Consider the following 41701-nt stretch of genomic DNA (forward strand, 5'->3'; position numbering starts at 1 on the left):
AGGGTTTGGGCATATTTACAGCGATCGCGTTTTGCAGGATAACGAAAGGGACTACTTCTAGTTTATGCCCAAACCACCTTGGCGGTTGCTATACTTACATAAACAATAGCCAAAAGCGTGATTTTCTTCTTAGGGGCAATTCATGAATTGCCCCTGAACGCGTGTAATTTTGCGTAAGTCCTATTTGAAATTATTCAGTTTTCAATTCTCAAAATACCAGCTTCCTTCTCAATTCGGTCTAAAGCCTTTTTTGCTCGAAAAATAACTCTCAAATAAGCTAATTGACTATTCCAACCTGAACGAGCTAATAGGGTTGCTTGAGAGTCAGGAATAGTCGTATTTTCTGAAGGGATAGAGTCAGTAGAGATATTATTCATAGAAATGGTCTTTTGCGGTTTTTAATTACTAGAAGCAGCTAAAGATGGTGCTAGATTTGGTTCTTCTTCCCAACCTTCTGGCCATTGAATGCGATCGCTAGTAAAGTGAAGCGGATCGTTTTCAGGCCAAGGGGCATTAATCGGTTCTTCAATTAGCCCAAACTCGCCGTTATCAAAGGGATTCCCATCTGCACGACGCTCGAGATATACGCGCTCCCGGATACTGCGTTTTTCCTGAGTGAGGGCGCGATGATGACAATAAGGATTGTTACCTCTCTTATCAAAGAAAACGTGAGCAGTCCAACTGCAACCACCACGACAAAGTTCAGCAAATTCACAAGTCTTACAAAAACCCCATAAGTGTGATGTTCCTTTAGGAGTATCAGCGCCGAGATTAAACCGTAGTTCTTCAGTTTCTTCAATAATTGTCCGCAGTGAATAGTCCCGGATGTTACCGCCAGTGTATGCCGTGGTAGGCAGTGAGGGACAACCTTTGATCGCACCATCGGCTTCGATGCCTAAAGAAGACAATCCAGCATTGCACCCCTGCCAAAAAGTCCAAGCATCTCCTTCTCCCCGCAGCATTCGTTCATAAGGCCCATAGTAGCCAATATTATTTCCTGGCTGTACTTGCACCCCTTCTCGCTTTGCGCGTTGGGCAACACAAGCAATCATCGGATATACATCTAGTAGTTCATAAGGTTGCAGCAGAATTTCACTATTATCTGCGGCATTCCCCATTGGTACAGTCAACTGAATTTGCCAAGCGAAGATGCCAGCGTCGCGCAGATGCTCGTAAATTCGCGGGAATTCTGGTGCACAGAGACGATTGATTTGAGTATTGCAACCGAAGGGTATACCAGCTTGTTTTAGATTGCTCATAGTCTTAAACGCCCATTGCCAGGAGCCTTGTCTACCACGGAGGCGATCGTGAGTTGCTTCTAAGCCATCAACTGAGACAGATACCACACTAATTCCAGCTTCCTTCATCCGGTGTGCTGTCTCCAAAGTGATCCCATAACCCCCAGTCGTCATACCACAAAGCATCCCAGCTTTGGTAATTGCTTGGGCAATCTCTAGCCAGTCAGGACGCAAAAATGCTTCACCACCAATTATGGTTACTTCTGTGATTCCAACTTCCGCCATTTGTCTAACTAAATCAAGGGCTTCTGCTGTAGAAAGCTCGTTCGCCCTTGTATGTCCTGCGCGAGAACCGCAGTGCTGGCAAGCTAGATTACACTTTAATGTAATTTCCCAAACTGCATAACTAATTCGGCGATAAGTCATTAGAATACCCTCAATTAATTTCTTGAGAAAAGGACGAATATATCCCTATCCGTCCCCATAAACCTAAACTGTTATCTAAGTAAGAAAATCTGGCTGAATAACTCCATACGCAAGCTGGGAACCAGGTGACTTATGCGGACAATCAATAGGTGACAAAACAGGAAGTCCATATAGCGGCCGTAGTATAATAGTAGACTTCCCAGTAATTGATGAAACCCCACCAAAAACGGCTTCTAGTTCCTTTTCATTTAAATCCTTGAGTTCACCCTCGCCAGCAGTTGACTCCAACAATTGAGCCGTATATTCTTCAAACTCATCCTCGGTGAAATTGTAGCCAGCATCTTTGACAACTTGGCTACATTCATCTTTACTTGTCACTCCTTGCATTTGATTGCGGAAAGCTTCATCACTTGCTAGCCTTGCATAAAAAGCTTGAACATTTTTTACAGACATGATTTCCTCCCGAAATTACTTAAACACAACGGATTACTGAGCAACAACCCCATACAGTGGCTGAACAACTCCATACAATGGCTGTGGCTTAGGTGATGGCCACCACCACTTAAAACATGATGGCTGTGCGCCATATTTTCCAGTAAACCCGCCAAAAACGGTTTCTAATTCTTTTTCATCTAAATCCCTGAGTTCACCCTCACTAGTAGTTGACTCCAATAATTGAGTCGTATATTCTTCAAACTCTTCCTGAGTGAAATCATAGCCAGCATCATTGACTATTCGACTAGCTTCATCTTTACTTGGAATATCTTGAAGTTGAGCGCGGAATGTTTCATCATTTGCCACTCTTACATAAAAGGCTTGAACATTTTCTATAGACATGATTTCCTCCTGAAATTATTTAATTACAGACCTAGCTTGGCTTAACCAAAAATCGGTGTTGCCACCTCAATTGCTAGCTCAGATGCGTTGTAGTTATCTGTAATAACTTGCGGACAACGCATACAAGCTGCCTTGCCTTCATGCTGCCACCACCGACAATCTCGGCGTATGGAACAGGGTGGTAGTTCTTCTGCCACTACAGGTAACTTTTCTACAATTCGCATTGCTAGACGGCAATCTTGTCCATCAAAATGCTGACAACCTTTAGTAGCACAAGGTGCCGCCGTCCGAAAAATTTCGGCAGGTGTGATTGGACTAGCTTTTGCTATTAGTTCATCCGTGATCGGTTGGGGCTTTTTGAGATAAGCTACACGAGGTTCTGTCACTGTCCCACCGACTACGCCAAAGACAAAACCATCCACAGATTCTGGTCTAGCACTGGGACAAAGTGTAGGTTTATCAGCAGCAAATTCTTCCATCAATTGAGCCTCCGAGGAAGAGAACCTTTATGACAAAACGGTTACGGTTGCCTCTGGAAATGGTAATGCTACGATTCCTGTCACAATAAAGGGTGGAAGTTTAATAGGGAGTGGAGGTTTAATAACATTACAAGTTGTTCCACCTGCAACGCTTTTCATTTCCTCATCAGACAAAGCATCTTCTGAATCTAAACCTTGGTTCCGTCGTTCCACCGCATTTTTGACGGCATCATCAATTAGATCGTTAATTTCAAGTTGACCGTTATACTTCCTTTCCATGTTGATTTTCCTCTGAATATTGACATTTTTAGACTTAAAGACTGAATCAAATTGCCTAACTATGTCCTCATTTTAGAAAAAAGGAAAGCTACTAACTCTATTGTTAAGATTCTCAATTAGACATAAATAAAACTTTTATGTCACTAAAAAATAAGTTTTGAAATATCCGATTTTTGAGGAAAAGCATATATCAGTTAATCAAGCCATATACTCTTGTATACTAATGCAAATTGAATATTTCGATAATTATGGTCATTAACTATAATGATTATGTCCCAAAATTATTCCCAACTGGCAGGTAATCTCTAATGAAAATACACTTCAGTTAACAATTCAAAATTCACGCATTCAAACATTTTAGACAATTTCAGACTCTTATTTAAACCACGACTGAAATTGAGCAGAGTCGGAGACACTCCACCTCCGAGGTACGTGTAATGGTACACGTCTTATATCATGTCCGCTTGATTACTTATTAAACCCGAAGAACCCCACCCCGCCAAAGCTATGCTTTGTCTCGCCTCCCGAAGAGCTCTTAGGGGTTGGGGGTGGGGTTCTTTTATTATGGGTAATCTGGCGAACATGATATTAAACATATGTCAAGTAAAATTTGGCGTTTATAGCACTAGATGCTTATATAGGAATCATATTTGATGTTTGAACAAAATTAGGTATTGTAGGGTGTGTTAGAACGCAGTTCGTAACGCACCAAACCCTTGATGATGGTGCGTTACGCTGTCGCTAACACACCCTACGTATCTTTTCAGAAATCAAATACTAGTCCTATACTATCACTACCCTTTATTTACAACTTATTGCTTGACAAATAAAGCCCGATAAACAGGTTTACCCTTTTTTTGCGTACCTATTTCCCGTTCTGTGGGGACTGGTAAGGGGTTTTCGGCTAACCATTCTTCTGTACCAACTCTTTGAAAAGCGGGATTTTCAGCAAAGCGATCGCGCATTTCTACCGCGACAAATTCCATATCTGATTGCAGAAATACAACTCCACCAACCGCAAGATAATTAGCTAATTCTGCGACTAGTTCTGGTTGGACTACACGACGTTTAGCGTGGCGGGTTTTAAACCAAGGATCGGGGAATTGAATTGTAACGCGTTGTAAACTTTCTGGAGGGAGCGAAGATAAAAGCGATGCCTGCGGCGGGCTTTGCCTACGCAAGGAATTATTCGCATTGCAAAATAAGTAATGCAGATTTGTTAAAGCCAACTCAGAACGCAACTTATTCGCCTCCACCACCAGAGGTTCCCGAATTTCCAAGCCTAGATAATTCCAGTTGGGTTCTATCTTGGCTATATTCACCAAAAACTGTCCCTTAGCGCAGCCAATATCTAAATGTAATGGTTGATTTGGCTTTGCATAAATTTTTTCCCAGTCAAGGGGACTTGCTGGTGTTTGATACTTTTTACCAAGTGGATTAACATGCTGGCGGACTCGGACTGCTGCCAAAAGTTGCTCTCCTTTACGTGAAAATATTCTGTGGTGTTACATTAGAGCAGCAATTGGGGATTGGATTGAAAAAACTAGCAAAATATTCATAATTATACTAAAACACACTAAGTTAGAGATGGGCAAAGAGGAATATACGCATCTAGTTTAGGTGAGATTTATAAAGTTATTTTTGGAAAAAACAAGGTACAGATCAATGGATTATAGCATTTGCCAATAAGAGTGAAGCACCTCTTGAAACCTCACCCCCAACCCCTCTCCTTACTAAGGAGAGGGGAGATAAAGCAACCTTACCTAATTTGGTTCATCAATCATTTCCGGTACTAAAGCTGGGTTAGTTTTACGTTCTTCTACCGATTGCTCCCGGATAACATCGTCAATTTTCGCAGGGTGTTTTATTTTGTCCAGTACCTCTGGACTTAATTGCGATTCATCACCTTCTGGATTCGATTTTTCAGCTTGACTAGGAACTGTTTCCTTATTCATTACTATTTCCCCAAACTTATATGCCAAGCTTAAGCTCTTCTAGAGTGAATACACACTATCTTGGGACTTAATTTCACACAGAGGTGGGTAAGAAAGGCGTAGGCGTAGCCCGTCGGAGACATCGCTCTTTGTAGACCAAAGATGATTCAGTGAATTACCCATACTTCTCTCCCTTGTAAATGTGGCTTCTGATTTCATCAAACCTTTATTGCCTGAGACTTTGAAGGAACTCTTGCTTGAGCGCAAAATAGTTAGTAATTTCTGCGGGAGTAAGCGGTGTAACTTTTATTTCTGCTCGAATTGGCTGTAATAAAGTATTTAAGTTGCAATGTAAACTGCTAGCCTTTCTATATATGCAACGGTCACTCATACCAGGTATCCGAAAGTAGTCACCTATTTGTAGTTGTTGGAAAGTCATCAGATCCTCAGAATTTTTAGTAAATTACGGTTATAAAAGTAAAAGCTTACAAAGCTAATTTAGATTGCTATCTTAAATTTATCCCATAATGTTTTAAGTTAGGTAAATTTGCACTCAGCAAGCTTTTAGTTTATTGCTATTATTGTTAACTTGCTAAAAGCTTTTTGATTGTGATTTATTATACTATTTATTTGCTAGATATTTGGGTTAGCGATCCAGGCAAAATAAGGCAATATATGCTAGGATTGTATCAAAATATAGCAATTATTCAAGAGTAATTTAGAATAATTTTGCGCTTTGTTGAGTAAAAAAGCTAAAATCTACGATTTTTGGAGATTTTTAGGTTATGACAACCTCACAGGAGAGGATTATCCCGATAGACTTGCGAACCGAAATGTCGCAGTCTTATCTGGAATACGCCATGAGCGTGATAGTGGGTCGGGCGTTGCCAGATGCCAGGGATGGTCTAAAACCTGTGCATCGTCGCATTCTCTACGCAATGCACGAGCTAGGTCTGCTCCACGATCGCCCGTTTAAGAAATGCGCCCGTGTGGTGGGGGAAGTATTAGGTAAATATCACCCCCACGGCGACACGGCAGTGTATGATGCCTTGGTGCGGATGGCACAGGATTTTTCGATGCGATCGCCCTTAGTTAACGGACATGGTAACTTTGGTTCGGTAGATAACGATCCGCCAGCCGCAATGCGATACACAGAATGCCGCTTGCAAGCTTTAACTAGTGCTGGTCTACTCCACGACATCGAATTAGAAACTGTAGACTTTGCCGATAACTTCGACGGTTCCCAGCAAGAACCCACAGTTTTACCAGCACGGATTCCGCAGTTATTGCTCAACGGTTCCTCTGGAATTGCCGTGGGTATGGCCACGAACATTCCCCCCCACAATTTGGGCGAATTGATTGATGCTTTGGTGGCTGTAATCCACAATCCAGAAATCACCGATCTCGAATTAATGCAGTATGTCCACGGCCCAGACTTTCCGACTGGGGCGCAGATTTTGGGGACATCTGCCATTCGAGAAGCTTACACCACTGGGCGTGGTTCCATTACCATGCGTGGTGTAGCTAACATTGAAACCGTTGAACAGCGCGGACGCCCAGATAGAGAAGCAATTATCATCACCGAATTGCCCTATCAAACCAACAAAGCGGCGCTAATTGAAAAAATCGCCGAAATGGTGAACGAGAAGCGTCTAGAAGGCATCGCAGATATCCGGGATGAAAGCGATCGCGACGGGATGCGAATTGTGATCGAACTCAAGCGTGATGCTTATCCCCGCGTCGTTCTGAACAACCTCTACAAGCAAACGCCACTGCAAGCCAACTTTGGGGCGAATATGCTGGCATTGGTGAATAGCGAACCCCAAGTACTCACCCTCAAGCAGTTCTTAAGCGTCTTCTTGGATTTCCGGATCGAATCCATTGCCAGACGCACCCGTTACGAACTGCGGAAAGCCGAGGAACGCGACCATCTCCTGCAAGGGTTATTGATTGCCCTGTCCCAGTTAGATCCAATTATTGTTTTGATTCGCCATGCTCCAGATGCGCCCACAGCTAAAGGCGAACTGATCACAACTTACGGACTCTCGGAAGTGCAAGCAGATGCGATTTTGCAGATGCAATTGCGGCGGTTGACTGCCTTAGAAGCAGACAAAATTCGTCTGGAACACGATGAATTGCAAGCGAAGATTACCGACTTGCAAGATATCTTGGCACGTCGGGAGAGAGTGCTGGAAATCATTGAAACCGAAGTTGGGCAACTGAAAACTAGCTTCGCCACACCCCGTCGCACGGTGATTTTACCAGGGGAAGGGGAATTAGATGATCGTGACCTAATTGCCAATGAAAAAGCAATAATTCTGGTTACAGAGCAAGGCTACATCAAACGGATGCCAGTCAATACCTTTGAAGCGCAAAGCCGTGCTACCAGAGGTAAAGCCGCAGCTAAGGTGAAAGATGATGACACCGTTGAGCATTTCTTGACTTGCTGCGATCACGACAGTATTTTATTCTTTAGCCAGCGTGGTGTCGTTTACTGCCTGAGAGCGTATCAAATTCCAGTGAGTTCGCGTACCAGTCGCGGGACACCAATTGTTCAAATGCTACCCATTCCTAAAGAGGAAAAAATCACCTCGATTGTACCCGTTGACGAGTTTAGCAAAGAAGAATATTTGGTTATGCTCACCAAAGGCGGCAATATCAAGAAAACCGAATTGGCAGCGTTTAGCCACATTCGCGCCAATGGCTTGATTGCGATTTCCTTAGAAGAAGGCGACCAACTCCGCTGGGTGCGACGCGCTAAAGCAGAAGACAGCGTAATCATTGGTTCTCGTCACGGGATGGCAATTCACTTCCGGTGCAACCACGAACAATTGCGTCCTTTAAGTAGGGCGACTCGTGGGGTGAAAGCCATGAAACTCAAAAATAAAGATGAACTCGTGGGTATGGATATTCTCCCCGCAGCAATTCTTGCCACTTTGGATACAGAAATAGAAGTCGAAATTGAAGATATCGAAATAATCGAAGCAGTCGAAACAGAAGATATCGAAATTCTCGAAACTATCGAAATTAGTGAAGAATCCCCAGAAGTTCCTAGCAATGGCAGTATTGGTCCTTGGGTATTAGTAATTACAATGGCAGGATATGGTAAGCGCGTACCAGTTGCCCAGTTCCGGCTGCAAAATCGTGCTGGTCAGGGTTTAATGGCAACCAAGTTCAAAAACCGCAAAAACAAAGACAAGCTGGCAACGTTACGCATTATAAATGACGATGACGATGAAATGATGATGGTGACAAATCGCGGTATTATCATCCGTCAAGCGTTGAATGCGATTTCTATCCAATCGCGATCGGCAACTGGAGTCAGAGTGCAGCGTTTAGATGAAGATGACGCTATTACCGGAGTGGCAATAGTTCCACCTGATGCTGTCGATGCAGAAGAAGCAGAGTAAAAAGCAGGGGGAGAGGTTAACTTCCTCACTCCCTTATTTAATTACCTTAGCTAGCGGCATTTTAATGGGGCTAACCGTAGCCCCAGTAGGTGCATGGTTTTTGGCTTGGATTGCCTTAGTCCCTTTATGGGTACTAGTTGTCACTTCAGCCAAAAGCAAAAACCAATTCCCTCCAGCTTTCCTCTGGGGTATCGGTTATCACGGTGTCGCCTTATTTTGGATTACCGGAATTCATCCGATGACATGGTTGGGCGTTCCTTGGTTGCCAAGTTTGGCAATTACCCTTTTTTGTTGGGGATTTCTCAGTGTATTGGGAGGGGTATTCGTAGCTATTTGGGCGGCTGTAATGGTTCGCCTAGGTGGACAAAAATCGTGGCTACGTATATTAATTGGTACAGCCGTCTGGTGCGGCTTAGAAAGTCTATGGAGTGCTGGCCCTCTGTGGTGGAGTTCCCTTGCTTACACCCAAAGTCCACACAATCTCGTGATTTTACATCTGGGCCAACTCTCTGGGCCTAATACTGTGACAGCAGCAATAGTTGCTGTGAATGGCTTAATTGCTGAAGGATGGACGAACCGCCAAGATGCCAAGTCCGCCAAGATTTCCTCTGTGTCCTCTGCGCCTCTGCGGTTTGTTAATAAATACTGGGTTATCGCCACAGGATTATTAATTAGCTTACACCTGATTGGTTTTATCTTATATAGCCGTCCGATCGCCCAACCGCCAGAAACAGCCTTGAAAGTGGGGATTGTTCAGGGTAATATCCCGAACCGACTTTTACGAAGTTCTGAAGGGTTTCGTCGTGCCCAAGAAAATTACACCAATGGATATCTAACTTTAGCAGATCAAGGTGTAGATGCAGTCCTCACCCCAGAAGGAGCCTTACCTATTTTCCAGCGTGACTTGCTGGGAACTGCCTTAGTCGCAGCCGTGAAACTAAAAGGTGTAGTTGCTTGGATTGGAGCTTTTGGCGAACGGGGAGACAGTTATACAATTAGTTTGTTTACTTTCAATAATAAAGGTGAAATTGTCAGCCGCTACGATAAAACTAAACTGGTACCTCTGGGGGAATATATTCCCTTTGAAGGAATTTTAGGCGGGATAATTCAACGCTTGTCGCCTTTGGATGCACACCAAGTTCCTGGTTCCGCAAATCAGGTATTTGACACCCCTTTTGGTCGGGCGATCGCTAGTATATGTTATGAATCTGCTTTTCCTGAGCAATTTCGTCGTCAAGCTGCGGCGGGTGGGCAATTTATCCTCAGTTCTTCCAACGATGCCCATTACACTGCATCCATGCCATTTCAGCACCATGCACAGGATATGATGCGGGCAATTGAAACTGATCGATGGTCAGCACGGGCAACTAATACCGGATATTCAGCCTTTGTAGATCCTCACGGTAGAACCTTGTGGATATCTGGATATAATACCTACGAAACTCATGCTGAAACAATTTATCGGCGACAGACAAAGACTTTATATGTGCGTTGGGGTGATTGGTTCACACCGTTCTTATTGATATCTTCTGGAGGAGCTTGGCTGGTAATTCAACTTAGGGATAAAAATTAAATAACATACAATTTATGTCCCTGGCTTACCTCACCCTCAATCCCTCTCCTTATAAAGGAGAGGGAAGCTAGAGATTAATCTACGTTCCTTTAGGGATACAAAGAAAGTAAACAAAAACCTCACCCTGTCCTGACGCACATCCCTCTCCTTACCAAGGAGAGGGACAGGTTTTGCACAAGCAAAACCAGGGTGAGGTTCTTTTATTTCTGTAGAACCTGTGCGATCGCCTGAGAAATCGGTAAGCCTGGAGTGCGTTCCAGCCAGAAGAACTCGCCAACTGGGTTCACTTCAAGGAATATATGACGACCATCTGGAGTTAAAATGATATCAATCGCTCCGTAGTTCAAACCAAATTCTGCCATGAGTTTGAGCAGTTTATCTTCCACATCTTGGGGTAAGGTGTAAAGCTGCCAAGCGTCGAGTAAGGCGATTCCCTGTTTGCGCCAGTCGTAACGCGCCTTATCCAAAGCTTGCGAATCAACAGCAGCCGTCAGCACACGCCTACCGACAATAATTGTCCGCAGTTCCAGAGCTTTGGGGATTTTCTCTTGAAACGTCATTGGGCAAAAACGCAGTCCATCAAGGTTGTCGAGATCCTCAGATGTTACTGGATTTGTAAATACGACCTTTTCTTGCCCTTGCTCGTCGTAGATGGCGAAGGAAGAGAGCATCTTAGTAATCATACCCTGCTTACACTCTTGGGCGAATTGCTTTACTGCCTGTGGGTTGTTAGTCGTTAAGGTGCGTGGAGTATCTAGACCTATTTTCCTTGCTACTTGTAGTTGGAGTTGCTTATTTTCGGCTCGACGGATATTTGGCAGGGGATCAAGATGAAACCCCTGAATGCTGGCAATCATTCCCTGAATAGTAACGCGAGATTCCTGAATGGAGGCTTGTCGCATTTGCTTATCCATCGTGGTGGGAATCCTTGACCCAATGGCGATGCGTCGATACCAAACTGCGGATACTTCACTCAAATCTAGCTTCTGGTCATCTGCCGAGAGAATTACTTGCTCAGTTGCACCGTAGTAAACATCTAGTTGTACTTCTGTAGGAAATCGATCTGTGTCAAAACGAAATGCTTTCCCTCCTTCAGCCTCAATTGCCTGAATTACCAAGGGGATACTTTCGTTGTCTTCGCTGTGGGTAATGATTAAAACAGTCATATTAACTGCCGAATTTTAAATTTTTCAGGGGCAAAGTTATCGCTGGGCACTTGTTGAGAGTAGTGCATCTGCGATCGCTTCCGCAATCGGATAGTCCAAATCTCTCTCCAGCATTCCCCACTCTCCTGTAGGGTTAACTTCCAAAAAAACGTATTCCCCTGATGGTGTTTGGATGAAGTCAAACGCTCCAAAAACCAGCCCAAATTTTGCCATAAAGGCATGGAGACAACGGATTATTTCATCAGGTAATTCATCGCGTTGCCACACACAAGCCTCTTTTGTCGCACGTCGCCAGTCTTCAGTAGAGGCTGAATAAGCTGATGCGTTTAATGCTCCGACAAACAGCTTGCCATTTACATACACCACCCGTAGTTCTTGCCGTTTGGGGATTTGTTCTTGAAACACAACTGGACAATAGCGCAGTGTCTCGGCATCAACTAAATCTTCTTCTTTAACTACGCTAGTATACATAAAAAAAGAGGAGCCTTCCATACTGTAAGAAAGAGGTCTGAGGAGTTTAGCAACCATTTTTCCCTTGACTCGGTGGAAAAACTCTCGTGTTTCTTGAGGATTATTGGTGACAAGAGTCTGAGGTATAACAAGACCGACTTCTGATGCAACCCGCAGTTGGCATAACTTGTTTTCAGCTGCATTAATCCGTTGTAAATCATCCACCCATGTAGCTTCTCTGAGACTATCCCAAAAGCCATCTAAGGCGGCCAATGATTCTCCAGTGCAGGCTGCTTGAAATTTTGGAGCCAATTCTTTACTCAACTCAGGTTGCCAAATACGTCGCATCCATACTGCTTGCACCTGCTCTGTATTGAAGGAGCGATCGCCATATTCTAGTCTATGATTGCTGCCAAAGTTGCTAAAATTAGCCTGGAGTTTGACTGTCATCGGAAATTTATCGGTGTCGAGCCGAAATGGCTGTGCGCCTCGTCTTGTAAGGGCTTGGGCAACTCTATCTATTGTAAAGTAATCACCACTGTGGGTAATTAATAAAACTACATTACGCTCATGGTGCATAAAACATCTTAATAAGTTCTTGCATTTTCCCTACTGCAAACTATTAACAGGGAAAATCACTTAAAAAGCAAGCATAGTAATCATGAGAAACCAACCCCTAGTTGGGGTTGGCAAAGTTAACAGTAGACCTCTTGCAAAGAAGTTTTGTGGTAGATTAGATCCGTTGAACAAATTGTCAAAAAGTTGACTGGCATTTTCAAGGTCATAACTATAAATGCCAGCAATTAAGTGACAGCTTAATGCAAAACGTTTTCTTGGATCGCCTTATCGCTGGCTGAAAATCCGAAAGACCAACGGTGAAAAGGATTGAACCTGAGATTGGGGTAAGCGATCGCCTATAGTTAAGTTGATCCTTAAGCACCCCTTCGCTTGAGATGTCGTGATCACAAGTCGTCAGAATTCAGCATGAGTTGGAGTCCAACTGGCAGATAGCGCAGTGCTAGTGAGTCCGCGTACCCTTACGGGGAAGTAAGCTACGCGCAGCGTCTGATAGAGAGCGTCTGAATAAATCCCGCCTAAGTCCTTATTTTCATAGAAGGTCTACTGCCTATACTTGTACTTTAAATCACAGCTTCTTGGCGTTGACAATCAAAAACAACCATGTAGGAAGCATTTGGTATTTCCTGAGGAAGGTGCCGCATATAGCCATCGGCATCAGAACGGCTGCGGAAGCGAGCAACAATCTCCCGTTGTGTATTAGGAAGTAGACGAGCGATCGCCCAAGAATTGAGGCGTTCTTTATAGGCAATAGGCTGATTGTCTGATTTGGAAGCTTTGTTATCCGTATTTTCTGGCATAATTATGTTATCCGTATGAAATTTCATGAAGGGCGTTAATTAGTTTCTGGGTAGGAATGCACTAACGCTTTTTTTTATGCTGCTGCCACCTTGTTATTCGATTATTTTTAGATTGTCAACACTTAGCGCTATATTTTAGACCAACTAAGTTAGAACTTGTAGATGTCTATGAATCTCAAAGCCTGAATTGGCAATTGTTTCCAGGACACAACAATGCTCAAGCAGAAGTTTGTAATTATTTTATTTGTATAATTTTCTCCGTATACGTAAGTTAATTCCGTATCAGTGGTGGAATTGATGATCAATGTCCGAAAACTCACGATTAAAAATTCAGATAACGTGCATAGGATTAATCGGCGCGGACACACTCTTAATTTTCTCTATTGCGATCGTTTTAGCCATCTTCCGGGCATTTACCTTTTTTATCGTTAGTTTAGAATCCTGAAAAATTCACAGTTTATTTAGATATTAAAAAATTCACTTTTCTTTTCTTTGTACTATAGTTTTAGGCAGAATGCATAGTGCCATTGTTTAATTTAAAATGTCTTGACTAACTGCCATAAAATAGTTAATATCTTCTCATAAAATTAATTATAGTTATGATAATGGAAACACCCTTGATAACATCAATAATTCAAAAAGTAGCAGAGGAAATAGGAGCAGTAGTTTTATTAGACCCAGAATGCACCTTTATGGGACTGATTACATTTAAGAATGGCAATAAAACCTTTTTTCGTACTAGTAGATTTAGTATTAATTCTTCTGGTTCAGTAGCAATAGCTAAAGACAAAGGAGTTTCGAGCTTTTTTCTGAATAAATTTGGCTATAAAGTTACTGAAGGAAAAACATTTTTTAGTGAAGAATTATGCGAAGAAATAGCTAATTCCAGGAATATAGATGCAGGATTCTATTATGCTAAAGAGTTGGGATTTCCCGTAATTGTCAAGCCGATTAATCTCAGTCAAGGAGTATTTGTTACAAAGGTTTACAATAAGCAAGAATACTATCAAGCAACCAAGAAAATCTTGCAAAAAACCTCAGGATTTATTGTTGAGCGATTCTATAGTGGCAATGACTATAGAATTGTAGTACTTGACGATGATGTAGTTTCGGCATATCAAAGAATTCCCTTATTGATAATGGGAGATGGTCAATCTAATGTTTTGGAACTTATGCAACAGAAACAGGAAACTTTTATCAAAAATGGTAGAAAAGAAATTATAGATTTTGAAGATTACAGAATCAAAAAAAACTTGCGAAGACGGAAGCTAAATTTTAATAGTATTATACTCAAGAATAATATAGTCTATCTTTTAGACAATGCAAATTTATCGACTGGAGGCGAGGCAATAGACTTCACGGAAAATATTCATCCTGATTTTCAAAAATTAGCAGTAAGTATTACAAAAGATATGGAATTGAGATTAGCAGGTGTGGATATTCTTACTAGTGATATAACGTCACCAATAGTAGATTATACGATCATTGAAGTAAATGGCGCTCCTAGCTTAACTCACTATGCATCATTTGGTGAAGTTCAGACGAAGAGAGTAGAAAATTTATATCTGAAAGTTCTCAAAGCACTTGAAAATGAGAATCACAGAGAAAAGCATTGATTTTGACTGGAGGTGGAGCAACTCCTGCTCCGCTCCTGAATTCTTTTTCAATTTTACCTATAGCGGTTTCCAGGTTGAAGTACATATCAAAACTTCAGCCCAACCCCTCTTCTTAATAAGGAGAGAGGAGATAAAGCTTATTCTTTATCGGGGTGAGGTACATCATCGCCCCCTCTTCGCTTGCGGGGAGGGGGTTGGGGGTGGGGTTCTTGTACGTCACTCAACCGAGAACCGCTATATCTCTTCACCACTCCTTATCTAGTAGGGATTCAAATTCAGCTTGTAAGGCAGTTATATCTGCCAATCTTGTGACTAATAAATTATCCTTACCAGCATCACTTAAACGTACTTTCCAATAACGAATGCTGTCTGAGTTGTTCAACCAAAACTGAATCACGGTATCTACCACTTTATCCAGATTCCAACCCCACTTTGCTGGAACTGATTCCACCGATTCTAGAAACGTATCTAGTGTACACGTATGCATTCCCAAGTATTCCACGCCTTGGTGGGGTGGTTTTTGCCTATTTTGCTGTTGATGATTAAAAAACTGTAAAAGTGGAGATACGCCTACAATATCAAAAGTGTATTTCATGCTAGTACTCCCAGTTTTAAATTACTTACAGGAAAGCTTTAGTTTTTTATAATATAATACCTGACAAGTAACTAAAGCATCTAGAAAAAGTATAGTTTTGGTCTATATCATAGGCATAAAACCTCAGTCATAAATTAGCACTAACAAGTCTTGAGTGCTAATATTTTTTTTGTGTTTAAATTCTTAAGCCTAATTTTGTAACATCTTCAAAAGAATTTCTGGGCTGTCCATTTTGTCCATCACGACCTCAATGAAAGCAAGTTGGTGTCGATTTTGCTCGGCTTTTTGCAATGCCGACTCTAACTCCGACTCAGTGGTTACTTTAATGCCCCAACCATTATTAGCAAAAATTTCATGGAGCTTGTGATAATTCCACCGTTGAATGTCGTTATATGGCATAGTTGCACCGTGTATATCACGCTCTATGGTATATCCATCGTTGTTAATCAGAAAAATAATTGGCTTCAAGTCATAACGTAATATTGTTGACAGTTCTTGTGCTGTCATTTGAAAAGAACCGTCACCTACTAGTAGAATAGCTCGTCGTTGTGGCGCTGCGATGCAACAGCCAAGTAATGAGCCAACTGAATAGCCAATCGAACCCCAAAGGACTTGCCCAACGAAGGTGCTTCTTTTTGGCAAAGGAATTACTGAGGCTCCAAATAGACAAGTTCCAGTCTCAGCAACGATAATGTCATCTTCTTTGAGGAAATGAGCTAGGCTATACCAAAAACGCTGTTGTGTAATAGCCGCATCCGTTTTGGGATTGAAGGGAGTCGTGAAGCCTGCATCCAAATTCTCCATCGCAGACTTGAAGTCTAACGTTTGAGCATCGCGGCGCTGCAAGCGTTTGCTTAAAGCAGATAACACATCCCGCATTGCTACATTGTTGTATAGCGCACGTTTAATCTTTAGATACTGCCCATGCACTTCAATAGTTCGACCTTGCTCAAGTTTGGCAGAAAACTTTCCGGTGTTGAAATCAGTCATCAAAGCACCAATACTCAAGACACAATCTGCCTCCTCAATACGTTTTCGCACATAATCTTCACTGGCAGCACCATTATATATACCGATAAATTGGGGGTGTGTTTCCTCCAGCAGTCCTTTTCCCATGTTCATGGTGGCATAAGGGTATCCGGTAACTGCCAGCAACTCTCGCAATTCCCCATGCAGACGCTCACGCTCCACACCAACATCAGCAATAATCACTGGTTTCTGGGCTTTCTCCAGTATAGTTACACAGACATCAACTGCCTCAACTAAAGTAGCGCGATCGCTTTGGAATACAGGGTGTATCAATGAATCAGACGGTATAGCTACTTTATGTTTAGCAACATCCATCGGTATGGAGATGTAAACAGGTAATTTATAGAGAAGACAAATACCTAAAACTCTGTCAATTTCTGCTGTTGCATTCTCTATTGTCAAATATGCTTGAGCCACCGTTACCTTTTCATACATTCGGGCAAACATAGAGAAATCACCAGTACCAAGTGTATGATGAACAAGGGAACCAGATGCTTGAATTTTGGTAGCAGGAGATCCAGTAATCGTGACAACAGGAACGTGTTCGGCGTAAGCGCCAGCAACACCATTAATAGCACTGAGTTCACCAACACCAAACGTAGTTACTAACGCTGCAACACCATTGATTCGACCATAGCCATCGGCAGCATAGGATGCATTAAGTTCGTTACAGGTTGAAATCAACTCAATTCCATCCTGGTTAACAATAGAGTCGAGAAACTCCATATTGTAGTCTCCAGCAACACCGAAGATATGCTTAACACCGATCTGCACCAGACGAAGCACTAGGTAATCACCAACAGTAAAATATGTCATTGTTTTAGCCTTTATTGATTTTCTGAGGATCTAAAATATTTTTATCTGAGTAGTAGGCACAAAAATATTGGTGCTTAAATTTAGAATCGAGAAATTACAATTCCAAAGAACCAATTAATAAAATTTCAGATTGCCACTAAGTTTATTTGCACATTTACCTATTATTTTCTACAGGTTTAAACTTTTTACCATCTACCATTGGTAGAGGATGAACTTGGATTATTTTTGATAACTTATCAGTTGTTCCTTTGCAAGGCTCCTCCCAAAGCTTGTTCAATCTCCGCGAGTGATGCTTGGAGCGATCGCTTGACCATAGAAGCTTACACACATCAAATAACAATTCTTCAACTGGACATTATTGCAACATACAGTTTCGGGACTACTTAGAAACTAATTGAGCTATTTTTAAATGCTAATGATTTATTTAAAGCATCTTCAGCCAATATCCTGTCATTGCATTCTTATCAGTATATTCTGAGTACTTAAAGTATCTTTTGTAACTCTGCATTTGGTATTATGGAAAGTTTTTGTATATTTAGTAGCTGTAGCGCTGCGGCAAGTCCAAAGTTTTTGTACGATTAAATACTTATAATTATTGTACCACTTCTCCTGGATTTATCACAAATGAGAAATCCGGGCTTATGCTTCACTTATGAGCCAGTATATTCTCAGTAGTCTCACAGATGATGAAGAACTTAATTTTTCTGAAGAAGCAGAGGTTTTCGTTTTTCCCACTTCTTTCGCCCAGCAGCGATTGTGGTTTCTGGACCAGTTAGCACCGGGCAATCCATTTTACAATGTGTCAACAGCACTTCGCCTGACAGGTTCCCTCAACTTCATCGCCTTAAAGCAGACATTTAACGAAATTGTACGTCGCCACGAAACCTTACGCACTACGTTTGTTATGGTGAAGCAGCAACCATTGCAGGTGATTCCTGCGGAAAGCTGCGCTAACGCACCCAGCTTAACCATACCTCTTCCCCTAATAGATGTACGCAATTTTCAGAGCCAAGAACGTGATACAAAAGTCCTGCAAATCGCAACCGCAGAGGCTCAACATCCTTTCAATCTCACCACCGGGCCATTGCTGCGAGTCAAGCTGCTACAACTAGATGAAGCAGAATATGTGCTGCTGCTAAATCTACATCATATTGTTGCCGATGGCTGGTCAATTGGAGTGCTAATTAGAGAATTCGGAATATTATATAAAGCCTTTGCAGAGGGTAAGCGATGTCTAACGACAAGCGACTCCATATCTACCCCCCTACCAGAACTACCTATTCAATATGCAGATTTCGCCCAATGGCAACGGGAGTGGCTGCAAGGAGTGGGAGCAAACGGTATCTCGCCCCTACAAACCCAGTTAGCTTATTGGCAAAAGCAATTAGACGGGATCTCGGTACTGAATCTCCCCACCGACCGACTTAGACCAGCAGTTCCTACCTACAGAGGTGCCAAACAATTTCTAGAGCTACCACATTCTTTAACTCAAGCGCTAGAGGCACTGAGCTACCAAGAAGGCGTTACCTTGTTCATGACAATGCTGGCAGCGTTTCAGACTTTGCTCTATCGCTACACGCAGCAAGAAGATATTACAGTTGGTTCACCTATTGCTAATCGCAACCGTAGCGAACTAGAGGGGTTGATTGGTTTTTTTGTCAATAGTTTGGTGCTACGTACAGATTTCTCAGGCAACCCGACGTTTCGAGAATTGTTAAATCGAGTGCGAGACGTAACTTTAGGAGCATACAGTCATCAGGACTTGCCCTTTGAAAAGCTGGTGGAGGAACTTCACCCAGAGCGAGATTTGAGCTATCATCCTTTTTTTCAGGTTGTATTTAGCCTGCAAAACACTCCAATCGTTGCGCTAGAGTTACCTGGGTTAACGCTTTCGCTATTTGAGTTCGACAGCAAAACTGCAAAGCTTGATTTAGAGTTCCATCTGTGGGATGACTTGGAAAGTTTGAAAGGACAAATGGTTTATAGCACCGATTTATTTGATGACACGACCATTACCCGGATGCTGGGACATTTTCAAACGCTGCTAGAAAGCATTGTCGCCAATCCCGAACAGCGTCTTTCAGATTTGTCTTTGCTTACTGTGCGAGAACGACAAGAGTTATTAATTGATTGGAATCAAACAAAAAGAGACTACCCAGAGAACAAGTGTTTTCATCAGTTATTTGAAGCGCAGATGGAAAAAACTCCCGATGCGACTGCGTTAAACGCACGCTCCGCGATCGCAGTAGTATTTGGCAATGAACAACTCAGCTACAATGAGTTAAATATCCGCAGCAACCAACTTGCACATTATCTTCAAAAAATAGGTGTAGAAGCCGAATCTTTAGTTGGTATTTGCCTAGAGCGATCGCTAGAGATGATAATCGCATTATTAGGCATCCTCAAAGCTGGTGGAGCATACCTGCCTTTAGATCCGAACCTACCTCAAGAGCGTCTTAACTTCATGCTAGAAGATGCACAAGTTTTAGTATTGCTGACACAAGAAAAGTTGCTCAAGCATTTTCAGGACTTCTCGAAACCAATTATTTGTATAGATGAAGATTGGACAACTATTACACAACACAGCCAAGAAAACCCAACCAGTTGCGTAACATCTGACAACCTAGCTTATGTTATCTATACCTCTGGCTCAACAGGAAAACCTAAAGGCGTTTTGCTCCAGCATCGAGGATTGTCTAACTTAGCAGAAGCTCAGATTGAGGTTTTCAACTTACAACCGAGTAACCGCATTCTGCAATTCGCCTCATTAAGTTTCGATGCTTCAATTTTTGAGATTGTCATGACACTGCGAACCGGAGCAACTCTTTATTTAGCAAACAAAGAATCCCTTCTACCCGGACAACCTTTGCTCCAATTATTGCGCGAAAAAGCTATTACCCACGTCACCCTTCCGCCAGCAGTGTTAGCAGTCCTACCTACAGAATCACTTCCGGCATTGCAAACTATTATTTGTGCAGGCGAATCCTGCACCGATGATATTATAAAATGTTGCTGGAACTCTCAGCGTCGATTTTTTAATGCTTATGGGCCTACTGAAGCAACGGTTTGGTCAACATTTGCAGAGATTAGTTCTATGAATAAAAAACCGCCCATTGGTCGCCCTATTGCTAACACTCAAATTTATATATTAGATCAGCATTTACAACCTTTACCAATTGGAGTTTCTGGTGAATTATACATAGGTGGTGAGGGATTGGCACAAGGCTATATTAACCGTCCAGAATTAACTACTGAAAAGTTTATTCCTAATCCTTTTACTGATAAAAAGGAAGCGCGACTTTACAAGACGGGTGATTTAGCTCGGTATCGACTTGACGGGAATATTGAATTTTTAGGCCGCATTGATAATCAAGTAAAAATTCGGGGATTCCGCATTGAGTTGTCAGAAATTGAAACAGTGCTTAGTCAACATCAAAGTCTGCAAAAAGCAGTAGTCATTGTTAAAGAAAACATATCTGGCGATAAGTACTTGTTGGCTTATATTGTTCCAAATCTAGAGACGCAAAATTGTACTTCATCCCGTTTCTCTACGAGACGCTGCGCGAACGCTAACGCGCCTCTACTACGTAAATTCTTAAAAGAAAAATTACCAGAATATATGATCCCAAAAGCTTTTGTAGTGCTGGATTCTCTGCCGCTTACAGCTAGTGGCAAAGTGGATCGTTTGGCGCTAACAGAACTTGACAGTCTGGCTAGCCGCTTAATAGATAAAGCATTTATCGCTCCTCGTACTCCAACCGAGTCAACCTTGGCAAAAATTTGGGCTGAAGTCCTTAATGTTGAGTGTGTGGGTATTTACGATAACTTCTTCGACTTGGGAGGAGATTCACTGTTAACTGTACGCCTCCTGAAGCAGATACACAAGCAGTTTGAGTGCGAATTGCCGCTATCTAGCTTATTTTTAAATACAACAATTGAAAGTTTGGCAAATTCTCTATCCTCAAAAGCAGATTCTCTGGCGTGGTCGCCCTTAGTTCCGATTCAATCTGCTGGTTCAAATCCAGCTTTCTTCTGCGTTCATCCAATTTTTGGTGTTGTCTTTCCTTATTACGAATTAGCTCATCAATTGGGAAAAAATCAACCATTTTATGGGCTACAACCCATTGGACTTGATGGAAAAACTCCGCCACTAACTCGCATTGAGAATATGGCTACCCACTACATTGAAGCATTGCGGAGAGTGCAGCCCAAAGGCCCTTATTTTTTAGGAGGTTGGTCTTTTGGAGGTTGGGTTGCTTTTGAAATGGCTCAACAACTCCAAAGGTCTGGGGAAGAAGTGGCTCTACTTGCTGTGCTTGATACTTTAGCACCAATTCCGGGCAATATACCTTCCTTGGGTAATGGTTTGAAGTTTATGCTTACTACAGTGGTGCGATATATATGGCCTTTTTTCCTCGATTATTTATATCTAATTATCGCTATCACCAAGAATCGAATTAATAGTTTAACTTCTCGGTTGACTAATTTTAATAAAATTGTGCGATACTCCTTTTGGGAGTCGCTAACGCGATCGCTCCAAACAAATCTGTTCTCTCAACTCATCCCAAAAGAGGATGCCACAGTCAACCTGATATCTGAAGAATCCGAGTTAAGATTTTTAAGCGAGTTAGCAATTCGTCCAATGCTTCGTGTTTTCTATGCCAATAGCCAAGCAGTTCTTAACTACGTTCCGCAAACCTACTCTAAACGAATTAATCTTTTCAGAACCAACGTTCAATCAAACATTGCCAAAGAAGATCCGAGTATGGGTTGGGATCAGCTAATTGTCGGAGGAACAGAAATTCATCATATTCCTGGCAATCACCTAACTATGCTGAGAAAACCCCATATCCAATTTCTTGCCGCACAGCTAAAAGCCTGTATTGAGAAAGCACAAAAATTAAAATAAGGATCAATATGTCTTCTGAAGAAGTCTTCGTCTTTCCAGCATCTTTTGCTCAACAGCGCCTATGGTTCCTTGACCAGTTGATCCCTGGCAATGCTATTTATAATGTGCCGACAGTAATTCGGTTGACAGGTTCGCTTAATAAAGCCGCACTAGAACAGACTTTTAACGAAATAGTGCGTCGCCACGAAACTTTACGCACCACTTTTATTGTATTGGATGGGCAACCCCTACAGGCGATTCCTGCGGAAAGCTGCGCTAACGCACCTAGCTTAACAATACTAAACCTCCAACAATTACCAGCTGATGAACAAGAGGTTAAAGCAAAGTGCATTATTAACGCAGAGATAGAACATCCCTTCGATTTATCCTCCGCGCCATTGCTGCGAGTAATGCTCCTCGTCCTTTCCGAGACAGAACATATTCTATTATTGAATATGCACCACATTATCTGTGATGATTGGTCTATGGGGGTACTGATTCGGGAACTGGGAACGCTGTACGCAGCTTTTGCACAAAACCAGCCTTCCCCTCTATTAGAACTACCTCTTCAGTACGCCGATTTTGCTCACTGGCAACGCGAGTGGCTGCAAGGAGAAATACTCCAAACCCAGTTAGCTTACTGGCGGGAGCAATTAAACGCTATTTCCATACTGCATCTGCCTACTGACAAACCAATATCAGCTATACAAAGCTATCAAGGAGGAACACAATTTATAGAATTACCGCTCAAGCTAATTGATGCACTAGAAAAGCTGTCACAGCAAGAAGGTGTCACCTTATTTATGACGCTGCTGGCAGCATTTAAAACATTACTTTACCGCTACACACATCAAGAAGATATCGCGCTAGGTTCGCCAATTGCTAACCGTAACCGTAGTGAAATTGAAGGCATAATTGGTTTTTTTGTCAATAGTTTGGTGCTACGTAACAACTTATCTGGAAACCCCACTTTTCAGGAACTACTAGGCAGAGTACGCGAGGTAACATTAGGAGCATACAGCCACCAAGATTTACCGTTTGAAAAGTTAGTCGAAGAACTACATCCAGAGCGTAACTTGAGCCAGCACCCGCTATTTCAAGTGGTGTTTGGTTTCCAGAATGCGCCAATGTCAGCGCTAGAACTGCCTGGATTAGTACCTAGCTTTATGAATATTGACTTGAAAAAAACACGTTTTGATTTGGAACTACATCTGTGGAAGTGTTCTGAGGATTTTAGGAGCTTACTGGGTGGGAACTGGGAGTATTCTGAAGGTCTGCGAGGCGTAATGGTTTACAACACAGATTTATTTTATCAAGCTACCATTAGCCGGATGCTGAAACATTTTAAAACTCTATTGTCAAGCATTGTTATAAATCCAGAACAACGAATTGCAAATTTACCGTTATTAAGTAAAGTGGAGCTACATCAGGTATTGATGGAATGGAATAATACTAACGCATATTATCCTCAAGATAAGTGTATCCATCAATTGTTTGAAGAAAAGGTACAGCAGTATCCTGATTCTATAGCAGTAAACTTTGCTAACGAGCAACTCACTTATCAAGAGTTAAATACTCGCAGTAATAAACTCGCACAACACTTACAAAAATTAGGAGTATGTTCAGAAGTTTTAGTCGGCATTTGTATTTCACAGTCTATAGAAATGATCATCGGGTTATTAGGCATTCTGAAAGCAGGCGGAGCGTATGTTCCATTAGACCCTAGTTATCCTCAAGAGCGCCTAAATTTTATGCTTGAAGATGCACAAGTTTCAGTATTGCTGACACAAGAAAACTTGCTCAAGCATTTTGAAGGTTTCTCAAATTCAATTATTTCTATAGATCAAGACTGGGAAATTATTACTCAAGAAAAGGAAGACAATCTCAAAAGCGATTTAAATAGTGATAATTTAGCCTATGTTATTTACACCTCTGGTTCTACAGGCAAACCCAAGGGAGTTGCTGTACCTCACAAAGCTGTCAATCGGTTAGTGTGTAATACTAACTATATAAAATTGTCATCATCTGATAAAATCGCCCAAGCCGCAAATACTTCTTTTGATGCAGCCACATTCGAGATTTGGGGAGCGCTACTTAACGGCGCTCAACTTGTGGGAATTAGTAAAGATGTAACCCTTTCGCCTCACGAATTTTCATTACAACTACGAGAAAAAGGTATCAACGTTCTGTTTTTGACTACCGCCTTATTTCAACAAATTGCCAGAGATGTTCCGCAAGCTTTTGCTTCGTTGCGATATTTACTATTTGGTGGTGAGACTGTTAATATAAGATGGGTTAAAAAAGTTATCAAAGATGGTGCGCCAAAGCATTTAATTCAAGTTTATGGACCCACAGAAAATACAACATTTTCTTCTTATTATTACGTACAAGAGTTTCCAGAATCAGCCACATCTTTTCCTATTGGTCGTCCGATTACAAACACGCAGATTTATATATTAGATACCGATTTACAACTAGTGCCTATTGGCGTTACTGGCGAATTATATATTGGTGGGGAAGGATTGGCGCGAGAATATCTGAATCACCCTGAACTTACTACTAAACACTTTATTCCTCATCCTTTTAGTAAAAAAGCAAAAACACGTCTTTATAAAACAGGTGATTTAGCTCGCTATTTACCAGATGGCAATATTGAATTTTTAGGTCGGATTGATAATCAAGTAAAAATTCGCGGCTTCCGCATTGAGTTATTAGAGATTGAAGCGGTGTTGAGTCAACATCTAGCAGTCAGAGAAACTGTTGTGATTGCTGCTGAGGACGTACCTGATGATCAGTACTTGGTGGCTTATATTGTTCCCAACCAGGAACAGATACCGACGCAAGAGGTGCAAAGCTTTGCGTCCTTACTTCGTCAATTTCTCAAAGAAAAGTTACCAGAATACATGGTGCCAAGAGCATATATGATACTGGAATCTCTACCTCTAACACCTAATGGCAAAGTGGATCGTCGTGCTTTACCCACGCCTGATATAATTACTTTCAATAATCAAGATTATGTGGCACCGCGATCGCAAGTTGAAGAGTTACTTGCACAAATTTGGGCTAAAGTCTTGGGAAAAGAGCAAGTAGGCATCCACGACAATTTCTTTGAATTGGGCGGTCATTCTCTACTAGCAACTCAGCTAACTTCCCGCATCCGTGACACCTTCCAAATAGATTTGCCTGTACGCAATTTATTTGAAGCACCGACTATTGAACAACTTGCTAGGTACATTGACACAATGTGTTGGACAGCAAAAGGTGTGGATCAGACTGAAACTACGGGAATTCAGCGAGAAGAAGTGGAATTTTGAGAAACCCCTGAGTCAGGGAATCATCATACCATTTATGCCATCCGATATATGTGCGCCAGCCGCAGTAGCGATTAACTTAAGCATTAGGAAAATGCGCGAATTGGCTGGGTTTAAGCTAAACTTTTCACGTCATGTGGAAAAGTTAACGCGAAACTTAACCCCCCAGCCCCCTTCCCTGGTAGGGAAGGGGGAGAATTAAAAGCCTCTCTCCTGCAAGGAGAGAAGAATGGAAGTGAGGTTTTCCAGATACCGTTAAAAGTCAAAAGCTAAAGGGAACCAATAAAAGCCCTTTAACTTACTTTTTGATGGCATTTATGTACAGCTTCACTGCCTGTGTTTTTTAGTCTTGGGAGTTTTTAATAAGCTCACTAAGGTCTTCTGCTACCGTCTTCAAGCAAAAATCTCTAGTAGAAATCAACCTGTATTAGGAAGTGGGCTATGCACATTGGATTTCTCAACCCTCAAGGCAATTTTGATTCAGGCAATAGTCATATAACGAAACACTCAGATTTTGGTGGTCAGCTGATCTACGTTAAGCAAGTCGCCATAGCCATAGCTGAAATGGGTCATAAAGTTGATATTCTTACCCGTCAAATTATTGACCCGGAGTGGCCAGAGTTTGGTGAACCATTTGAGACATATCCAGGGGTAGATAACGTCCGCATTATCCGCTTACCAGCTGGGCCAAAAGAATTTCTGCCTAAAGAGTTTTTGTGGCCTCATCTGCTTAGTGATTGGGTACCCAACATCTTGAAATTTTATCAACAGCAGGGTGGCTTACCTGATGCAATGACTGCTCACTACGGCGATGGGGGACTATGTGGCGTTCTGATTGAAGACGAGACAGGCATACCTTTTACTTTTACTGCTCATTCTCTCGGCGCCCAAAAGATGGACAAACTGGAAGTCACCCCAGAAAATCTCACAGAAATAGACGAGCAATTCTATTTCAGATATCGCATTTTAGCCGAACGCCTGAGCATGAATCGCTCGGCTGTTAATATCACCAGTACGCGACAGGAACGCTTTGAACAGTACTCTCATCGAGTTTATCGTGGTGCTGTGGATGTAGACAACGACAACCGCTTTGCGGTAATTCCACCGGGAGCAAATTTCTCGATTTTCGGTGCAAAGGCGCGTTCCGAAAACGAGGAGGCTACCGAAGAATTCATTCAGGAGCGATTGGTACGGGACATTGCAGAACCACGTCGAGATTTGCCCGCGATCATAGCATCCAGTCGATTAGAACTTAAAAAAAACGTATTAGGGCTGGTGCAAGCCTTCGCAATGAGTCCAACACTTCAGGAACGAGCTAACTTGGTGCTACTTACAGGGGGGCTGGCCGATCCTTTACGAGAGCAGGCTAGTGACGACATGACTGAAGAGGTATTAGCCCCGATTCGGGAGGTGGTCAAAGAAAAGGACTTGTGGGGTAAGGTCAGTGCGTTTGGCTTGTCAGATCAGTCTCAAGAGTCACTGGCAGCAGCCTATCGATTTATGGTTAAACGCCGCTCGGTGTTCGCGCTAACCGCACTCTACGAACCTTTTGGGCTTGCTCCCTTAGAAGCAGCAGTTGCAGGTTTGCCAGTAATAGCGACCAAGAACGGTGGACCTAGCGAGAGCTTGCGACAGGGAAATAAGGAATATGGCGTACTCGTTGACCCAGAAGATCCTGCTGATATTGTCCGGGGATTGGAGCGGTTGCTATGTGATGCTCACCAGTGGGAGTATTTTGCCCAAGCTGGTCAGCAACGGGTGTTGAAGACCTACAGTTGGGATTCTACTGCTGAAAACTACCTGACTTTGCTTGATTCGATTCTGTCTTCACCGCAAACCCGCGATCGCGCTGAACTCCTTCCCATCCATCCCTACTTCTGTAATCCAGAATCGCAGACTGATGTTTTTTTGGAAGAATTGAGCGACATCTACTTTGGAACTAATTAAAAGATACTAAGTAGAATGGCACTAAGAAAAGCTAAATGAACGCAAAATTTATGTAATATCATGTCCGCTTGATTGCTTATTAAACCCGAAGAACCCCAAAGAGCCAAAGCTATGCTTTGTCTCCCCTCCCGAAGAGCTCTTAGGGGTTGGGGGTGGGGTTCTCTTATTATGGGTAATCAAGCGGACATGATAGAATATAAGCTTTTGCCCAAACTGTCACCACATATTTAGGATGAATTTTGACCCCCTAAAAAGGCTCTTTTGCTAACAAGGTTCGTGAACAAGCAAAGGAGGCTCCAGGTAGTCATCTCAGACTAGTGATCCCAGTTATGAGCAACCAGCACAAAACGTGCTGACTGCTTCGGAAAACTGCTGGTTTTGTTCCATCAATGCCATGTGTCCACCTGGTTTTAGGGTGACTTTCTCAGAGTAAGGCAATTCTGCTTTCATGCGATCGCTTGCAACAGGTTTAGTTGCTATATCTGAATTGCCGCAAACGACCAACACAGGTACGTTAATAGTTGCAAGTGTTTCTGTTTCATCGAACCTGAACATTGCCAGTGTGCCACGAGCCAGAACCCCAGGCGAACCCAATGCTGATAATAGACCTGCAAAACTTAGTTGACCGCGTGTTTCTGTACCCGTAAATCCAGATAGTTCGACGGTGATGTACAGCGAACCATTCAAATAGGAAAGCCAAGTCATCAACCAAAAAATCGGCCACAGCACGATAGTCAGGTACAACACAGGTTCGAGTAGCGGTTTCTGCAATTTACGTACCAAATTGCTCAATATACAAGTTTTTACCGGATTAGTATAAGTTGTATCTACAAGAATTAAGCCAGCCACCCGACTCCCTAATTGCTCTGGAAACAGGCGACAGAATGTCAGGTTAATCATCCCACCCATGCTGTGTCCTACCAGGATAACAGGTTTTTCCCCTGCGATACTGCCTTTGGGAGTGGCTGTCACCAACGCAACAACAGCTTCCAAGTCACGGGCATATTTTTCTATAGAGTGATCGTTGTTTTTCGGTTTGGAGGATTTTCCTAACCCTGGTAGATCCCAAACAATTACTCGGAAGCGATCGCTCAGTTGTCGTTTGGCATAATACCATACAGTACTGTTGGGTCCCCAACCGTGTGACAAAATAATCGGTTGACCATCCTCAGGGCCAAAAAACTCTACTTGCAGTACACTACCATCCGGCCGTGGCAAACGCTGCACGGTTTTGCTACGCATAAACTTGGGTTCCTCGGCTCCAGGACGGCGCAGCAGTGGCAAACTGATAAAACGACCACCAAAAGTCCACAAAACCATTACTAGTCCAGCCACTAAGTAGGAAGTTCCTACAAGTTCTCGTTCGTACCACTCATAGAGAATGTAGATCCCCCCGCCAAGTACCCCAACCGACAGCAGTTGAAACAGCCATACAAGTAGAAAATTATGAGGCATGAATATCATGAGCCTAAACCTTGCGATAGTTTGTTAACTGCGTTGTCTTTTAGCTTGATAGCATAGTTGAATCATCCAAGTTTCACTCCCAAGAATGATTTATACAATGTTGCAAGTGTGATAAAAATGCTGAGTTAGTTAATAACTACTAAGTAACAATAGTTGCGAAGGGGTTTAATTTTGAATACAGTTGAGTTTTTATCTTATCTTCGCAGCTTAGATATTCAAGTTTTTATTGATCGTGAAAAGTTTCGCTGTAACGCGCCTGAAGGAACTCTTACAGCAGAACTACGTGCAGAAATTCAAGAGCGTAAAGCAGAAATTATTGAATTTTTAGAAGCAACTAATCGTACTAATAACCACAGCTTTAGACCTCTAGTATCTATTTCGCGGTCAGAAAATCTTCCCCTCTCCTTTGCTCAACAACGGCTGTGGTTTATTGACCAATTAATTCCTAATAATCCTTTCTATAACATTCCACTAGCACTACATTTAACAGGTTCGCTCAATCAAGCCGCGTTAAAACAAACTTTTAACGAAATCGTGCGGCGACATGAAGTTTTACGCACTACTATTGTCATGCAGTCAGGGCAACCAGTTCAGGTAATTAATCCGACGCTAACTATTACTTTACCAGTAATAGATTTACGGCAATTGCCACAAGCCGAACGAGAAATACAAGCACGACAACTCACTACTCAAGAAGCTCAACGTCCTTTCAATTTATCAACTGATTCGTTGCTGCAAGTAAAACTACTGTGGTTGTATGAGACACAATACATCCTGCTGCTGACTATGCACCACATTGTCTGTGATGGTTGGTCTATTGGGGTGCTGATTCAAGAGATAGCAGCACTTTACACTGCCTTTGCTAGCAATCAGCCTTCTCCTCTACCGAAACTTACAATCCAATATGCAGATTTTGCGTACTGGCAACGCCAATGGTTGCAAGGGGAACTATTAGAAAAGCAACTCGGTTACTGGCAAAAGCAATTAGACGGCATTTCTATGCTGAATCTGCCAACCGACAGACCAAGACTAGCTGCTCAAAGTTACCAGGGTGCAAGGCAATCTCTGCAATTATCAAAAAGTTTGAGCGAAGCACTTTTAGCTCTCGCACAGCAAGAAGGGGTAACTTTATTTATAACCCTACTAGCAGCATTCCAAGTTTTACTTTACCGCTACACACAACAAGAAGATATTACTATTGGTTCACCTATTGCCAATCGCAACCGGAGTGAAATTGAGGGATTAATTGGTTTTTTTGTCAACAGCTTAGTACTGCGTACCCAACTAAGTGGAAACCCAACTTTTCGGGAATTATTGAGTCGAGTCAAAGAGGTAGCTTTAGGAGCTTATGCTCATCAAGATTTACCTTTTGAAAAACTTGTCGAAGAACTGCATCCAGAGCGTAATTTGAATCAAAATCCGCTCTTTCAAGTTGTTTTTGCGCTCCAAAATACGCCTATATCTGCGTTAGAGTTACCTAGTTTAACTTTGAGTCCACTACCATTTGAAACCGAAACAACACGTTTTGATTTGGAGTTCCACTTGTGGGAGCCAAATACTCAAAATGGGTTATGGGCAGATAGCTCAGAAGGAATTAGTGGTTTTGTAATTTACAGCACTGATTTGTTTGATGACGCAACGATCACCAGGATGCTAGGGCACTTTCAAATATTACTGTCAGGTATAGTTGCAGATCCCGAACAGCGAATTGCACAATTACCACTTTTAAGCGAATCTGAGCTAGATAAATTATTAGTTGGATGGAACAATACTCGGTTAGATTATCCTCAAGATAAGTGTATTCATCAGTTATTTGAGAGCGTAGCACAACAGAATCCTGATGCGATTGCGTTAAACGCACGCTCCGCGAACGCACTAGTATTTGGCGATGAGCAACTCAGTTATAAAGAGTTAAATATACGTAGCAATAAACTTGCACATTATCTAAAAAAGTTAGGAGTTAAAACCGAAGTTTTAGTAGGACTTTGTGTAGAACGCTCTTTTGATATGGTAATGGGAATGTTGGGCATCCTGAAAGCAGGCGGAGCTTATGTACCTTTAGATCCGAGCTATCCATCTGAACGTTTAAACTTTATGCTTGAAGATGCTCAAGTTTCAGTTTTATTAACTCAAGAGCGATGGCTTGAACGCCTGAAAAACTATAATTCAGAGGTAATCTGTTTAGATAAAGATTGGGAGATTATTTCTCAAGAGATTCAAGATAACCCTACTAGTAAAGTTACAGTAGATAACCTCACTTATGTTATTTATACCTCTGGCTCAACTGGAAAACCTAAAGGGGTTAAAATTGAACACAGAGGATTGTTAAATTTAGTTTTTTGGCATCAAAAAGCGTTTACAGTTTCACCCTTTGACCGAGCAACGCAGATTTGCAAAGTTGGCTTTGACGCTTGCGGTTGGGAAATTTGGCCTTATCTTATTGCTGGGGCAAGCATTTATTTTGTAGATGATGAAATCAGGCAAATACCTGAACATCTCCGAGATTGGCTAATATCAAAAGCGATAACAATTACCTTGTTACCAACTCCTTTAGCAGAGAAAATTATCTTATTAGATTTTGCTAATAACGCAGCTTTACGAATATTACTCACAGGTGGCGACAGACTAAATCAATATCCTTTAGCTGACCATCCTTTCCAGTTAGTTAACAATTATGGGCCAACTGAGAACACGGTTGTGACAACTTCTGGTGATATTTCTGTTAAGAATAAAGATAATTTAGCACCCGGAATTGGTCGTGCGATCGCCAATACACAACTTTACATATTAGATAAACATTTACAACCAGTACCTATTGGCGTTTCGGGAGAGTTGTACATAAGTGGTGATGGATTGGCACGAGGTTATTTAAAATGTCCTGACTTAACTGCTGAATACTTCATTGATCATACTTTTACTAATAAGTTAAAAGCAAGACTTTATAAAACAGGTGATTTAGTTCGCTATCGTGTAGATGGCAACATTGAATTTTTAGGTCGTCTCGACGAACAGGTAAAAATTCGCGGCTACCGCATTGAGTTGGGAGAAATTGAAGCCGTACTGACTCAGCATCCAGCAGTGCAGCAAACTATAGTAATAATTCGTGAGGATAAAGGGGAAAAGCGCCTAGTAGCTTATGTAGTACCAAAAACTGAATATAGCAGTGAACAGGAGAATATGCAATTAATGCAATTGCAAAATGAGCAAGTTTTGCAATGGCAGATGCTCTATAACGAAACTTATAATCAACCTGCTGATTCCGATCCAAAATTGAATATTGTCGGCTGGAATAGTAGTTACACAAATCAGCCTATTCCAGCAGAGCAGATGCATGAGTGGGTGAATAACCAAGTCGAGCAAATTTTGGCTTGGGAACCCAAACGAGTCTTAGAAATTGGTTGTGGAACAGGTTTGATTCTGTTTAAGATTGCACCTGACTGCACTAAATATTGGGGAACAGACTTTTCCTCAGTTTCACTTAACTACATTCAGCAGCAGTTAGAAAAGCAAGAAATACCGCAGGTAACGTTGTATGAGCAAATGGCTACTGACTTTGAAAAAGTAGAAACAGCAGCTTTTGATGCAGTAATTCTGAACTCGGTTGTACAATATTTTCCTAGTATTGATTACCTGATTCGTGTATTAGAAGGTGCTGTGAGGGCAACTGCTCCGGGTGGCTTTATCTTCATAGGAGATGTGCGTAGTCTGCCACTCTTGCAAGCTTTCCATGCGTCAGTGCAACTGTATCAAGCTGAACCTTCCCTTACCCGCTCCGAGTTACAGCAACGGGTTCAAATGCAAATTTTCCAAGAAACAGAGTTAGTTATTGAGCCAGATTTTTTTACTGCAATAAAGCAACGCTTTCCGCAGATTAATCATGTACAAATTAAACTGATGCGGGGTAAACATCACAATGAGCTAACTGATTTTCGTTACAATGTGATTCTTCATGTTAGTGGCGAAAGTGTTAATAATACTGAAAATTATTCAGTCCGAAACTGGTCTGAAGATAATTTAACAGTCTCAGCAGTGCATCAGTTATTAATTGAGAATCAACCAGAAATATTAAGCATTATCAATGTACCTAATGCGCGGGTGATGTCAGCAGTTAAAATAGTAGAATGGCTATCAGACGTAGAAGATTTTAAAACTGTAGGTCAAATACGCAAAGCTTTGCAAGAAATCGAAAATTTCGGAGTAGAACCAGAAGATTTCTATGCGCTGAATGTACCTTATAAGATTGATATTACCTGGTCACATTTAAGTGTTGAAAGACATTATGATGTGATTTTTATACGGCACGATGCAGTAAGTAAGAGAACTATTTTTCCACATAGCACGACTCACTCTCGTCCTTGGGAATCTTACGCCAATAATCCCTTACAAGCCAAAGCAGCGCGTAAATTAGTGCCGCAATTGCAGACTTACATAGCAGAAAAACTACCTGAGTACATGATACCCTCAGCTTTTGTAGTATTGGAGTGTTTACCTCTAACAGCTAATGGTAAAGTCAATCGCCGCGCCTTAAGAGCATTCCATGATGCAATCAAGCTCCAATTCCCTGAAACTTATATCGCACCTCAGACTCCTATTGAAGAAGTGCTAGTGAAAATCTTTGCTGAGGTTTTGGGACTTAAGCGCGTAGGAATTTATGACAATTTCTTTGAATTAGGTGGTCATTCATTACTGGCAACTCAGCTTGTCTCTAGAGTGCGCGACGCCTTATATGTGGAGTTACCTTTGCGTAGCGTATTTGAAGCATCGACAATTGCACAACTATCTAAGGTGGTGGAAAGCCTTAAAGAAAGCAATGCTCAAAGTCAAGCCCCAGTTTTAGTACCACTATCGCGTGAAAGTCGGCGGATTAAGTTATCTTCCTTAAACGAAGAGAGCAAGAGGCATTAAGGGACTTCCAAAAAATAAAATATCCCCCAATAGTTATTCCACGTTCCTAAGATGGTTCCCAGTTCGCGGGCTAGGGTAGATTTACCAGAACCCCCAGAACCAATGATTAAGATTTTCTTCATCTTTGGTTTGCATCTCCCTTTTCAAACTCAAGAGGGTAAGCATTGCTCACCCAAATAACCGTCTTCAGCGTAACTCAATACGCCGCTACAATAGTACCACGAGAAGGATTATTGCCCAAATATTGATATTATGACCACTGCTACGACCGTAAAAACTGAGTATGAAGCGATTATTGGTCTAGAAACCCATTGTCAGCTGAGTACCAACACCAAGATTTTCTCTAATAGCTCGACGGCATTCGGTGCTGACCCCAATACTAACATTGACCCGGTTTGTATGGGTTTACCTGGGGTCTTACCTGTACTCAATGAAAAAGTATTAGAATACGCCGTCAAGGCTGGTTTGGCACTAAATTGTCAAATCGCTAAATATAGCAAATTTGACCGGAAACAGTATTTTTATCCTGACTTACCCAAAAATTACCAAATTTCTCAATATGATCTACCGATCGCAGAACATGGTTGGTTAGAAATTGAGTTGGTAGATGCTGAGGGTAATCCCATTCGCAAACGCATTGGTATCACACGTCTGCACATGGAGGAAGATGCTGGAAAATTAGTACACGCAGGCAGTGTTGGCGAAGCCTCTCGGAACGAGACTCGCCTCTCCGGTTCTACCTATTCTCTGGTAGACTACAATCGCGCAGGTATACCTTTAGTGGAAATTGTCTCGGAACCTGATTTGCGTTCGGGATTAGAAGCTGCTGAATATGCCGAAGAGTTGCGCCGGATTGTGCGCTATCTCGGCGTGAGTGATGGTAATATGCAAGAAGGATCTCTGCGCTGCGATGTCAACATTTCCGTGCGTCCAGTGGGACGAAAGGAGTTTGGCACCAAGGTAGAAATTAAAAACATGAACTCGTTCAGCGCCATCCAACGGGCGATTGACTACGAAATTGAGCGCCAAATCGCCGCCATCGAAGCAGGCGCGAGCATTATTCAAGAAACTCGGCTGTGGGAAGAAGGCGCTCAACGCACAAGTAGTATGCGGGTAAAGGAAGGTTCTAGCGATTACCGCTACTTCCCCGAACCAGATTTAGCACCAATTGAGGTGTCAAATGAACAATTAGAGAAATGGCGCAGCGAATTACCAGAACTACCAGCCCAAAAACGCCATCATTATGAAAGTGAGTTGGGGCTTTCGGCTTATGATGCGCGAGTGTTGACAGAAGATCATCCAGTAGCCAAATATTTTGAAACTGCGATCGCAGCTGGAGCAAATCCCAAAGCTGCTGCTAACTGGATTACTCAAGATATTGCAGCACACCTCAATAAGCAAAAACTCAGTATTACTGAAATCGCCCTGACTCCCACCAATTTAGCTGAGATTATCACTCGCATTGAAACGGGCAAAATTAGCAATGCTCAAGCTAAAGAAAAGTTGCCAGATTTACTCAGTGGTATTTCTCCTGAAAAAGCCTTTGCTGGTCAAGAGCTAATCACCGATCCTAGTGTATTGGAACCGATCGTTGATGAAGTCATAGCCGCTAATCCCAAAGAACTAGAAAAGTATCGCAACGGTAACACCAACCTCAAAGGCTTCTTTGTCGGACAGGTTCTAAAAAAGACAGGCAAACGTGCTGATCCTAAGCTGACTAACGAATTGATGGAGAAGAAACTGAACGCCTAGTAGTCTGTCAACTCAACTTTGCTGGCTGCGAGGAGCAGAAGGGCAGGGGGAGATGAGGGAGATGAGGGAGACAAGGAGAATAACCAATGCCCTATGCCCAATCCCCCAAGTCAGTATTTTCCCGGTGTTCTTCACAGAATCTTCATATAAAAAATGGTGACAGCCCGCATACCAAAAATGATATGCTGTGGTAAGTAGATGCACCCTGATGATCTGGAGAGCTGCTGAAGTGGCTCTCTTTTTTATTTGATTTTTGTGGTATTTACGGTTAACTTCATAATATTATTAAGAATAATTTCCATTAAATAAGTATTAACCCTTAGATTAGAAATGATAGAGTGTACTAAGTAGATACACCGTGATGATCTGGAGACCGACCCAAGTGGCTCTCCTTTTTTGCTTTTATCTTTCGTCATAAGAAAGGTAAAAACAATTATGCCAATCGCCAACTGGTGCATTATTATTACCATCAGCAAATAAACTCACAACAAAAGGGGCTGAGGACTGAGGACTGGGAAGCAGGGGAAGAATAATAACTCCTGTACAGCACGCGATTAATCGCGTCTCTCCTGTACAGACGCGATTAATCGCGTCTCTCTTAATTCAACACTTTTCCAAAGCACAAATTGACCTATCCAACCTGATAGTTATAAGGAAGAATAATGGCAGAAGATTGGCAAAAAATAACAGGTGGCATCACAGCACCAAGGGGGTATCAGGCGGCGGGAATTACCGCAGGATTGAAACCTTCGGGGTTGCCAGATTTAGCTTTGATATTCTCAGAGGTGGAAGCGATCGCAGCTGGTGTGTTCACCACCAGCCAAGTTAAAGCTGCCTGCGTAGAATATTGTCGCCAACGCTTGCAAGCCAAACATAGCGCTCGTGCCATCCTCTGCAACGCCGGACAAGCAAATGCCGCTACAGGGACTCAAGGCTACCTTGATACCTTAGAATCTGCTATGGCAGTAGCCCAAGCATTGAACATCTCGTCTGAATCTGTGTTATTGGCTTCCACTGGCGTGATTGGTCAAAGAATTAAGATGGATGCTTTGCGAAGCGGGATTCCCAAGGTAGTAGCAGCACTCTCAGAAACCGGCTCAGATGCCGCCGCCGGGGCGATTATCACTACAGACTTGGTAACTAAATCCATTGCTCTAGAGACAACTATAGGCGATCGCCCGGTACGAATTGGCGGTATTGCCAAAGGTTCCGGCATGATTCACCCAAACATGGCAACCATGCTGGCATTTGTGACTTGTGATGCTGTGGTTTCGCCTCACCTTTGGCAGCAAATGTTAGCAAGGGCAGCTGATAGAAGCTTTAATTCCATTACCGTGGATGGTGATACCAGTACCAACGACAGCTTAATTGCCTTGGCAAATGGTCAATCTCGCACCCCAGCAATTACAGAATGGGGCGCAGAAGCAGAGAAATTAGAGGCGATGTTAACAGCAGTTTGCCAGCATTTAGCCAAAGCGATCGCTCGTGATGGTGAAGGCGCAACCTGTCTAATTGAAGTGGAAATAACAGGGGCCCATGATGAACTCTCAGCCCGACAAATAGCTAAAATCATCGCTGGTTCATCCTTAGTTAAATCTGCAATCTTTGGACGTGATCCCAACTGGGGACGCATAGCCGCCGCCGCCGGACGTGCAGGTGTACCCTTTGAGCAAGAAAACCTGCAAATTAAGCTAGGCGATTTCTTAATGTTAGAAAATGGGCAACCTCTGCAATTTGACCGTGCAGCAGCGAGTGCTTATTTGAAAAAAGCAGCGGCGGATTCTTCGCTGCCCAAAGACTTCATTGCCACTAATAATAGTAATGATTTATCCTTTGATAGAAGCACTATTAAAGCCCAACGAGTAGATAATCCGGTGATCATTGCAGTCAGCATTGGCAATGGCCATGGTTCAGGTAAAGCTTGGGGTTGCGATTTGAGTTACGACTACGTGAGAATTAACGCCGAGTATACTACGTGAACTACTCCGACTTGTTTTGAGAGTGGAACTAGGATCACAGAAATTATCAGCAAAAAATTCATTTAATAAAAATCCATCCCTTACAAAACTGTAGTTCTTTCCCTATGAAAAGAAAAAACCCTCATCCCCCAGCCCCTTCTCCCAATATTGGGAGAAGGAGAGCCAAAAATAAGTCCCTCTCCCTACTTGGGAGAGGGATTTACGGTGAGGGCAAAAACTACGGTTCTCAACATAGATGAGGTTAAAAATCCATCCCTTGCAAAACTGGTTAACCTATTAACCACCTTTACCTTGACTTGAAGGATAACTCACAATGGTTGAAAAACTTTAGATAAATCAAGATTATAGTGATTCGATGCCAAATTCTAAGGGGCGATCGCTGACAATTGTAAAAGCTTGCTCAGGGGAAATTTCTGGTCTTCTTAAAAAGAAATATTCTCTAGCATCAGAACCATAGTTAAAACCTACAATTACCACAAACTCTTTTCTTGGGTCGTAGTTGTCAATAAAAGCGCAAAACTGAGCATATAGTATTGGTTGTCTAGCGGCTGCTGCTGAGAGTTGCATTATCTGCCAAGCTTCAGTGCCTTTAGCAGTATAGTGCATTCTGTCTCCTAGCTGCGATACACCTTCAATCACCGAAAAATTATTGCCACTAGTATGTTCTATCTGGAGTACTTTATGCAGATATAGGTAGCCCCTGCCTAGTTTTTGGAAGAACTTCCATGCTTGGGCGCTAAAAAGGACTTCACCTATACAAACGAGATTTTCGGCGATTTGCTGCTGAATTTGCTTTTCAGGTGTCATAGTAATTCCTAATTCGTAATTTTTAATTCGTAATTAAGACACACTTTAAAAAAGTTTGATCAAGGCGGTTTTCAAAACTTTACCCTGGGTTTCAAAAAAGACATCCAATCCCAATTTGGGATGGGTGGAATATTTTTTCTGACTTTAAGTTAACACAATTCTCAAGACTCGCAAGTTTCAGGTTAATCTAAAAGCTTAAAATATCAAGAGCGATCGCTCATTCTTCGTCAACTAACTCGACTCTTAGGAGAATTACCTCAACGGGTTGAAACTCTCTCGTTAGAATAATTAGAAAATCTTGGTGAGGCACTGTTAGATTTTACTAGTGTGGCTGATTTACTCTCAAGGCTAGAAGCGCGATGAGCTTCTAGCCTTGAGCCAAGACTAATCCTTTCAAACTTCCAGATTGAATTTCAGATGTTGTCCAGAAATTAAAACTGTATTAAAGCAAGTTGTTCAGCCGACACTCATCGCCCTCCATTCACCTCACTAACCTTAAAACTCCAACGAAATTGTGCCCTGCACAGTGAACGGCTCGCCAGGATAAACACGCAAAATGTTGCTAGCAGACTCAAAATAATCCACATCAAACAGATTTCTGAAATTCACCTGTGCGCGCAGCTGTCCTTGTTTATAGAAAATGGCAGCATTAGTACGGAAATAGCTCGGCAATTCAAAGTCATTTTCTAAATCTCCCTGGCGATCGCCCACGTAGAATAATCCCAAACCAAAGCCGAGTCCTTTGAGACTACCAGATTGAATTTCATACTTCATCCACAAATTGAAGCTATTTTTGGGTACATTGTAGAGGCGATTACCGGGTGTGTAAGTCTGGTCCTCGGTGATTTTGGCATCCGTGTAAGCATAACCTGCAATCACATTCTGCCCCAAAGTCGGCGGATATTGACAGATCCAATCCCACTGATTGGATTGATCCCTTGCAGTCATCAAAGGGGTAATTTCTTTAGCTTCCTGCCACAGTTCTTTGTGTGCCTTCTGTGAGATAGTGATGGTCATGGTGAGTCTTGGGGTAGGTCAGGTAAATGGTCAATCTAGACGGCTAATTGTAAGCTGTAGATAAGAATAATTTGCATCTTTATTGAAAGCGACGGCAAACCAGTACAACCTCGTAGGCAAGGAGGAAAGCCGCCCCGTTGCTTGGGGCATAATATTCGTAGTCCTCAATCGCAAACCACAGTTGGGGGTACACTTCGATATTTCACACATATCTTTTGCCAAGTTGTCTGAGTACTTGACAATAGGATTCAAATGGCTCTGATGAGTTTTGCTGGCTATTTTTGGCAGCTTTTGCCCATAATTCTTGCCACTCTGAGATAGTGGGGGTAATGGTCATAGTTGGCGACTGGTAGATAGAATTCAATTAATGATAATTACTTTCAATAATTTTACGACAATTTATCCTTAATGATTTAGGATTGCTATTAATGCTATTAAGCTTTTTAATTGCCAAACGCCATGCAAAACCGCAATTTGACAGCTAGCGACATTGCCCTAGACTTCCTCTTTAACCGCTTTGCCTATGATGACGTAGGTTAAGCTAATCTTCTCCTAACTTCTGACTCTAAAAAATGGTTCCTTCCAGACGAGTTTATTTACTGTTGGTTTTGGGTATAGCGATCGCCCCGATCCTATGCCTTTTTCTCAACATTAAAGCAACGATCGCCATCACTTTGCTATTTGATGCGATCGTTCTCGGATTGATGGTTGTAGATGGTTTACAGGTGCGGCGTTCTCGCGTGCAAATTACCCGCGAACTACCGTTGCGATTATCCATTGGGCGGGATAATCCGGTGGTGCTGAAGGTGACATCGCCAAATGCCAACGCCTTAATTGAAATCTGCGATTACTACCCAACAGGGTTTGGTGTATCTGCAACCTCACTCCGGGCTATTGTTAAGAGTAATACCACTCAAGAATTGACATATACCGTCAAACCAACACAGCGGGGAGAATTTCCTTGGGGAAATATTCAAGTCCGACAGTTGGGAATTTGGGGATTAGCTTGGGATGATTGGCAAATTCCCCAAAGTCTGCCAGTGAAAGTTTATCCTGATTTAGTGGGATTGCGATCGCTCACAATTCGTTTGACATTGCAATCATCAGGATCAATGCGCCAATCTCGCAAAACTGGTATTGGTACAGAGTTTGCCGAACTGCGGAACTATCGCACTGGTGACGATTTGCGGTTTATTGATTGGAAAGCTACCGCCCGTCGCGTTGGGGCTTATGGTAATGCAATGCCACTGGTGAGGGTTTTGGAACCAGAACAGGAACAAACATTACTTATCTTGCTTGATCGTGGACGGTTGATGACAGCAAAGGTGCAGAATTTGCAGAGGTTTGACTGGGGTTTGAATGCAACTTTATCCTTAGCTTTGGCGGGGTTACATCGAGGCGATCGCGTGGGTGTTGGTGTATTTGACCGCCAGATGCATACGTGGATTCCCCCAGAACGTGGTCAACATCATTTGAATCAGCTAATTGATTGCTTAACTCCAATTCAACCAATGTTATTTGAATCTGATTATTTGGGGGCGGTGACAAATGTTTTGCAGCGTCAAACTCGCAGGGCGCTTGTAGTCGTGATTACCGACTTAGTTGATGTCACGGCTTCTACAGAACTTCTGGGCGCACTCTCCAAGCTAGCACCCCGCTATCTCCCATTTTGCGTGACTCTGCGAGATCCGCAAGTTGATCGTTTGGCACACACCTTCACAGATGATGTTACAGATGCTTATGCCCGTGCAGTAGCACTCGATTTATTAATGCAACGACAAGTAGCATTTGCCCAGCTGAAACAAAAAGGTGTATTGGTACTAGATGCACCAGCAAACCAAATTGCCGATCAGTTAGTTGAGCGATATCTGCAACTCAAAGCGCGAAATCAGCTTTAGCTAATTGCATTGATGAATCAAATGTGAGCCGCTAAAAATAGCATCTCACATTCTGTGTCTAATATAATGTCCGCTTGATTACTTATTAAACCCGAAGAACCTCACCCCGCCAAAGCTGCGTTTTGTCTCCCCTCCCGAAGAGCGGGGAGGGGATTAAGGGGTGGGGTGCAATGACTGTGGGAATCACAACTAATTATGCGGACATGATATCCCTCTTCTGTCACTCTCGGAAAACTTTTGGCATTTCTGAATTCTAGAGCTTTTGTATATGAAGCGATCGCGCGATTATTTTCTAATAACAAATACAAGACCAATTTTTTTCTAATAGGATAGCTTGTATTGATTGCCTCATGAGGCTTCTAGCGATCGCCCTCCCGGAAAGTGACAGAAGAGGGATAACAAAGCTTACCTCAAATATATAGCAACCGCCAAGGTGGTTTGGGCATAAACTAGAAGTAGTCCCTTTCGTTATCCTGCAAAACGCGATCGCTGTAAATATGCCCAAACCC

Annotated in this window: 28 protein-coding genes and 2 pseudogenes; 11 read left to right on the forward strand and 19 right to left on the reverse strand. The window is 42.4% G+C overall.

All coding sequences use genetic code 11. The features are described from left to right. Positions 1-194: 194 nt before the first annotated feature. The 9 genes from V7K36_RS14510 to V7K36_RS14550 all read right to left on the reverse strand — a co-directional run bounded on the left by V7K36_RS14510 (position 195) and on the right by V7K36_RS14550 (position 5632). Entirely contained in the window at positions 195-377 is a 183-nt protein-coding gene (locus V7K36_RS14510; protein ID WP_335116779.1) for a hypothetical protein, read from the reverse strand. Between the two features lie 21 nt (positions 378-398). After that, positions 399-1664 (reverse strand): nif11-class peptide radical SAM maturase 3, encoded by a 1266-nt coding sequence (locus V7K36_RS14515; RefSeq protein WP_335116782.1) that lies wholly within the window; start codon positions 1662-1664, stop codon positions 399-401. A gap of 75 nt (positions 1665-1739) precedes the next feature. Continuing rightward, complete coding sequence (locus tag V7K36_RS14520; protein WP_335116784.1) at positions 1740-2117, reverse strand: Nif11-like leader peptide family natural product precursor; 378 nt, start codon at positions 2115-2117, stop codon at positions 1740-1742. 33 nt (positions 2118-2150) lie between these two features. Next, positions 2151-2501, reverse strand: coding sequence for a Nif11-like leader peptide family natural product precursor (locus V7K36_RS14525; RefSeq protein ID WP_334829651.1), 351 nt, complete (start codon positions 2499-2501; stop codon positions 2151-2153). Positions 2502-2542: 41 nt separating this feature from the next. After that, positions 2543-2980 (reverse strand): nitrogen fixation protein, encoded by a 438-nt coding sequence (locus tag V7K36_RS14530; protein ID WP_335116786.1) that lies wholly within the window; start codon positions 2978-2980, stop codon positions 2543-2545. A 27-nt stretch (positions 2981-3007) separates the two neighbouring features. Continuing rightward, a complete protein-coding gene (locus V7K36_RS14535; protein WP_335116788.1) occupies positions 3008-3259 on the reverse strand; it encodes a hypothetical protein in 252 nt (83 codons plus the stop codon). 812 nt (positions 3260-4071) lie between these two features. Then, complete coding sequence (trmB, locus tag V7K36_RS14540; protein WP_335116790.1) at positions 4072-4728, reverse strand: tRNA (guanosine(46)-N7)-methyltransferase TrmB; 657 nt, start codon at positions 4726-4728, stop codon at positions 4072-4074. A gap of 294 nt (positions 4729-5022) precedes the next feature. Further along, the gene (locus V7K36_RS14545) at positions 5023-5214 is read right to left on the reverse strand and encodes a hypothetical protein (RefSeq protein WP_334945191.1); all 192 of its coding nucleotides are present in this window, start codon (positions 5212-5214) and stop codon (positions 5023-5025) included. A 205-nt stretch (positions 5215-5419) separates the two neighbouring features. Next, on the reverse strand, positions 5420-5632 hold the full coding sequence (locus V7K36_RS14550; protein WP_335116792.1) for a hypothetical protein: 213 nt from the start codon (positions 5630-5632) through the stop codon (positions 5420-5422). Positions 5633-5978: 346 nt separating this feature from the next. Here V7K36_RS14550 and gyrA point away from each other — a divergent pair, with 346 nt between their 5' ends. After that, positions 5979-8603 (forward strand): DNA topoisomerase (ATP-hydrolyzing) subunit A, encoded by a 2625-nt coding sequence (gene gyrA / locus V7K36_RS14555; protein ID WP_335116794.1) that lies wholly within the window; start codon positions 5979-5981, stop codon positions 8601-8603. Continuing rightward, on the forward strand, positions 8584-10176 hold the full coding sequence (gene lnt / locus V7K36_RS14560) for an apolipoprotein N-acyltransferase (RefSeq protein WP_335116796.1): 1593 nt from the start codon (positions 8584-8586) through the stop codon (positions 10174-10176). Before gyrA ends, lnt begins: the two co-directional genes overlap by 20 nt. Before the next feature lie 200 nt (positions 10177-10376). On the opposite strand, the gene V7K36_RS14565 is transcribed toward lnt, so the two are convergent. From V7K36_RS14565 to V7K36_RS14575, 3 genes are all read right to left on the reverse strand, one after another. Continuing rightward, positions 10377-11342, reverse strand: coding sequence for an MvdD family ATP-grasp ribosomal peptide maturase (locus V7K36_RS14565; protein WP_335116798.1), 966 nt, complete (start codon positions 11340-11342; stop codon positions 10377-10379). A gap of 36 nt (positions 11343-11378) precedes the next feature. Continuing rightward, a complete protein-coding gene (locus V7K36_RS14570) occupies positions 11379-12371 on the reverse strand; it encodes an MvdC family ATP-grasp ribosomal peptide maturase (RefSeq protein WP_335116800.1) in 993 nt (330 codons plus the stop codon). 560 nt (positions 12372-12931) lie between these two features. Beyond that, the gene (locus V7K36_RS14575; RefSeq protein WP_292769779.1) at positions 12932-13168 is read right to left on the reverse strand and encodes a hypothetical protein; all 237 of its coding nucleotides are present in this window, start codon (positions 13166-13168) and stop codon (positions 12932-12934) included. A gap of 605 nt (positions 13169-13773) precedes the next feature. Here V7K36_RS14575 and V7K36_RS14580 point away from each other — a divergent pair. Beyond that, positions 13774-14784: a cyanophycin synthetase gene (locus tag V7K36_RS14580; RefSeq protein WP_335116802.1), complete on the forward strand. Its 1011-nt coding sequence runs from the start codon at positions 13774-13776 to the stop codon at positions 14782-14784. A 244-nt stretch (positions 14785-15028) separates the two neighbouring features. On the opposite strand, the gene V7K36_RS14585 is transcribed toward V7K36_RS14580, so the two are convergent. Continuing rightward, complete coding sequence (locus tag V7K36_RS14585) at positions 15029-15379, reverse strand: hypothetical protein (protein ID WP_335116804.1); 351 nt, start codon at positions 15377-15379, stop codon at positions 15029-15031. 189 nt (positions 15380-15568) lie between these two features. Further along, positions 15569-17224 (reverse strand): alpha-keto acid decarboxylase family protein, encoded by a 1656-nt coding sequence (locus V7K36_RS14590; protein WP_335116806.1) that lies wholly within the window; start codon positions 17222-17224, stop codon positions 15569-15571. A gap of 652 nt (positions 17225-17876) precedes the next feature. On the opposite strand from V7K36_RS14590, the gene V7K36_RS14595 reads away from it, so the two are divergent. From V7K36_RS14595 to V7K36_RS14605, 3 genes and pseudogenes are all read left to right on the forward strand, one after another. Continuing rightward, on the forward strand, positions 17877-22133 hold the full coding sequence (locus V7K36_RS14595) for a non-ribosomal peptide synthetase (protein WP_335116808.1): 4257 nt from the start codon (positions 17877-17879) through the stop codon (positions 22131-22133). An 8-nt stretch (positions 22134-22141) separates the two neighbouring features. After that, positions 22142-25426, forward strand: a pseudogene (locus V7K36_RS14600) (non-ribosomal peptide synthetase); the annotation flags it as partial. Between the two features lie 438 nt (positions 25427-25864). Beyond that, positions 25865-27370, forward strand: a complete 1506-nt coding sequence (locus V7K36_RS14605) for a glycosyltransferase (protein ID WP_335116812.1) — start codon at positions 25865-25867, stop codon at positions 27368-27370. A 327-nt stretch (positions 27371-27697) separates the two neighbouring features. Here the strand turns inward: V7K36_RS14605 and V7K36_RS14610 are convergent, their stop codons facing one another. Next, positions 27698-28825: an alpha/beta fold hydrolase gene (locus V7K36_RS14610; protein WP_335116814.1), complete on the reverse strand. Its 1128-nt coding sequence runs from the start codon at positions 28823-28825 to the stop codon at positions 27698-27700. A 180-nt stretch (positions 28826-29005) separates the two neighbouring features. Between V7K36_RS14610 and V7K36_RS14615 the strand changes: the two genes are divergently transcribed. After that, positions 29006-33739, forward strand: a complete 4734-nt coding sequence (locus tag V7K36_RS14615; protein WP_335116816.1) for an amino acid adenylation domain-containing protein — start codon at positions 29006-29008, stop codon at positions 33737-33739. Here V7K36_RS14615 and V7K36_RS14620 read toward each other — a convergent pair. After that, complete coding sequence (locus tag V7K36_RS14620; protein WP_334829617.1) at positions 33736-33861, reverse strand: hypothetical protein; 126 nt, start codon at positions 33859-33861, stop codon at positions 33736-33738. The two genes, V7K36_RS14615 and V7K36_RS14620, sit on opposite strands and share 4 nt — an antisense overlap. Positions 33862-33991: 130 nt before the next feature. Here V7K36_RS14620 and gatB point away from each other — a divergent pair, with 130 nt between their 5' ends. Next, the gene (gene gatB / locus V7K36_RS14625; RefSeq protein WP_335116818.1) at positions 33992-35491 is read left to right on the forward strand and encodes an Asp-tRNA(Asn)/Glu-tRNA(Gln) amidotransferase subunit GatB; all 1500 of its coding nucleotides are present in this window, start codon (positions 33992-33994) and stop codon (positions 35489-35491) included. A gap of 662 nt (positions 35492-36153) precedes the next feature. Then, positions 36154-37470: a bifunctional ornithine acetyltransferase/N-acetylglutamate synthase gene (gene argJ / locus V7K36_RS14630; RefSeq protein ID WP_335116820.1), complete on the forward strand. Its 1317-nt coding sequence runs from the start codon at positions 36154-36156 to the stop codon at positions 37468-37470. 342 nt (positions 37471-37812) lie between these two features. Here the strand turns inward: argJ and V7K36_RS14635 are convergent, their stop codons facing one another. After that, positions 37813-38277 (reverse strand): hypothetical protein, encoded by a 465-nt coding sequence (locus V7K36_RS14635; protein ID WP_335116822.1) that lies wholly within the window; start codon positions 38275-38277, stop codon positions 37813-37815. 207 nt (positions 38278-38484) lie between these two features. On the opposite strand from V7K36_RS14635, the pseudogene V7K36_RS14640 reads away from it, so the two are divergent. After that, positions 38485-38640 (forward strand): annotated as a pseudogene (locus V7K36_RS14640) (DUF4351 domain-containing protein); the annotation flags it as partial. A gap of 132 nt (positions 38641-38772) precedes the next feature. Here the strand turns inward: V7K36_RS14640 and V7K36_RS14645 are convergent. Together V7K36_RS14645 and V7K36_RS14650 are read right to left on the reverse strand one after the other, a co-directional pair. Next, the gene (locus V7K36_RS14645) at positions 38773-39294 is read right to left on the reverse strand and encodes a TonB-dependent receptor domain-containing protein (RefSeq protein ID WP_335116824.1); all 522 of its coding nucleotides are present in this window, start codon (positions 39292-39294) and stop codon (positions 38773-38775) included. Positions 39295-39496: 202 nt separating this feature from the next. Next, on the reverse strand, positions 39497-39631 hold the full coding sequence (locus V7K36_RS14650) for a hypothetical protein (protein ID WP_335116826.1): 135 nt from the start codon (positions 39629-39631) through the stop codon (positions 39497-39499). Between the two features lie 235 nt (positions 39632-39866). On the opposite strand from V7K36_RS14650, the gene V7K36_RS14655 reads away from it, so the two are divergent. Further along, positions 39867-41192, forward strand: coding sequence for a DUF58 domain-containing protein (locus tag V7K36_RS14655; RefSeq protein ID WP_335116829.1), 1326 nt, complete (start codon positions 39867-39869; stop codon positions 41190-41192). Positions 41193-41701 lie beyond the last annotated feature (509 nt).

Source organism: Nostoc sp., from assembly GCF_036919555.1.
Lineage (GTDB): Bacteria > Cyanobacteriota > Cyanobacteriia > Cyanobacteriales > Nostocaceae > Nostoc.

What these genes read in the sequence shown, in the direction of transcription:
- V7K36_RS14510 (WP_335116779.1), bottom strand. Translation starts at nt 377, where the DNA reads ATGAATAATATCTCTACTGACTCTATCCCTTCAGAAAATACGACTATT.
- V7K36_RS14515 (WP_335116782.1), bottom strand. Translation starts at nt 1,664, where the DNA reads ATGACTTATCGCCGAATTAGTTATGCAGTTTGGGAAATTACATTAAAG.
- V7K36_RS14520 (WP_335116784.1), bottom strand. Translation starts at nt 2,117, where the DNA reads ATGTCTGTAAAAAATGTTCAAGCTTTTTATGCAAGGCTAGCAAGTGAT.
- V7K36_RS14525 (WP_334829651.1), bottom strand. Translation starts at nt 2,501, where the DNA reads ATGTCTATAGAAAATGTTCAAGCCTTTTATGTAAGAGTGGCAAATGAT.
- V7K36_RS14530 (WP_335116786.1), bottom strand. Translation starts at nt 2,980, where the DNA reads ATGGAAGAATTTGCTGCTGATAAACCTACACTTTGTCCCAGTGCTAGA.
- V7K36_RS14535 (WP_335116788.1), bottom strand. Translation starts at nt 3,259, where the DNA reads ATGGAAAGGAAGTATAACGGTCAACTTGAAATTAACGATCTAATTGAT.
- V7K36_RS14545 (WP_334945191.1), bottom strand. Translation starts at nt 5,214, where the DNA reads ATGAATAAGGAAACAGTTCCTAGTCAAGCTGAAAAATCGAATCCAGAA.
- V7K36_RS14550 (WP_335116792.1), bottom strand. Translation starts at nt 5,632, where the DNA reads ATGACTTTCCAACAACTACAAATAGGTGACTACTTTCGGATACCTGGT.
- gyrA (WP_335116794.1), top strand. Translation starts at nt 5,979, where the DNA reads ATGACAACCTCACAGGAGAGGATTATCCCGATAGACTTGCGAACCGAA.
- lnt (WP_335116796.1), top strand. Translation starts at nt 8,584, where the DNA reads ATGCAGAAGAAGCAGAGTAAAAAGCAGGGGGAGAGGTTAACTTCCTCA.
- V7K36_RS14565 (WP_335116798.1), bottom strand. Translation starts at nt 11,342, where the DNA reads ATGACTGTTTTAATCATTACCCACAGCGAAGACAACGAAAGTATCCCC.
- V7K36_RS14570 (WP_335116800.1), bottom strand. Translation starts at nt 12,371, where the DNA reads ATGCACCATGAGCGTAATGTAGTTTTATTAATTACCCACAGTGGTGAT.
- V7K36_RS14575 (WP_292769779.1), bottom strand. Translation starts at nt 13,168, where the DNA reads ATGCCAGAAAATACGGATAACAAAGCTTCCAAATCAGACAATCAGCCT.
- V7K36_RS14580 (WP_335116802.1), top strand. Translation starts at nt 13,774, where the DNA reads ATGGAAACACCCTTGATAACATCAATAATTCAAAAAGTAGCAGAGGAA.
- V7K36_RS14585 (WP_335116804.1), bottom strand. Translation starts at nt 15,379, where the DNA reads ATGAAATACACTTTTGATATTGTAGGCGTATCTCCACTTTTACAGTTT.
- V7K36_RS14590 (WP_335116806.1), bottom strand. Translation starts at nt 17,224, where the DNA reads ATGACATATTTTACTGTTGGTGATTACCTAGTGCTTCGTCTGGTGCAG.
- V7K36_RS14595 (WP_335116808.1), top strand. Translation starts at nt 17,877, where the DNA reads ATGAGCCAGTATATTCTCAGTAGTCTCACAGATGATGAAGAACTTAAT.
- V7K36_RS14605 (WP_335116812.1), top strand. Translation starts at nt 25,865, where the DNA reads ATGCACATTGGATTTCTCAACCCTCAAGGCAATTTTGATTCAGGCAAT.
- V7K36_RS14610 (WP_335116814.1), bottom strand. Translation starts at nt 28,825, where the DNA reads ATGCCTCATAATTTTCTACTTGTATGGCTGTTTCAACTGCTGTCGGTT.
- V7K36_RS14620 (WP_334829617.1), bottom strand. Translation starts at nt 33,861, where the DNA reads ATGAAGAAAATCTTAATCATTGGTTCTGGGGGTTCTGGTAAATCTACC.
- gatB (WP_335116818.1), top strand. Translation starts at nt 33,992, where the DNA reads ATGACCACTGCTACGACCGTAAAAACTGAGTATGAAGCGATTATTGGT.
- argJ (WP_335116820.1), top strand. Translation starts at nt 36,154, where the DNA reads ATGGCAGAAGATTGGCAAAAAATAACAGGTGGCATCACAGCACCAAGG.
- V7K36_RS14635 (WP_335116822.1), bottom strand. Translation starts at nt 38,277, where the DNA reads ATGACACCTGAAAAGCAAATTCAGCAGCAAATCGCCGAAAATCTCGTT.
- V7K36_RS14645 (WP_335116824.1), bottom strand. Translation starts at nt 39,294, where the DNA reads ATGACCATCACTATCTCACAGAAGGCACACAAAGAACTGTGGCAGGAA.
- V7K36_RS14650 (WP_335116826.1), bottom strand. Translation starts at nt 39,631, where the DNA reads ATGACCATTACCCCCACTATCTCAGAGTGGCAAGAATTATGGGCAAAA.
- V7K36_RS14655 (WP_335116829.1), top strand. Translation starts at nt 39,867, where the DNA reads ATGGTTCCTTCCAGACGAGTTTATTTACTGTTGGTTTTGGGTATAGCG.